This window comes from Niallia sp. FSL W8-0954 (genome assembly GCF_038005605.1).
In the GTDB taxonomy this organism is placed as follows: Bacteria; Bacillota; Bacilli; order Bacillales; family Cytobacillaceae; genus Niallia; species Niallia circulans_A.
Window position 1 is genome coordinate 1,722,533 of sequence record NZ_JBBOTN010000001.1, and the last position, 57,671, is coordinate 1,780,203.

The following is a 57,671-nucleotide window of genomic DNA, read 5'->3' on the forward strand; positions in this document are numbered from 1 at the left end:
GAACACCTTGGCTTCATGTAAATCCCAACTATACGGAGATAAATGTGAAAAATAATTTAGAAGATCCTAATTCTGTCTTTTATTGCTATCAATCTTTGATTCAATTAAGAAAGGATAACCCAATCATTGTATGGGGAGATTTCGAATTAATCAAAGATACAGAAGAAGAAATTTTTGCCTATACTCGTAAGTTTGAAGGAGAGACATGGATTGTGATTGCAAACTTTAGCGCGCAAGAAAGAAGCCTAATTATGCCTGTGTTTGGCGAGAGTGAGGATATCATCATTAGCAACTATCACCGCCAACATGCTGACTTTTCGAATTTACAGTTAAAGCCATATGAAACATTCGCCGTAAGAGTTCATTAATAGTAGGAGGAAGCTGTTAACAACCTGATAGGAGTGTTGACAGCTTTTTTTATGAAATTCTGTCTTTCTAATAAAAAGATATTACCAAGTTTAATCAAATAAAGTAAAATAGATAAGTAGAATAGTTAATATGTTAAACAAACTATATTAGTTACTACAAATGGCATGGAATTTTTTTTGAAAAGTGAAATGAAGGCGATTTCAAATTTGGGTTTTAGGGTAAAGGTATTCATTTAAGTACTAGGAAAGATGTAGAGAATATTTTTAAAGAGGAGAGGTTCATATGAATTACAGTCAAAGATCAATGGGAGAAATAAACGGAGCAGATGTAACGGAATTTACTTTTACAAACAATAGCGGAATGAGTTTTTCTAGCATGAATTACGGCTGCATTATTACGAAGATAATCGTACCTGATAAAGAAGGAAACAAGGAAAATGTAGTGCTTGGTTTTGAAACATTAGAAGAGTATCGAGAAAATAAAGGACCATATTTAGGTGCCATTGTAGGAAGAGTTGCTGGAAGAATTAAAGAAGGAAAATTTGAACTTAATGGAAAAGAGTACCGCTTGAATACCAATACCCCACCTAATCATTTGCATGGCGGAAATATAGGATGGAGTGAAGTGGTCTTTGCATCTTCAATAGTAGAAAAGGATGATGCAATAGGCATCCGTTATACATACCATAGTCCAGACGGAGAAGAAGGATATCCAGGTAATTTTGACTTAACTGTAGATTATCTATTGACAAATGATAATGAAATAATCTTATCTTATAGCGGGAAAACGGATAAAGAAACACCTGTTACTGTAACTAATCATTCTTATTTTAATTTAAGCGGTAATAACAAAAGAGATATTTTAGAGCATGAGCTGATTGCAGATGTCGACCGCTTTCTAGAGCTTAGGGAAGATTTTATTCCGACCGGAAAAATGATTCCAACAAATAACACTCCATTTGATTTTGCAAAAGGCAAGTTATTGAAAGAAGGAATGGACAATGATTTTGAACAAAATAGAATAGTAGGAAATGGATACGATCATCCGCTTGTGTTTGCAGAAGATGGTTCTCATTCTGCTATTTTGCGAGATCGAGAAAGTGGACGGGAAATGTCTTTAATTACAAACCAGCCTGCAGTCGTTCTTTATACAGGGAATATGTTAGAAGATCAATATCGTTTCAATGGGGTAATTGCTAAAAAATATTTAGGGGTATGTTTGGAGACGCAAGGGCTTCCCGATGCAATCAATCACTCTGCATTCCCATCCGTTGTTTTAAAGCCAGGAGAAATATATCAAGCTGAAACAAAACTGAAATTCCGTGTCATGGAATAGAAAAAGACAAGAAGAGGAAGAAATCAAATGAATGGTTTTTTTCTCTTTTTTGCTGCAAAGGACGAAGACTATTATAATATTGTGACTAACAAATCTTTTCTTTATCACTTCTATCATCCTCATAGATAGTACCTTCCATTGTTACAAGCCAAATGAAAGAAGTAAATTTTGTCTCTGTATTGAGCAAAATAACGTTAATGTAAGTGCTGTCATTTTTACTATAATGAAAGAAAATAAGATGATAGAGGTGAGTAACATGAGTGCTAGTACAGAGGTTAAGACTGCGGATATAGTAAAGCCAACTAAGAAAAAGCGGCAAAGTAAACATGTGAAAAATGAAAATTGGGCAGGGATTGCGTTTGTTTCACCAATGTTAATTGGTGTTTCCATCCTTGTCTTACTGCCAATTGTTGCAACCTTCATTTTAAGTCTTTCTGATTGGAGTTTTATTACTAATATTTCGCAATTGAAATGGGTAGGACTACAAAATTTTATAGATTTATTTCAAGATAAGATATTTATACGCTCTTTAATGAACAATGCTATTTTTATGTTAACGGTACCAATTTGTATGGTTATTTCTTTGTTTCTAGCAATTGCAATCGATCGAAATGTTTATTTTAAGAGTTATTTTAAAGTAGCATTTTTTATGCCGTATATCTCAAGTGTGGTGGCAATTGCAGTAGTATGGCAAGTATTGTTTCACCCATCTTTAGGTCCGATTAATCAATTTCTTATGTCACTCGGCATTGATAATCCTCCCAAATGGATTGCAGATCCAAGCTTTGCATTAGTTTCCATTATGTTTATACAAATTTGGATTTCGATTGGTTTTAATATGATCATTTATTTAGCTGCACTGCAGTCCATCCCACGAGATCTATATGAAGCCGCTGATATTGATGGGGCAAGCGCATGGGTGAAATTTAAAAACATTACGTTACCGATGGTTTCACCGACTACTTTCTTCTTGTTGATTACTGGTATTATTTCAACCTTTAAAGTATTTGATTTAATCTCTGTTTTAACAAAAGGAGGACCAATGCACGCAACAAGCATGATTGTATGGAACCTATACGATACTGCTTTTGTTAATTTAGATATAGGTCACGCTTCTGCAATGGCCGTTATTTTATTCTTTATTGTTTTTGCTATTACGCTTATTCAATGGTTAGGACAGAAAAAATGGGTGAATTATTAAGGAGGGTTTGCGGATGCTTAAATCACTATCCATAAATAAAGCGATAATGACAATCGTCATGTTAATGATAAGTATTATGTTTCTTCTTCCGTTTGTATGGATGCTTTCGACATCCTTTAAGATAGAAGCAGACGTTTTTAAATTTCCTATACAGTGGATTCCAGAAAGATGGAATGGTTTCAACAATTATAAAGAAGTCTGGTTTGGGGAAAATCCATTCTACATTTATTATTGGAATACCATTAAAGTGACAGTATTTACTACTGCTATTTCGGTAACTGTTTCTGCGCTGGCAGCCTATGGATTTTCAAAAGTGAATTTTCGGTTAGGTAATTTCTTGTTTTTAATCGTTTTAGCTACTTATATGGTACCTGCACAGGCAATTTTAGTACCACAATTTATTATTTACCGCAAAATTGGGCTGTTTGATAGTCATTTAGGGTTAATCTTATTAGGAAGCTTTAGTGTGCTAGGTACTTTTATGCTTAGACAATTTTTTATGGGAGTTTCGAATGAGCTTGTTGAAGCTGCAAAAATCGATGGAGCCGGACACTGGAAGATTTTCTGGCGAGTTGTACTTCCAATTGTAAAGCCAGCCATAGCGACCTATGCCATCCTTCGATTTATTTGGACATGGAATGATTATCAAAACCCATTAATCTTCCTTCGTTCTGATCATTTATTGACGATACAGCTTGCAATGCAGAAGTTTACGACAATCAATGGCGAATTTTACTCTCTAATTATGGCTGCGGCAGTCTCAGCTATTTTACCGCTCGTAATCGTATTTATTATTGGGCAAAAACAAGTAATTGAAGGGATAGCATTAGGTGGAGTAAAAGGCTAAAAGGAGGCGTGAATATTGACTTTCGAAGAGTTGCTGGAGAAGCTAGATGGGAAATATTCTCTGTTTTTTCCAAATGCTGAAGCAAAAAAAGCATGGTGGAAATCCATTCAACATAATCCTGATTATGCTGATATCCTAAAACAAGTAAGTGAGACACTAGAGCAGCTTCAACAACAAAAAATAAATAATGACGAACTGCCGTATTCGTTGTTTCAGTTATTTGAAACAACAGGTACTCGAATAGAATATGAAACAGCATATTTTCAGAAAAGAAGAAAATTGAATACCTATGCAATCATGGTACTTCTTGAACCAGAAAAGGAGGAATTTCGTAAAGTACTGCAAGATATTATTTGGTCTATCTGTAATGAATTCTCATGGTGTTTACCTGCCCATCTAATAAATAGTCCCGAAACTGACTGTGGTCAATTATATTCACTTACAGAAAAACAAGATACTACTTATACAATCGACTTATTTTCTGCTGAAACAGCTTTTGCCTTAAGTGAAATATATACGCTCACAAAAGAATACTTAGATCCATTGATAGGGAAAAGAATTTATGAAGAGGTGTATAATCGGACGTTTATTCCCTTTCTCGAAGGAAATTTCAAATGGGAAACAGAAACCCATAATTGGGCCGCTGTTTGTGGGGGTTCTATCGGTTCAGCTGCCATCCATTTAATCCAAGATTCCACAGAACTTGCGCTTATTTTAGAAAAAGTTCTCCCTGTAATGGAAAGTTATTTAAGTGGTTTTGCAGAAGACGGAATATGTATGGAAGGATATTTATATTGGCAATATGGATTTGGTTTTTATTCCTATTTTGCCGACCTATTGAATCAGAGATCGGATGGAACGATTAATTTATTTATGCAGAAAAAAGTTCACCAAGTTGCCCTTTTTCAACAACGATCATTTTTAGAGGGAGATTTAGTGGTGAATTTTTCTGATGCACCCCCTAAAGCAAAAGTACTTATAGGGATGAGTCATTTCTTAGTAAATCAGTATGAGGACGTTATCGTTCCAGAACTTCCATTATATGCGCGATATCAAGATGATCATTGTAGCAGATGGGCACCAGCCATCCGCGCGTTATTATGGTTTGATTCGTCGTTATCACCAAGCAAATGGGAAGAAGGAACGTTTATTTCTGAGGACTCCCAGTGGTTAATCTCTAGAGTTCAATCAAATGCAGGGTCTTTTGCTTTTGCAGCTAAAGGGGGAAGCAATAATGAGCCACATAATCATAATGATATCGGACATTTTATCCTTCAAGCCAATAAGACAACTTTGCTGCAGGATTTGGGAAGTGGCTTATATACGAAGGACTATTTCAATGAGAATAGATACACTTATTTATGTAATAGTTCGAAAGGCCATTCCGTCCCTATTATCAATCATTCTTACCAAGAAGCAGGAAAAGCCAGTTATGCTCGGTTAGTCACTGCCAATTCTGATAGAAAGAGAGATTTGTTTGAATTGGAAATGACAAAAGCTTATAGAGATCCATCTCTATTAAATGTCTCGCGGAAATTCACTTGGATTAAAACAGAGTTTCCAAAATTAATCGTGGAAGACATTTTTAAGTTTTCTGAAGAGCCAAAATCCATCATTGAACGCTTTATATTGCCCAATGTTTCGGTTGAAAGATGTGATGGTGGAATAAGTATCAAAGGAGAATCTTGCATCCATATTTATTTTGATTCCAATTACTATGAGGTAAGTATACAAAGAGATTCGTTTGTTAACCATTTTAATAAAGGAGAAGAAGTGCTATTACTTGATCTCTCTCTTAAGAAATTAAGCAGGAATTTTCGTGTATATCTAGAATTTGAATTTAGTTCTGAAAAATAGGAGGAGATACAATGAAAAGATTAGCATCGATTATGTTTATTAAACCTGGATATGAAAACGAATATAAAAAGAGGCATGACGAGCTTTGGCCAGAAATGGAAGAGGCGCTGAAGCAACATGGCGCTTCCAATTATTCCATTTATCTTCATCATGAATCCCAAGTGTTATTTGCTTATTTAGAAGTAGAGGACGAGGCGGCATATGATGCGATATCCCAAACGGCAATATGCAGAAAATGGTGGAAGTATATGGCGCCAATTATGGAGACGAATGAAGATTATAGTCCTGTGTCACATAAGTTGGAGGAAGTGTTTCATTTAGATTAAGTTATATAGGATGAGATGGGGGATTGATTCATGAAAGCAGAAATTGGGGGATGGTCTGGAAAGGTTTATGATGTCTGTCAATGGATTACGAGATTAGCTTATATTAATTTACTTTGGCTTATTTTCAGTGCAATGGGCCTCTTTATTGGGGGCCTTTTCCCTTCTACTGTAGCAATGGTGACTATTATTCGTAAATGGCTTCAAAAGGAAACAGATATTCCAGTATTGCGTACATATTGGCAGACATTTAAGCAAGAATTCCGTAAAGCAAATAAAGTAGGAGCAGTTGTGTTTGCTTTTATCGCGTTCCTTTATATCGATTGGAGAATTATTGCGTCGATACAAGGATCAATAAATGTTGGGTTAATAGGAATGTTAGTTGGGGGAGTGTTTCTTTTCTTATTGACGTTACTCTATCTGTTTCCTGTATATGTTCATTATGAATTGAAGCTTTTTCAATATTTTAAAGTAGCCTTTCTGCTTGCATGTACTCATCCACTCCATACGTTGTCCATGATCATCGGTGTCTTTACGATGCTGTTTTTAGGCGTAGTATTTTCAGGTGCTGGTTTGCTTTTTATAGGTAGTGGACTTGCTACTATTCTATTATATTTCTCTAATCCGATTTTTATGAAGATGGCTGAAATAAGAATAACTAAATTACAGGAAGGGAAGTTTCAAAGTTAAAAGAGAGAAGCAGACAATTATATTCCTCCTAATACTGTTAAAATTAAAAGTAAAAATTGTTGCAGGATAAGTAAAATTATTTTTATTAGTAAGATGGGAACTTCTGTTAATCTATTCCTGTAAGGGTTTACATGATATAATACGTAGGGGGAATAAACAGATGCAAAGAAAATCTTGGAAGCTATCAATTTTTGTTTTAATTCTTACTTTAGTCATGACGGCATGTAGTAGTGGAGCATCAGAAAAAGCTTCTGGCAATGAAGATGGAAAAGTAACAATTAAATTCCACACTCACGGTAATGAAGCATCTTATAACTGGAAAAAGACAATTGCAGCTTTTGAAGAGGCAAATCCAGATATAAATGTGGATTTAGTCATCTTAAGTGAAAAGGGAGATACACAAGAGGCAATTAAAAAGCTAGATTTAGCTGCTGCTTCTGGTGAACAGCTAGATGTACTAATGTTTAGTGATACAGCAAGCTATGCACAGCGTGTGAGTATGGGAATGGTGGCTCCCATTGATGAATTTATTGAAAAAGAGGGCTACACCGTCACGGATGAATATAAAGTAGATACCAAAATTGGTGATAAATATTATGCTTTACCAGGTAAATTTAATCCATGGTATGTTTTATTAAATAAAGATCATTTAGATAAAGCAGGCTTAGAAGTTCCGACAGATTGGACATGGGATGAATTTCAAACGTATGCGAAAGAATTAAAAACAGATGATCATTATGGAACATTTTTTTTGGTCCGCAAAATGGTGGATGGTTAGAGTTTATGAAACTAGCATTAGCTAGTGAAGCAGAAAATACAGAATTTATTAAAGAAGATGGAAGCTCCAATATTGAAAATCCGCTCTTTAAGAAGACGCTGGAAATACGCTATCAAATGGAAAAAGTCGACAAATCCGCTGTCCCTTATACCGATATCATGTCTCAAAAACTTCATTATCGAAATCAATTTTTTAACCAGGATGCTAGTACAGTACTAATTGGCAGCTGGATGAATACAGAATTGGGGGGAACGGACCAATTCCCATTGGAGTTTAACGTCGCAGTTGCTCCTTATCCAAAGAACACGAGTGACGCAGAAGGCGGGTATACTCCGGTAACTACTGACTTTATGGCAGTCGCAAATAACTCAGAACATAAAGAAGAAGCCTATAAATTTATTCGTTGGTATACAACGGAAGGACAAATTTTACAAGGAAAAAATATTCCATCTTGGAATAATGTAAGTAATGATCAATTTGGAGAAATAATTGATAATATATTAACAGGTACGCTAAACCCAGAAAAGGTGGACAAAGAATCTTTAACGAATGTTCTTTCAAATGCGAAATCTTCTAAACTAGTATCACCAGTATCTTATCAGGCTGAAATTTACAAAGTAGTGAATGAAGAATATGAAAAATTAATTTTTGATGAACAAGATGTTGATGAAACGATAAAGGTAACAAATGAAAGGGTACAAGAATTAATCGATAGCAATAAATAAAAAAAACAAGATGAGGGGAGGAAACATATTGCTTATTTGGTTAAAAAATATGTGGACTCCCCGTTCTTTTCGTTATAAGGTCATTTTAATTTCTATCATCAGCTTGATTATTCCAGCAGTTATCTCGCTTTTAATTTATAATTATATGACAAAAAATACAGTGAAGGAACAGGCGCTTTCTAATGCGAATAGAGAGCTGAATATTGCAAGTGAATATATAGAAAAGCTATTTAGCGATATGCTTTATGTTGCTAATTTCGTGCAGCTTGATCCGAAAATGAATACGGTTTTAAAAGGACTAGCGAAAAGTGATGCAGACAAGGATGGGTATGATCAATATCTATTGGAAAATGAAATAAACCGCACCATTGAAAATATCACACTAGTTGGAGAGAAATCCTATGTCACCATATTATTAAAAAATGGAAAATACTTCACAAATTATAATGTTGCTGAATTTGATCCAAGAGATTTATTTAAAGAAAAGTGGTATGAAGACATCGAAGAAGCTGTTGGATATGAATCTACTTGGATTGAATCTCAGCCGACGATTTTTGAATTGGAAAAAAAGAATAATCCTTATCAAATTTCAATTGTCCGCACCTTAAGGGATGAGGGCATCCAAATTTACGGATATGTGGTTGTTACCATAATGGAAAATAAACTAAGCGAAGTATTTACTAAAATGGATGGATATAATGATGTCATGATGCTTAATCCATCTGGTAAAATCCTGTCACATAGTGATGATGAGAAAATAGGAACCGTTTTCACCTATCGGTCTAATTTATTCAATCGAGATGGATCAGCAGTTTTGAAAATGAAAGATAAGGAGTACATCGTCACCGAACATACCCTGTCTTTTTCGAATTGGAAATTAGTGTCATTTGTTCCTTATGAACAATCGATAAATAAATTAAATGGGATATTTCAGAAAGTATTTCTTATTCAAGTACTATCATTTATGCTTTTCTTGCTTTTACTTACCTATTCAATGAAAACAATTACGAAACCGCTCGAATATTTAGCAAAACTAGCTGATAAAGTTCAGGCAGGGAATTTGATTGTCCGTTCAAAAATTAAAGGGAAAGATGAAATAGGAAGGCTAAGTAAATCAATTAATCTGATGCTAGATCATATTAATACAAAAATTGAAGAAATAACGGAAACAGAGGCTAGGAAAAGAAAAGCAGAATTTGCCATGCTACAAGCGCAAATAAATCCTCACTTTTTGTTTAATGTATTAAATTCCATTCGCATGAAGGTAATGATAAGAGGAGACAAAGAAAGTGCCAATATGATCACATCTCTTACAAAATTACTGCGCATAACTATTGATAAAAATAAAGAAATAATCACATTTTTAGAAGAGATAGAAATTCTTTTCGATTTTGTTCACATTATGAATATGAGACAAAATCGAAAAGTTTCCTTAGAGATGGATATCGATCCAGATGCTTATCCATTTGAAATTCCAAGGTTTATTCTCCAGCCTATTATTGAAAACTCGATTATTCATGGATTTAATCAGTCTGATGGATTAATCTTAATCCATGCAGTGATAGTAAATGAGATGTTAATCATTACGATTGAAGATAACGGTTTAGGAATGAACAAAGAGGATTTAGAACAATTAAAGAAAAAAACTTTTCAGGCCGCATCACTGGAGAATCCGAAAAGAAAGCAGCAAGTGAAAGGATTCTCGTCGTTAGGCTTAGCCAATGTCTATGAAAGATTATCGATTACCTTTGGACCAGCTTTTAATATGGATATTATAAGCGAACTTGGAAATGGCACAAAAGTCATTTTGAATCTCCCAATGAAAGGTGGAAAAAAGAATGTATAAAGTGATGCTTGTAGATGATGACTATCCTGTATTAGAGCTATTGACGAAAACAATTGACTGGAAAAGCCTCGGCTTTGAAGTGATGAGTACCCATGAAAATGGAGTAAGTGCCTTAAAAAAAGCAGAAGAAACAATGCCTGATGTGCTAATTTCTGATATTGGCATGCCTAAGATGAATGGAATTGAATTAACAAGAAAAATGAAGTCGATCAATGAAAGCTTGCAAGTGGCGTTGTTATCCTGTCATACAGAATTTAATTATGCCCGAGAAGCACTTAAGTTACAGGTCAGCGATTATTTAGTAAAGGATACATTTGAACTAGAAGAGCTATATGAATTACTTGAGAAATTTAAAATACAACTTGACACTATGCTAAATAATAAACAAAAAGAACAAAAATTACAGCATATTCTTCATAAAAACATCGAAAAAGAAAAGACGGCATTCATAAAAAGATTAATAAATAATGGCTATTATAAAAAGGAAGCTGAATGGGAAAGTGACCGAAAAAAATTTGGCTTATTAGCGGACAAAGGATATATTGTAACACTGTTATCAATCCATCATCATCCTTTAGATTTATTTCCAGAAGAAACCTTATATTTTGCAGTTTCTAATATTGTGGGAGAATTATTAGGAAGACTAAATCCTTTAGCCGTTCATTTTCTTAATCATTCCAATAAGGTTTTTATCTTTTTTCCAAGAGACTTAGGATATCAGAGGAACGCTTTATCGAATGCAAAAGAAACGTTGAAAATGATTCAGCTCTCGATTGACAGAGGCTTAAATATGCACAGTTCATCCATTATTGGTGAAACATCTGAAAGCTTATTAGACTATCAAAACACAGTCAACAGATTGTTAAATAATCATCAGCAGCTGTTTTATATGCTCCCAAGAACAGTGTCATCTATAAAGGAGTGTGTAAAGAATACGGAGGAACTATTCGCTAAGTATGATGAAGCAGCGACAGAAATGAGAATGATTGTTCTGAATAAAAAGGTGGAGCGAATAAGTAATTTCATCCATAAATGGACGATATATATAATGGAAAACCAATTTCCACCAGAGATAGTAAAGGATTGGTTTTGGAAATTATTATTGGATTTAAATGTGAAATTACAAGCGCTGCAATACTTTTCAGGCGAATACTCCTTTGAATCCAAACATAAAGAGATTTTTTTGATGGAGTATATGTATCAATTAAAGGACTGGCTTAAGCACTATTTTGAGAAAATCATTCATTATCATGAAACGATTGATCAGACGAAAAGAAAAGAGATTATTGAAGCCTTTAAATTTGTTGCGATGAATCTAGAACGAAAAATCACATTAGATGAAATCTCTAGTTATTTATTCTTAAATCCTAGTTACTTTAGTAGATTGTTTAAAAAGGAAGTAGGAGAAACATTTGTGGAATATGTAACACGGATGAAAATTAATCGTGCAAAGGAGCTGTTAGAACAAACAGATGAATCGGTTGGGAAAATTTGCGAACGATTGGGCTATGATAATCAAAGCTATTTTATAAAATTATTTAAAACATACGCTGGTATAACTCCGATGGAATATAGAAGCGGAAAAGTTGGTTAAGAAGGCATAGCCATATTTCCAAAAAGGCAATACGAGTAAAATTATTTGGAAAAGTAGTAAAAATAATGCCTTGTTGAGGGAATATAGACTCCATATAATGAGAGTATCGTTACTTTTTAGAAAGAAAGGCTGGACATTTTCTAAAAAAATGAAAGCCTTTTCTTTTTTATGCGTGTCAGAAATCAAATAGAAGGGTAGGATGATTATATGAGTAAAAAGGAGCAATGGGTGGCTGAAGCGTGGGAGTTTGTCGTAGAGAAAACGGCACGGAATAATGAAACGATTGGTGCTAATTTTCCCCATGCCAGTATAGATAAGAAGTATGTATTAGAAAGTCCGGAATGGTGGACAGCTGGTTTTTGGCCAGGGGTTTTATGGCAAGTATATCAAGATAATAAAATGGAAGCTCTTAGAAAAACAGCAGAACAGTGTGAAGAAAAACTGGATTATTTATTGTCAGATTCAGAGAAATTAGATCATGACATGGGATTTATGTGGACGTTGACAAGTCTAGCAAACTATAAACTTACGGGCAATAAAGAATCAAGAAGAAGAGGATTATTAGCAGCCAATTTATTATTAGGAAGATTTAATGCCCAAGGTAATTATATTCGTGCTTGGAATGCATGGTCGAAGAAGGATGATAATCGCGGTGTCGCAATCATTGACTGTATGATGAACCTTCCGCTGCTATACTGGGCTTCAGCAGAAACGGGAGATCCACGGTTTAAAATAGCTGCAGAAAAGCATGCAGAAACAGTCTTAAGACATTTTATTAGACCAGATGGTTCCGTACATCATATTGTTGTTTTTAATCCAGAAACTGGAGAAGTAGTAGATAAGCTTGGTGGTCAAGGCTATGCACCAGATAGCGCATGGTCAAGGGGAACTGCTTGGGCTTTGTATGGTCTGACATTATCCTACTTACATACTAATAATAGCGCATTTTTACATGCCGCAAAATCAGTTTCCCACTTTTTTCTATCTAATCTTCGTTCTAATGAATGTCCTGTTTGGGATTTTCGCATACCTGAAGATGGCGAAACCAAATACCATTATCCTGATTCATCAGCAGGTTCCATTGCAGCCTGTGGCTTACTCCTGCTTGGAACACTTGTAGCCGACTTTGAAAAGCCTGTTTATCAGGAAGCAGGCGCAACTTTATTAAAAACCTTATATATAACTTGTGCTACTGATGCAGATAAAGAAGAGGAAGGCTTATTAGGACACGGAACAAGTCATTTTCCAGAGCAAAAAAATGTTGATGTCCCACTAATTTATGGAGATTATTATTTTGTTGAGGGATTAAATATATTGCGACAAAAGGGAGTATTATTCTGGCAGTAAGATGGAAAGGGCAAGAAAATTTCCTTTAGGAGATGGATCGGTTGAATCAATATAATGTGAAAGTAAAAAAGAACCCATTAAGAACAAGAGAGGATTTAGAACGTGCTTTATATGACTTATACGAACCCTTATTTATGTTGGGGAATGAACAGAAGGCAGGTTTATTGAATCTAGGTACAAATGGCTCAGTATATGGGCAAAAAACAAGAGAATTAGAAGCGTTTTTACGTCCATTTTGGGGCTGGGGGCCATTATTTTCTGTAACACCTAATAAATATCCAGCAATAAAACGACAATTAGTAAAAGGAATTATAGAGGGAACAACGCCAACAAGTGATTCTTACTGGGGGATTACCGGAGAGTATGATCAACGGTTTGTTGAAATGGCAGCACTTTCTTGTACGCTTATTCACTGTAAGGCTGATTTCTGGGATATTCTATCAACAGTGCAAAAGGAAAATTTAGCTAATTGGCTATATCAAATCAATGAAAATACAATCCCGAATAATAACTGGTTATTTTTCCGCGTATTAGTAAACGTAGCATTAAAAAAATGCGGTAGAAGTTATAGTTTAGAAAAATTAGAAGCGGATCTTCAACAATTAGATCAGTATTATTTAAAAAATGGTTGGTATTTTGATGGATATAAGAATCAAATTGATTATTATATTCCTTTTGCCATGCATTATTACGGATTAATTTATGCAAAAGTAATGGAGGATGAAGATCCAGAAAGGGCAGCGATTTATAAGGCGAGGGCTATTCAGTTTGCTCAAGATTTTAAAGAATGGTTTTCTTCAGATGGATCTTCTATTCCATTTGGCAGAAGTTTAACCTATCGATTTGCACAATCCTCCTTTTGGGCTGCATTGGCATTTGCAGATGTTGAAGCATTGCCTTGGGGACAAATTAAAAGATTAGTATTAAATAATTTACGGTATTGGTTTAAGCAGTCGATTTTTTCTCCAGAAGGACTTTTAACGATTGGCTATGGTTACCAAAACTTAAATATGGCAGAAGGCTATAATGCTCCAGGTTCTCCTTATTGGTCCTTAAAGACATTCCTGCTGTTAGCTCTTCCAGAGAGTCATCCTTTTTGGCAGGCAGAGGAAGAACCAGTTAAGTTCCTAGAGAAAAGTGTGCAAAAAAGTCCGAGGATGATCATTTGCCATGATTCTGAAGGAAAAGAAGTGCAAGCATTTACTTCTGGACAGCATTCTCATGAACACGCCCATGCAGACGCAAAATATGAAAAATTTGTGTATTCCACCACCTTTGGTTTTAGTGTGCCTAAAGGTAATGTTTTATTAAAGCAAGGAGCATTTGATAATTGCCTGGCACTGTCTGAATGTGATAATCGCTATAGAAGTCGTAGTGGCTGTGAGTCATATGAAATCCATGATGATTATATCGTATCTACATGGAAGCCTTGGCAGGATGTAACAATTGATACGTATCTAATTCCCTTAACCCCTTGGCATGTTCGCATTCATCGCATTCATACAAATAGAGAGATAGAGACAGCGGAAGGTGGATTTTCTGCACCTGCGACTGAAGGGGCTGCCTATGTAATCAAAGATGAAAATAGTCTTTTTTACCCATCAGAGGTAGGAACAACAGGGATTATGGACATCTTTGGAAAACGGAAAACAGAATTAATAATACCTGAGCCTAATACCAATTTACTCTATTCCAAAACCGTATTGCCGACGTTAACGTCGCGTTTAGCACCTGGAAGGCATTTATTGGTTTCAAGTATTCTCGGAACAGACCGAGGAGTAGAGGAGATTTCTTTTCAGCCTATTGTTAGTCTAGAACAAGAGTCTGTTACCATTCAGTATAGAAATAGAAAATATAAGATAGAGATAAAATAAGAGGTTATGAGCATTCTATTTAAAGTTAAACTCGAACAATTACGCGAAAGGAAATTTTCGTATGGCTGTTCGGGTTTTTTCTTTGCGAGATATTTCTATGAAAATAGAGGAATTTCAAAAGAATTATCGAAAATAAATATGATTTCTAAAAGAATAGGTTTATGCTCTAAAGATATGGGTATATAATACTATATAATTTAAAAATTCTATAAGATAATAAGAATAATGAAAGGTAGAAAGCTATGATTAATCAACTTATTTGGGCGCTTTGTTGATTATGAGCTACTAGCGCAACCGGCTAACCAAACTAACCTTGTTTTGTTAGCTTTTTTTTGTTCAATATAAATGTTTAAATAAATTTTAAAAAATGTATAGCTCCGACAGCGAGCAACCGGCAAATATAAGATTACCGCTTCTGTATAAGTTTAATATATCCATTCTATTCCATTGGTGTTTTATTTATTTCAGTGAAGCGATTTTAGTCTTTTGTCGATTTAATAAGGAGTTTGCTTTTTTAAATTGGGGGGCAACTTATGAGTGGGCTTATTACTTATCAAACAATAGTAATACATGATCATACGGAAAAAGAATGGAAAGAAAAGCTAAATAAAGAATTTAGAGATTTATTGGATAAAGATTTTTTGCTGAGCGTTGGAATAGGAGAAGCGGTTAATAATGCAATAGAACATGGAAATTATCCCGTTATATTAGAGTTACAGTATAATCAGAATATCTTGGATATGCGAATCAAGGATCACGGAAATGGGTTTGATGTGAAGAAGAAATTTCGTGATATCGAAAGGTATGGTACGGAAAAGCTTATGAGTGATATTGTGTTGGAGGAAAGAGGAAGAGGTATCTTAATGATGATGCAAATTTTCCAAAAAGTACAATATAATGAAATGGGAAATGAAGTATTTTTATGGAGAGAAACAAGGGAAGATGCGAAAGCCATTTAAATATGTTCTGTCGGAGATGTAGGACTGTTCTAAATATGGGCAGTCCTATTTTGTTTAGAATTGCTCAATGTCATTTTTTTCTATTAATCTACTGATTTATAGGATTGAATCGTTTATTATAGATATAATATGATAAGAAGTTTTTGGAAAGGGTATGATTAACATCATGGAAAAAGTAACCTATAAGAACATTCATAAAGAAGGAAAACGAGTAAAAGAGACTAGCGATTGGTTCCATGTTCATAATGAGGAAATGCTGCTTCAATATGACAGTAACTATATCCAATTTAAAAAGATGCCCACTATTCAGGAGTTCGAGTTAGTGGAAGATTATTTAAAAACATTTCATCAAAAAACTGGTCAGAAACATCTTAAATTTGTATTTCCAGAAAATGAGAAATTCACGAAGGATTTATTGGAGTACATTGTGCAAAATCTTCATTATGAAGTAGGGATGACAGAGCTTTATGCCATTGCTCCTTGCAATTTTCCGGTTTTATATCCTAGTGAGGACATTCTAATTCAGAAAGTAACAGAAGAGAATTTTGAGGATTATTTGCAATTAGAATATAATCAAGACTTAGAATATGGAGTAGATTATGCAAAAGGGAAAACAGAAATCTATCAGAAAAATTTCAAAAATCCGCTGTTTTTGCAAGTCATTGCTTATTATAAAGGGAAAGCAGCTGGTGCTTTAGAAGTAATTATTGCCGATAAAACGGTTGAAATTGACGGAATTTTTGTAATTGAAGAGTATCAGCGCAAAGGGATTGCTGCTCGCATGCAAAGAAAGATTATGGATTTATTTCCTAATAAGACAATTATTTTGCTGGCAGATGGAGAAGATACTCCGAGAGAGATGTATCAAAGACAGAACTATCAGCAACAAGGATTTCAGTATGAAGCGTTGAAAGAAAATTTCTAGACACGAAGCTCTACTAGTTAAGGGCATCATTAAAGGTAGAACTGGAAAAGGAGTAGATGAAAGTGATGAAGCCTATACAGGTCTACCGTGGACAATATCTTGAAAGCAGCCATTCTATTCATGTAGCTGTTGTAGACAAAGATGGTAGATTACTATATTTCTATGGGGATCCGGAGAGGATGACCTTTCCTAGATCCTCCTTGAAGCCCTTTCAAGCCATTCCACTTATAGAGACAGGAGCGGCAGATTCCTTTTCTTATGACAATGCGGAAATTGCAATTGCGTGTGCTTCTCATGCTGGGGAGTTATTTCATCAGGAGACAATCCTGCGCATATTAGAAAGATTGGGAATACAAGAGGATAACTTGCAATGTGGTACACATACCCCATGGAATTTAGAAAGCTATAAGGAACTGCTGCGAAAGGGCAAAGATGTCACCCCCGTGTTCAGTAATTGTTCTGGTAAGCATGCAGGTATGCTCGCTGCGGCGATTCATATGAAGGAGGATATTGCCACATATCGGGAGGTAGAGCATCCTCATCAACAGCGTATATTGGAAGCAATTGCAACAATATGTGATTTTCCGAAAGAAAAAATAAAGTTGAGTGTAGATGGCTGCGGGGTGCCAGTACATCAATTGCCTCTATATAATGCTGCACTTGGCTATGCTAGATTAGCAAACCCTGATTCTATTAAGTCGGTAAACCGAATAGATATAGTAAAACGAATTAGGGATAGTATGGTGGAGTTTCCAGAAATGGTTGGAGGAACAAATAGGTTTGATACAGACCTAATGAAAGCTTATAAAGGGCGAATTGTATCGAAAGCAGGTGCAGAGGCGGTCCAATGTATGGGACTTATCCAAGAAGGAATCGGAATTGCCATTAAGGTGGAAGATGGAGGAACACGTGCTGTAAATGTCGCTGCAATGGAAGTGTTAAATCAACTAGGATATAAAGAAGTGAACTTATTTACAAATTTAGATAGATATGTACATGCACCAGTTCTGAATGCTAGAAAAGAAAAAATCGGTGAAATAAGAGCCAACTTCCATTTGGAAGAGGCACTTTCAACGGAAAAATAATTTATAAAAGGAGAAAATCGCTTGAAACATTATTTAAATGTAAAAGAAGGAAAAAATAACTGGCCGCGTTATTTAGCGTCTATTTTATTAGCTGTTGGTTTTATGATTGCTGGTTCTATCGTCTATTTTATTGTAGAACTCATACGAATAGAGCTGGATGGGAACGATGCTACTTATATTGATTTGGATACCGGCATGGTGATGGGCGGAAACGGCACAGTTAGTTTATTAATGACACATATTGTTTATATTTTTGCTTTAGTAGGCATATGGATTGGAGTAAGATTTATTCACAAACGAAAATTTCGATCATTAATTACGGGCGATGACAGAGTAAATTGGAAGAAAATAATCTGGGGATTTTTAATATTTGCAGGACTTTTCCTACTTACATCAGGCCTTGATTTCCTATTTAATGCTGATGATTATGCTTGGAATAACGTATCTTTCTCCCAATTTTTCTTTTTATTCCTAGTGGTTCTTCTGTTTGTACCCATTCAAACAACAGTAGAAGAACTTTTATTTAGAGGATTATTATTACAATGGGTTGGTAAAAAAATAAAAAATCCCATTTTATTAGCACTGATAGTTGGAGTAATTTTTGGATCATTGCACTTTTCCAATCCTGAAATGAATGATTCGGCCATTTTAGTAGGTTTAGATTATTTACTTGCTGGTTTTGCCTTGACATTTATTGCGGTGAAAACAGGAAGCTTAGAATTATCGATTGGTGCACATGCTGCAAATAATATGATGATTTTCTTGTTTTTTACATATGATGACTCTGTGGCAGGAAATATTCCAAGTCTATTTCAAATCCTTGAAACAAGTCCACAATACTCAATAATTTGGTCATTGCTAATATTCACGGCCTTTTATTTATTAAGTATTAAAAAATATGGTAGGAAGTCTATAAGCTAGTCTATCTAGTAGTTTAGGAATGAGGAAAATTCTACAATAGAAGAAGGATATAAAAGACTAGTGTATAAAGGATTTCAGTTGCTATGAAACCGAACAGTAATACGACGATGCCGATAAAATCGTATAATTGTTTGGTTTTTTGAATTGCATTAGAAAAAGATGGGATAAAGCACAGGCAATCCCTCTTATAGAAAAATTAGAAATTATCCACCACATTTAAAAAAATATAAATAATTTAATAGAACTAGTTAAATAGAACATATGTTTCTAAATTGAGTCTTAAGCCTCTTACTTTAATAATTCAGAATTGTTAAAATTGTTTTAGAGATATCCATTCTATTATATTAGGAGGCTGTTTAATGAAAAAAGAATGCAGAGTAATTCCTTATCAAGTGAAAGAAGTAATGGACGTTTCTGCAGAAATTCCAAAAGGAATTGAGCTAATTCAGGCACCTGAGTTATGGAAAAAAACAAAGGGAAAAGGGATTACAGTTGCCATATTAGATACTGGCTGTGATATCAATCATCCAGATTTACAAGAGCGAATCATTGGTGGAAAAAACTTTACCGATGATGATAACGGCGATCCAGCTATATATATGGATTATAACGGTCATGGAACACATGTAGCTGGAACAATTGGAGCTTCAGGGAAAGAAGATGGATTAACAGGAGTAGCACCGGAAATTTCACTTTTAATTGTAAAAGTATTAAATGGGCAAGGTTCAGGGCAGTATGAATGGATTATAAATGGAATTTATTATGCAATTGAACAGGGAGCAGATATTATCTCTATGAGTCTTGGCGGGCCAGAAGATGTGGAAGAATTGCATGAGGCTGTGAAAAAGGCAGTTGAAGCGCAAATTTTAGTCGTTTGTGCAGCTGGAAATGAAGGGGATGGCTTAGATTCGACAGAAGAATTAGGTTATCCAGCCGCTTATAATGAAGTAATAAGCGTAGGTGCAGTCGATTTACAGAGAAATAGCTCTCGTTTTTCTAATTCTAATCGAGAAGTTGATTTAGTAGCACCTGGTGAGGAAATTTTGTCTACTTTTTTAGATGGAAAATATGCTAAATTAACTGGAACTTCTATGGCAGCCCCTCATGTAAGTGGAGCTTTAGCATTAATTAAAATAATTAGTAATGAAGCTTTTGAAAGAAATTTAACAGAGCCAGAATTGTATGCACAATTAATTAAGAGAACGATTCCATTAGGAAATAAACCGAGTTTAGAAGGGAATGGGATTCTCTATTTAACAGCTCCGGAAGCTTTGATGGAAAAACTTCAATCCACGGTTCAATTACTTGTGGCTAATAGTTTATAAGAAGAATATCCTTATTAATAAAAAAGTGGACAAACTCCTAAAAGGGTGGTTTGTCCACTTTTCTTATAAAAGAGAAGATGTGAGAGGGCTTATGATATAGGGAATAATCAAATTCCATTACTGAGAGGGTGCTACATAATTTTACCGTAACAAGACAATAGAAATGTTTTAAAAAAAGTAGTAAAGTGAAAGAGGATATTTGTGCGTAACTGGATTTTGATAGAAGGAGAATAAATTGTTGAATACTGTCATTACACGAAAAATGATTTTAGAAATGTGTGGTCCTGTATCTTTAAAAAGAGGGGAAGCATTCTCAAAAAATCATAAGGTGATTTTTAAAGAATATAGAGATAATTATTGTGAAGCTTTCGTTCAAGCATCTGAAGATTTTGCGGTAATGGTTGCAATCGACGGGGAAGAAATAAAAGCAACATGTTCTTGTCCGAAACTAGCTTCTTTTCAAAAAGAATGTCAGCATATTGCAGCTGTATTAGTGGAAATAAAGAAATTTCAAATGAACGGAAAAGCTCCTTCCACTACCGATGAAAAAAACATGGATGTATCGGGAGATTTTTTTGCATTATTTAATCAGAGTGAATCTCTATCAACAAAAAAGCAGCGCCATTTTGAAAAGCGAGAAGTGATTCCAGTTGAATTTATGCTAAAAGTCATTCCAATTGACTCGGAAACCAATCTGTTTGGAATAGAAATTCAGCTATTATCCCATCCAATAAAAGATATTCGCTTGTTTTTAAAAAGAATAAAGAGTGGAAAAGCTTATTCATTTAGTTCGGAATTAGAATTTAATCCAAAGCTTCATTGTGTAAAGGAAGAAAGTGAAGCAATCCTACAAGAGTTAGGAAAAGTAATAGAAGATGAAAGGATATTTTTGAATCATCACCAGGGAGTGAGTAATATATGGGGAGACAGTATTTTGTTAATTCCCCCTTCCTCTTGGATTCCTCTTCGTTCTCATTGGAAGGAATTAGGGTATTATGATCCGAATAAAGGGACAATGGTGCCCTTAAATGTTTCAAATGAAGTCCTGCCTTTAAGATTTCATTTATACCAGCGTGAAATTGGAAGCTATCAATTAAATGTACATGGAATGGAATCCATACAGTTCCTGCATCAATATTATGCTGTCCTGATAGAGGGAAATGTGCGGCAATTGGAAGCAGAAGACTTTAAAAGACTTATTGAGATAAAGAAAATGATGGAAAAAGTTGGCGAGAGTTTTATCCCGATTGCACTCAATCAATTGGATTTCTTTTTAGAAAAGGTTGCCCCAAGCTTAAAAAAACTTGGGGAGGTTCAATTAGAGAGAGAGCTTTCCAAAAAAATCGGGAAGACTCCACTCCAAGCTGAACTCTATTTAGATAGAGTAAACAATCGATTGCTGGCAAGCTTAGAATTTCGTTATGATCATATTGTCATCAATCCAGTTCAAGAACGGGACAAAGAAGTAGAAGCAGTGCTACTTCGAGACTGGAAGAAAGAAGAACAAATTAAAGAGTTAATGGATAGCAGTTCATTTGCAAAAACAGATAGTGGTTATATGCTTTATAATGAGGAATTGGAGTTTGACTTTTTATATTATGTGTTACCGAAGCTGCAGAAGCTTGTTAAAGTTTATGCAACAACAGCTATTAGAAATCGAATTTTCAAGGAAAAAACATGGCCAAGATTTTCGGTGAAATTAAAAAAGGACCGCATTAACTGGCTTGAATTTAAATTTGAGATGGAAGGTTTTCCAGAGCGTGAAATCAAAGGCTTGTTAGCTGCTTTGGAAGAAAAGCGGAAATATTATCGTTTGCAAGATGGTTCTCTATTTGCTTTGCAAACAAGGGAGATGGAGGAAGTACAAAGGTATCTTCAATCTCCACAAATAAAAGACAAGGACTTTATAAGTGGGTTTGAGCTGACACTTTTAGAAAGCTTATCTTTTATAGAAGAAGATCGAAAAATCTTTGCTTTAGATGAATCGTATCAGCAGCTGATTGATTCCTTCTTGCATCCAGAAAAGCTAAATATTAAAGTCCCTGCGGATTTAAACAATGTCTTGAAAACGTATCAAAAAGATGGCTATAAATGGCTGAAAACATTAGCGCAATATCAATTTGGCGGGATTTTAGCGGATGATATGGGTTTAGGAAAAACACTGCAAAGTATTGCCTTTATTCAATCTGAATTGCCTGTGATAAGAAAAGCGAAACAACCGGTGTTAGTTGTATGTCCTTCCTCTTTATTATACAACTGGCAAAGAGAAATCATGAAATTTGCTCCGGCAATACAGTGCCTTATACTTGATGGAGTTAAAAAGGAAAGAGCTGCTCTGCAAAAAGATTTAGAAAACATCGATGTAATCATAACGTCATATCCATTAGTTAGACAGGATATTTCATGGTATGAACAGCAAGTTTTCCATACAGTGCTTTTTGATGAGGCCCAATATTTTAAAAACCCATTATCACAAACGGCAAAAGCAGTGAAGAAACTAAAAGCGGTTAATCGCTTTGCTTTAACTGGCACTCCGCTTGAGAATTCGATTGAAGAACTTTGGTCAATTTTCCATATTGTCTTCCCAGAATTATTCAAAGGTTTGAAGGAATTTGCAAATTTAACCAATAAACAAATTGCGAAAAAAATAAGACCATTTATGCTGCGCCGCTTAAAAGAGGATGTATTAGCCGAACTTCCTGAGAAAAGGGAATGGAGCGAAATAGTGGAATTATTACCAGAACAGAAAAGATTGTATGCAGCCTATCTCGCGAAATTAAGACATGATGCCTTAAAGCATTTAAATAAAGAAACCCTTCGAAAAAATAAGATTAGAATTCTTGCTGGATTAACGAGACTGCGGCAAATATGCTGTCATCCAGCCCTATTTGTTGACAATTATCATGGAAAGTCTGCTAAACTAGATCATCTAATGGAACTAATCGAGGAAGCACAGCGATCTAATCGCAGGGTGCTGATTTTTTCTCAATTTACAAGTATGCTTGAAATAATTGGTCAAGAATTAGCAAAAAAGGGATTAGCCTATTTTTATTTAGATGGGAGCACTCCTTCAGATGAGAGAGTGGAATTATGTCATCGCTATAATTTAGGAGAGCGAGATTATTTTTTAATAAGCTTAAAAGCAGGGGGAACAGGTCTTAATTTAATGACTGCAGATACTGTTATTTTGTATGATACGTGGTGGAATCCAGCGGTCGAAGAACAGGCGGCGGATCGTGCTCACCGCATAGGACAGGAGAATGTAGTGAATGTAATTAAGCTCTTCTCTAAAGGCACAATTGAAGAGAAGATATATGAATTGCAAGAAAAGAAAAAGAATTTAGTAGACGAAATTATCGATTCAGATGATAAAGTAATTTCTTCTCTAACAGAAGAGGACTTAAGAGAATTGTTAAGTTAATCCATTAAAAAAGGAGGCCATTATTTGGGCCTCTTTTTTTCATGTAAATCAATTTTCTTTTTGTTTTGGATACCGCTTGGCTTTTTTGGCAGCTTCACGAAGTAAATACTCAATATGACTATTTATACTGCGGAAATCATCCGCAGCCCATTTTTGCAGGACTTCGTATAGCTCTGGATCAATGCGTAATGGAAAGCTTTTTTTCTTCGTCATTTATACCACTCATTAATATAAAGTACCTGTATTAATTACAGGAGTCGTAGGATTTTCAGAAACAATCGCTACTAGTAAATTATTTACTAATTGTACCTTTCTTTCATCATCTAATTCAATGATTTTATCCTGTTCCAGTTGATTAATGGCCATTTGTGCCATTCCAACTGCTCCTTCGACGATTTTCTGACGAGCAGAAATGATAGCGGAGGCTTGCTGACGCTGTAACATCGCTTGGGCAATTTCAGTAGAATAAGCTAAATGAGTTAATCTGGCTTCAATTACTTCGACTCCTGCGAGATCTAGACGAGCTTGTAATTCGGTCGTTAGTTCATTGGAGACTTCCTCTGCATTTCCCCTTAAGGTTAGTTCTACATTTTCAAATGTATCATATGGATATTTTGTTGCAACATGGCGGATAGCTGTTTCACTTTGTATTTCAACAAATTCTTCGTAATTATCTACATCAAAAATGGCTTTTGCAGAATCAATGACTTTAAAAACAATAACGGCAGCAATTTCAATTGGATTTCCATCAACATCATTTACTTTCAAACGTTTACTATTGAAATTACGCACGCGTAAGGAAATAGTTTTTCGTAAAGTAAGAGGGGTGGTTAAAAATAATCCGCTGCTGCGAATCGTACCAAGGTATTTTCCGAAAAAGGTTACAACAACAGCCTGATTAGGTTGAATAATTGTTATCCCGGTGCCTAGAAGAACAGCTATAAGGAAGAAGGGAATGGCAGCTCCTGGAATTTCCTGTACAAGAAAATAAACTCCAAGAAAAAGGGATATGGCAATAAGTAAAACCCCAATAAACCCATTAAAATGAATCGCATTTTTTTCTTTCAACTGAATCACTCCTATAATTTCAATTTGATATAATTATGATATCACTTCTGTATAAAATTGTAAATCGATTAATGCCAAGATCTTCATAAAAAAAGGAGATAGCTATTAACTATCCCCTGAAAGTTGTACTTTAACTTATTTCTAACAATTCCATTAGTGTTTTGCCAATTATTGTACCAGCCGTTTTTGGTGCAACCTTTGCCGGTAAACCAAGTGCCCAAAGTGTTTCGATATTGTGTTCCTTGGCAGCTGCAAAATCGGTCCCCCCAGGTTTGCTGGCTAAATCAATAATTAAAGCAGTGCTCGATAATTTCTTTATGAGACTAGAAGTTAGAAGCAGTGCTGGAACAGTATTAATAACAATCTGCTGAAGAGGGATTTCTGATTCTAGTGAAGGTTCAAAAATTGCAACTAACCCCATTTCTATCACTCTTGCTTCATCCTCTTTTTTTCGAACTAGAACAGTTACTTTTGCACCGACAGCAGAAAATAGACGAGCGACAGTTTTACCGACTCTGCCAAAACCGAGTACGAGCACTTGAGAATTATGTATTGTAATATCCGTATGCTTGATGGCGAGCATTAGTGCTCCCTCTGCAGTTGGGATGGAATTATGGATGGCCACATCATTTCTTGCAAAAAGAGCAACCAAGTTTCGATGTGTTTCTGTAGCCAATTGTTTTAAATAAGGAGTGATAATGCCGGAATACATAGTACAATTAGTTTTTGTTTTATTAATCATCTCTTTTGTTAAAAAAATCGCCTCTTTAGAAAATAGTGATTCAGCGATACCATCTTCTTGAATGCCCGGAATGGGCAGTAGAATACTATCCACTTCATGAAGCGGAGCTGTTTGCCAATTTACTTTCCTTACATTTTTATAAGAAACAGAGGCATCTTTAAAACCAATTAAATAAATTTTGTTTAGCTTTGGTGCAAGAAGGCGGATTACTTCGAGCTGTCTAGAGTCACCACCGATGATTAATAATACATGATTTTCGTTCAATTTTTTGCACCCTTTCCTTTGTAAATAGTACACCTCCATATAGTAAATATATGGAGGTGTATAATGGTTCAGAATAATTTTTATTGATAGCTAATAGAAAAAAGTGGTGTACTAGGTGGTATGTTTTATTCATTACTCCTAATGTTATGTTATAAGACGCTTGCATTTAACATCCTATTTTTAAATGCTTTAGGCGAGCATTGATTTTCTCTTTTAAAGAGTTTGTAGAATTGCGCCATATTTGTTATGCCGACTTCATAGCTTATTTCTAATATACTTTTGTCGGTTGTTAAAAGTAATAATTCAGCTTTTTTTATTCGCTTTATATTTATATAATCGACAAACGACAATCCCATTACTTTTTTAAAGTACTTGATAAAATAATGATAGCTAAAATTCAGTAGCTTACTGACATCTTCGACAAGTATTCTTTCTTCTAAATGGCTGTCAATATAATCTAAAACGGGTTTAAGTTTGGCAAGGTCTTGTTCTTCTGAATATTGGAGCATATTTTTAGTATCGTTTCTTACACATAAAAGAAGAAGTCGTTTGATGGAATAATTGATAGCAATCTCATAGCCCTTTTCTTTCGTTTGACTTTCTCTATGAATCTCATTTATTAAGGAATGTACTTCTTGTTTTATTTCCTTATTATCTTCAAATATGTAATTTATCTTATCTAATGGATGTGTTAATTCTGAAAAACAATAGAAATAAGGAAGGATACTTTGATCAAAGTGTTTATGTAGATCGATTTGTAAGACAATATAACGCAATTTGCCTTTCTTCACTTTACTTGTTCTGTGTGGTTGTGACGCTCCCATAATAAGAACATCTCCTGAAGTAATCGATAGATACCTCTCTTTTGTTTGTACCGCCAAATCTCCATCAATCATGGCAAGTAATTCTACTTCTTTATGGTAGTGCCAAGGGTAATCATCAACTGGAGTCATTACATGTTCCCTCTCATCATTTATCTCCCACACTTTTAAAGACAATAGAGGGTTTTGATAAATTACTTTTTCATTTACTGGCTGCTTAAAGGTGTGCTTTGTCTCCATTTCCATTTTATGTTCCCCTCCTATTCGACGAGACTATATGGTAAGGTGCTCTTTTCTATTTTAGCAAAAAGCAAGCAAGCAAATGACATAATTGCATAAAAAAATGACAAGATTAAGCATTTTTTTATACGCTTACATTTCATATAATGGAGCCATCATACTGTAAGGGAGAAGGAGTGTTACATAATGATCACAATTTGGAATGAAAATCGGCATGAAAAGAAAAATCCGACCGTAGCAGAAATATATCCAAATGGCATTCATGGTGCGATTGCAGCGTTTTTGGAGAAAGAAGGTTATGAAACACATACTGCAACATTAGATGAACCAGACCATGGATTAACGGAGGAAGTTTTGAATAATACAGACGTATTAGTATGGTGGGGGCATTTAGCACATCACGAGGTAGAAGATGAAATTGTGTTAAAAGTAAAACAGCGTGTTTTAGATGGTATGGGATTAATTGTTTTACATTCTGGTCATTTTTCCAAAATATTTAAAACATTAATGGGTACAACCTGTAATTTAAAATGGCGAGAAGCAGATGATCGCGAACGTTTATGGGTAGTAGCACCTAATCATCCGATTGTGGAAGGAATTAATGAATATATTGAATTAGAAAAGGAAGAAATGTATGGCGAACATTTCGATATACCTGCACCAGATGAATTGATCTTCACAAGCTGGTTTGAAGGTGGAGAGGTATTCCGGAGTGGCTGCACATATGCAAGAGGAAATGGGAAGGTGTTTTATTTTAGACCAGGGCATGAGACATACCCAACCTATCATCATCAAGAAATTCAGCAAGTTATTATTAATGCAGTCAAATGGGCTGCACCAGTGAAAAGAGAAAAGCCTGTTTATGGCAACGCTCAGCCTTTAGAGACAATTTCAGATAAATAATATAGAGGGGGAAAATATAATGGCTTCATTAAAAGTAGGCGTAATTGGATGTGGAAGTATCGCACAACATCGTCATATTCCTGAATATCTATTGAATAAACAAGTGGAATTGGTTGCTGTCTGTGACATCAATGAGGAAAGAGCAACTGAAATTGCGGAAAAATATCAAGCGCAAGCATTTACCGATTATAAAGAATTATTAAAAATGGATGGGATAGATGCGGTTAGTGTGTGTACGCCAAACTATCTTCATGCCCCTATTTCTATTGATGCTTTGAATGCTGGCAAAAATGTTCTTTGTGAAAAGCCAATGGCAACATCAAAAGAAGAGGCTGAGCAAATGATAAAAGCTGCTAAAAAGAGTGGAAAAAAATTGATGATTGGACATAACCAACGTTTTGTTGCATCCCATCAAAAAGCACATCAATTAATTAAAAGCGGAGAAATTGGTAAGGTGTACAGTTTCCGCACAACATTTGGTCATGGTGGTCCAGAAGGCTGGAGTGTTGATGGTAAAGAGAGCTGGTTCTTTAAAAAAGAAGAAGCATTTATTGGTGCTATGGGAGATTTAGGTGTTCATAAAGCAGATTTATTAAGATTTGTATTAGGAGAGGAATTTACAGAGGTGGGAGCATTTGTAGAAACGAATGCAAAAGACTTCTCTACTGTAGATGATAATGCTGTTTGTATATTAAAAACAGATAGCGGCATAATTGGAACGTTGACTGCAAGCTGGGCTTATCGTGGAAAAGAAGATAATTCAACTGTTATTTATGCAGAAAAAGCCGTCATTCGTTTAGAAGATGATCCAAACTATTCGTTAATTATCCAATATACCAATGGGGAAAAAGTAAATTATGAATTAGGCAGAATTCAATCAAATAGTGATGGTGGACAAAATAAGACTGGTGTTATAGATCATTTTGTGGAAAGTATTTTAGAAGATAAAGAGCCACTTATTAGTGGAGAAGAAGGAAAAAAATCTTTGGCGATCATTCTCGCAGCCTTGGAATCACAAGCAACGAAGACTATTACCAAAATATAGTGCATATATAGAAAGAATACAGGAAAATTGGAAGGAATGGGGAGGAGTTCACATGAAATTAGGCGTGTTTACCGTATTATTTGCAGACAAATCATTTGAAGAAATGCTTGATGCAGTAAAAGAAGCTGGCATTCAAGCAGTTGAAATAGGTACTGGCGGTTATCCTGGAAACAAACATTGTAATGTAGATGAATTATTAGAATCAGAAGAAAAGAGAAAAGAATATCTAGAAAAGGTGACAGAACGTGATTTAATCATAAGTGCATTCAGTTGTCACGGAAATCCAATCTCACCTGAAGAAGCATTTGCAAAGGAATCGCATGAAACACTGCTTAAAACAATCAAACTAGCATCTTTGATGAATGTTCCGGTTGTAAACTGCTTTTCAGGAACGGCTGGGGATCATGATGGTGCGAAATATCCTAACTGGCCAGTTACGCCATGGCCAAATGAATATTCTGATGTGAAAAAATGGCAATGGCAAGAAAAGTTAATCCCTTATTGGAAAGAAGTAGGGCATATTGCAAAAGAAAGTGGTGTGAAGATTGGTTTAGAGCTCCATGGTGGATTCCTAGTGCATACTCCATACACCTTATTAAAATTACGAGAGGAAACTTGTGATGCGATTGGTGCAAACTTGGATCCAAGTCACTTATGGTGGCAAGGTATTAATCCAGTTGCGGCGATTAAAATTTTGGCAAAGGAAAAAGCTATTCATCACTTTCATGCAAAAGATACGTATATTGACCAGGATAATGTTAACATGTATGGCTTAACAGATATGCAGCCATACGGTGAAGTTCAGACAAGGGCTTGGACATTTCGTTCCGTTGGATGTGGACATAGTGTTAGTGAATGGTCAGATATGATGAGTGCTTTAAGAACATATGGGTACGATTATGTTGTCAGCATTGAACATGAAGATCCAATTATGTCGATTAGGGAAGGATTAACAAGAGCGGTTACTAATTTGAAATCTGTTTTAATTGAAGATGCTCCTTCTCAAATGTGGTGGGTTTAGATTTATTAAGTATATTTAGAAAATACTTGAACAAATAGACATTCGTTAAATAGTGGAAACGGGGGAGAGAAACATGTCCAAATTAAAGGTAGCGATTATTGGTTGTGGTAATATTTTTCCTATGCATGCTCAATCAATTGTCTCAAGAGAGGATGCAGAGTTAGTAGCAGTTTGTGATGTAAAGCCTGAACGAGCAGAAGAAAAAGCCAAAATTTATGGCTGTGCCGCTTATACAGACTATAAGGAAATGTTTGAACAGGAAAGCTTAGATGTGTTGCATATTTGTCTGCCACATCATTTGCATGCACCAGTGACAATTGAAGCTGCGAAAAAACAGATTCATATATTAACAGAAAAACCAATGTCTATTCATTATGATGATGCTGTTGAAATGGTGGAAACAGCGAAGGAGAATAAGGTTACCCTTGGTGTCATTTTTCAAAATCGTTATAATCCTGGCTCCCAGCTCATAAAGAAAATGTTGGATAATGGAGAACTTGGCAAGATCAAATCAGGAAAACTATCTGTTACATGGGACCGTTCTGATGAGTATTATCAAAAAAGTGATTGGAAAGGGACATGGGAGAAAGAAGGCGGCGGAGTTATAATTGATCAAGCAATTCATACAATGGATTTGATGAGATGGTTTGTGAATGCCGACATTAACTATGTAGATGCATCAATAAGCAATCGTGCACATGAAATTATTGAGGTGGAAGATGCAGCTGAAGGAGTTATAGCATATAAGAATGGCATTGTTACTGCTTTTCATGCTATAAATTATTATACGTACGACGCGCCAGTTGAAATTGAGCTGCATTGTGAAAAGGGAATTGCCAAAATGGTTGCTGATCGGGCAACTGTACGATTAATGGATGGAAGAGAATTTATCGCAGATAATAATCCTCAAGAAACTTTTCATTATGAAAATGGAGTCAAAGGGTATTGGGGAGTTAGTCATGTAAAGCAAATCAATAATTTTTACGATTCGTTGGCAACAGGAATTCCTTTAGATGTCACGGGGGAAGAAGCATTAAAAACACAAAAAATGATTTGTGCCGTATATGAATCAGGAAAGAAAAAAGAACGTGTTTACTTTAAATCGACGGTAGAATCCATACAATAGCAGCATTTTGAAAAAGGCTATATGGCTTCCAGCTTTCTAGGGAGGATATAGCCTTTTGCTTTTAAAGTCAATTTACATGCTTTTAAACATTTGTTATAAAAAACACTTTACAAATCGTAATGGTTACGGTTAATATAATAAAGTCGATAGAACAATCTTTTATATGCTCCATCTAATTTTATAAATCGTAACAGTTTCGATCTGATTGTTTTAAAGTTTATATGGTTAAATAAAATTACATTTGCACGAACAGATGATAGGAGTTAAATTGAGGATAAAAAACTGTCGAGAGATTAAGTGACTTTCTAGTTCTTCCGGAGGATAGTGTAAGGCAAACTGAGAATAGAAGTTTTTGAACAATTGCTATATCCATTGTTTTCATACATAATTTTAACTTTGATCTTACAGCACTTCTTATATCTTGGGTATGAATAAATAAAGGTTTGGTCATTATGTGAGTAAAAAAACACTGGTTTGTACAGAAACAGAGATCGCAATTAAAATTAAGGAGAACAGAATAATCCAAATCGAATGTAGTTTATATTGTTTAATATTATAGAGAAATGCATAAAGAAAGTAAATAAAAGGCAGGGGGATAAAAATGGGAAAAAAATTTAAATTAGTAACGATTATGTTACTTGCAATATTGGTGATAGCTGCATGTGGCAAAGGAGAAAATAATGATTCGAACGGGGCAAATAAAGAGAAACTAAAAATCATGACTACCTTTTATCCTATGTATGAGTTTACAAAAAATATAGCTGGTGACAAGGCAGATGTAACATTACTTATTCCTTCGAATCAAGAACCACATGGATGGGAGCCAACACCAAAAGATATCGCCAATGTGCAAACTTCAGATTTATTTGTTTTTAATAGTATATATATGGAAAATTTTGTAGATACAATTAAATCTGCTGTTGATAATAAAGAAACAGTATTTGTTGAAGCAAGCAAAGGTATTACCTTAAAAGAGGGATTAACAGATGAGCATGATCATGAAGGGGAAGAAGCTGACCATGACCATGAAAGTGAAGAGGCGGAAGATGGGCATAGTCATGAGAAAGATCCTCATGTTTGGTTAAGTCCAGCGTTAGCGATTAAAGAAGTAGAAACAATTACGGAGAGCATAATCAAAGTAGATCCTGATAATAAAGAAACATATCAAAAAAATAGTGAAAAATATATTGCAAAATTAACAGCACTTGATCAAAAATATAGTGATGATCTTAGCAAAGTAGCGAAAAAAGAAATGATTACACAACATGCTGCATTTGGATATTTAGCAAGTGAATATGGATTAACTCAAGTACCAATCTCTGGGATATCACCAGACCAAGAACCGAATGCACAAAGATTAGCGGAATTAAAAGATTTTGCAAAAGAACATGATATTAGCGTTATTTATTTTGAAGAAACGGCTTCGCAAAAAGTTGCAGATACGCTTGCCACTGAAATTGGGGCAAGAACAGAAGTACTAAGCACTTTAGAAGCACTAAGCAAGAAAGATGAAGAAAGTGGAATGGATTATATTAAGGTAATGGAACGTAACTTAGAAAAAATTGTCCAGGCACAACAATAATTGACTCTTCTCTTATAGCCTCTCTTGGAGTTTTTTAAATTCCAATTGAGGCTTTTTGTATGGGAGAAATCGATGGTTGCCTTGCGAAAGAACCACATGCTATTGTATAAATGAAAACGTTCTATGGAGGGATGATTGGGATGGAAGCAAATAAACGATTCTTGTTTATAGGAGATAGTATTACACAGGCGGGAAGAATGGAAGATAGGGAAGGCATTGGTTATGGCTATGTTCGTTATATTAAAGACTACTTTACTATTAATCAACCAGAAGTCTTGCCGAATATTGTTAATAAAGGGATAGATGGAAATAGAATCACTGACTTAGAACAACGCTGGGAAGCAGATGTTCTGACCTTACGTCCAGATCTAGTTTCTATATCAATTGGAATTAATGATGTATGGAGACAATTAGACCAACCTCAACTAGAACAGGTTACTCCAGCTAAATTTAGCGCTATTTACGAACGTTTATTAGAAAAAGTAAAAAAACATACAAATGCCAGTATTTTTTTGATGGAGCCAACCATTATTGAGGAAGCGATTGAAGCAAAAGGCAATATTCTTTTAAAAGATTATGTAACAGTCATTCATCATATAGCAGCCAAATATGATGCAGTGGTTGTGCCTACACATCAAGTATTCATGGAGTATTTACAAAAACAAAATAATCAAGTATTAACGACAGATGGAGTACATATGAATTCTGCTGGTAATATGCTAATGGCGCAAACATGGTTACAGGTATACAAAAAGTTTAAGGAAGATAAAAGTAGTTTTAGATAATCGATAAAAAGAGGAAAGGATTGAAAACATGTCTCTTATCCATAGACTAACTAATTTAAAATCTATTTAAAAGGATATAGAGACATCATCATAATAGAAAAGAAAGTCTTTCCTAAACCGAAATATCAAGGTATGATAGGGGAAATAAATAGAAAGAGAGTGACAACTATCATGACGATGCGACTTAGAGATTGGGATCGGAATTTAAAGATTCGTCTTGCTGGTGAATCAACTGTTAATGTAACATTTTGGATGTTTTTCCCATTTTTAGCGATATACTTTACAGAATCCTTTGGGAAATCAATTGCAGGATTCTTATTAATACTTTCTCAAGCCTTTTCTGTTGTTGCCAATTTGCTTGGCGGCTATTATGCTGATAAATTCGGTAGAAAGAAAATGATGGTAATATCAAGTCTTGCCCAAGGAATTGCCTATTTAATCTTTGCTTTTGCTAGCTCTCCGTGGCTTGATTCCCCAGCTATTAGTTTTATCTGTTTCACTGTTATCAGCTTGTTTACTAGTATTTATTGGCCAGCAAGCCAAGCGATGGTTGCCGATGTAGTAAAAGAAAAAGACAGAAGCAGTGTTTTTGCTATTTTTTATACTTCTACCAATATTGCAGTAGTAATTGGTCCGATTCTTGGCGGTTTCTTTTATAAAGATTACCGTTTTTTCCTCCTTTTAGCAGCTGGACTATTAAATATTATATTGAGTATGGTATTAAAAATTTGGATTGCTGAAACGGCTCCGCCATATAAAGAACTAGATAATAAGAAAAAGAATTGGGCTATGGCGCTTGGGGCACAGTTAAAAGATTATCAGGTGATAGTAAGAGACCGAACTTTCTTACTGTTTATTTTAGCGGGAGTATTAATAGGGCAAACCTTTATGCAACTAGATTTATTATTACCAGTCTATGTAGATGAAATGGTTGTTACACAAAACTTATTTTCTCTTGGCAATTGGTCTCTAGAAATTCAAAGTACACAAGCTTTTGGATTAATACTTGCAGAAAATGGCTTGGTCGTAGCCTTATTTACCATAATTGTTACAAGATGGATGTCTAAATTTAAAGAGAAGAATGTTTTTATTATTTCCTCCTTTATTTATGCGATTGCAGTTATCATGTTTAGCCAAACTAATTTAATTTGGGGGTTAATGTTCGCCATGCTCTTATTTAGTTTTGCAGAGTTGATGACAGCAGGAATTCAACAAAGTTTTATTTCTGAGATTGCTCCCGAGGATCAACGTGGTAAATATTTTGCGGCAGCAAGTCTGCGGTTCACTTTTTCAAAAATGATTGCTCCATTATCCATTCCGATGAGTGCCTGGTTCGGATTTAAATGGACATTCTTCATTATTGCTATATTAGCGATAATAAGTGCGTTCATTTATCAAGTGATGTTCAAACAATTTGAAACAAAAAAAAGAAAGTTAAATATAGTGAAACCACTATGAGGAGTATAAAGGATGGAAATTTCCAGCTTGGACGTGGGCTTTATAATCTGATCATTTTCTAATATAACACTTTCCTAATGGCTATTTTTATAACTAATTAGGAAGGTGTTTTTTCTTTTAAAGGCTTTAATTCTAATAAGGGGATTGATTTACATGATTTTATCCAAACCTTTTTCTCCTGTATGTCGTCTAATTATTAGGTAAGGAGGTTTATTGTTTTGGAAGAATTGTCAGCATGCTGGAAAGAAATAGACAATAAAGAAGAAGTATTTGATGAAATTATGACTACATATGGACAAGAGCTATTACATTTAGTCTTTTCTTATGTCAAAAATGAAGCGATCGCAGAAGAATTAACACAAGATATTTTTGTGAAAGTATATTATTCCATCCATAAATATAAAGGGAAATCTAGTTTTCGAACATGGATTTGGAGAATTGCTATTAACCACTGTAAAGATTATTTGAAAAGCTGGTATACAAAAAATGTTATAAAAGTGGATGACGAATATATTTATGGAGAAGACAGTAAAGAAAATATTGAACAAACCATTGTTCAAAAAGAGGAAGAACAATGGCTTGTGCAGGCTGTGATGAGTTTACCTATTCTGTATCGAGAAATTATCTTCCTCTTTTATTTCGAAGAATTAACGATAAAGGAGATTGCCAGGATAATAGGGGTTAATGAAAATACGATCAAAACCCGATTAAGAAGAGCGAAGCAATTATTAAAAAAGATTGGAGATGAAGAAAAATGGAAAAACGACTAAAAAACCTTCAAGCTGGTTTGAAAAATACTTATTTTAATCATCTTTCATTTACTGCTGAGCATCGCAAAGAAATTATGAAAAAAATTCAAATAAAGAATAAGGAAGAGGAGATTCTTTTAGCAGCTTTGCAATTACTTCATACTAGAAAAACTGGTTTTGAATTAACAGAGTTGTTACGTGCTCGCGGCTTTCAAAAGTTTGAGAATCAAGAAGGATTTATCTATACTTTTCTGCATCGATTGGAACAGAGAAATATAATTGCATCAGAGTGGGACAATAACAAGGTAAAATATTACCATATAGACCGTAAAGGAAAAAAGCTCGAAAAAAAGTTGGCAGCAGAAGGGGGACGCAGCAAAAATATTAGAGAACTGATAGATTGGGTGTACGTAAATGAATAATAAACATTTATTTTTAGATAAAGTGACGGAGCAAGTGAAATCGAAAGAAGCAAAGGAATCGATTAAATTAGAAATGGAGTATCATATCCAACTTGCAAAAAAGGGATGGATGAAAAAAGGGTGGACAGAAAACGAAGCAGAAGAAAAAGCAATTAATGAAATGGGAAGTCCTTCCCAATTGGGACGAGAGTTAAGTGAAATCTATCGTCCAACGATTGATTGGGCTATCGTTATTTTAACAGTGAGTCTGTTAATGATAGGAATATTGCCAGCATTATCTTCTTCTTTTCATTTTATCACGCTAAAGTTATTAATGACTTTCTTAGGGATTGCAATAGTCATTGGTTTTATGTATGTGGACTATCGTAAATTTGCTGATTTTGGATATTTATTTTATTCAATAGGATCGTTGTTATTGATATCTATTATTTTCTTTGGCAATCTTATGATTAATGGAATGAATTATATAAAAATTGGACCAATTATACTCCAAGGCATAATGGCCATCCCCTTTTTTTTATTAGCCTGGGCTTCCTTTTTTAGTAAGAAAGAATTTACATATGTTTCTTTCTTGTGCTTATTTTTCTTTTCATGTGTTTTATTTCTCTTCGGATTTGATAGTATTTCTACTGTTTTTATTTATATTTTTACAGTCGCAATCATGCTATCTTGGAGCCGCTTTTCTAAAAGGAAAGTCCTTATTACATATGGAATAGGAACAATCCTTCTTTTAGGGCTTCTTTTTCTTACAAGAGGAAGTTATCAATTAAATAGACTAATGGCATTTCTATTTCCTGAAAGATATGCCGAAGAAGCTGGTTATTTTTATTTATATCGCCAAAAAATGTGGGCTGATTTAAAATGGGTTGGTTCACCAGATATGGAAGTATTAACTTTTATTAATAATACAGACACAGTTTTTCTGCAAATCACCTATCAATTTGGATACATGATGGCTGTAATTCTTGTATTGTTATTCGGAGCACTTATTCTAAAGATGATCGCCAATGTCAAAAAAATAAAGCATCCATATGCGAAATTTCTATTAATAGGATCTATTACACTGTATAGTGTTCAAGTTGTTTATAATCTAGGAATGTGTGTAGGACTTCTACCGGTTATTTCATTATCCTTGCCATTCATAAGCTATGGTCTTGTTCCAACCGTTATTAATGCTTTATTAATTGGTCTTATCTTAAGTATTATTCGTAGAAAAAACTTTCAATAATGTGTGGGGGGCACGATATGATTAGAATGTATCTTGAGTCAATGATTATTTACATATTGATTGGATCACCAATTTATCTGTTAAGTCGATATTTATACGTTAAATATAAAACACAACAAATAGTATGGATGAAAGAAACCCTCCTCTTCCTGTTTGTGATGTTCTGCACAGGGGTAGCATCCCAGACCATTATTCCCCATTGGTATTTGATAGTGGAGGATGGTAAGCAGCAGCTTTCTATTCAATGGTCTGAGGGATTAAGAAGTATTAATCTTATCCCTTTTGCCACGATCATTTCCTATTTTGCCCTAGAAAATGATCAAGTAAGTAATTGGAATGAAGTGTCACGGATCAATCTATTAGGGAATATTGTTATTTTTGTCCCTTTTGGTATTTTTCTCCCATTATTATGGAAAGCATTCAGAAAGTTTTCCTCCTTATTTTGGATAGCTATTGGTATTCCTCTTTTAATAGAAATCCTTCAATTATTCATAGGGAGAAGTACGGATATTGATGATGTAATATTAAATGCCTTAGGGATTATGTTTGGGTTTAGTCTTTATAAAATCTTCCAGAATTTTTTTCATAAAGGGAAAGATTCTGGCGTGAGAAAGAATAGTAAATAATGCAGCAGGCAATAGGCTAACTTTATGTCAGCCTATTTAAGAACTCTTTAGCTACCTTAGAAATACCTTTGTCTATTGGATAAATATATCCAAAGTAATAGGTATTTATTATGGTATCAACGAAAGGCAGAGTTACATAGCTATCATTGTTTGCTAACCCAGTTATTGTTTTAAATGCATAATCATAGCCAATGTTAATGGCTGTATTTCTTTCTAAGGCATACCGAATAGTTTCCACATTGTTGGTTGTAAATAGAATTTCCATGTCATTTTCGACAATAGCTAAATTTTGCACGAATTCTAAAATAGAATGATCATTATACAAAATAATTGGCTGGTTTATTAACATTTTCTCTGTAATATATTCATTGTTTGCTAAAGGTGAGTTTTTATTTACTGCTACAACCATGCATCCATCATATAGTTTATGGAAACGCAAGCTACTGTTTTTCTTGATATCCTCCGCTGTATAAATAATGAAACCGATATCTACTTCTTCTTTTTTTACTTTTTCAATAATATGCTGTGAGTTATCTTCCTCAATAGATGCCTTTATGTAAGGGAATTCTTTTTTGTATAAAGTAATCTGATCAGCTAATAAATCCAGAGGTCCAGGGAAAGTTGCAATTTTTAACTCACCTTTGAGGATATGGACAAAGCTTTCAGCTTCATCTAAAAACTCTTGTAATTTCTCTAGTACGCCGTTAGCTTTTTGGATGAGTATTTTTCCTTCCTCAGTTGGATAGGTTCCCTTTCTAGAGCGATGGAAAATTTCAATGTTCAACTCTTTCTCTAGCTTTGTTACGGACTGACTAAGCGCAGGTAAAGAAATATTCAACTTAGTTGCAGCTGTCTTTAAAGAGCTGGAATGAGAGATTTCAACAATATATTTTAATTGTTCTATATTCATATGTAGCTCCTTTCTTAAAAACTAGAATATAGTTAAGTAATCGTTAACTATAGTTAATTATAATATAATTTTAAATTAATCATATAAGTACTATAATTAAATTGTTTCTGAAACTTAAGTTTTTTAAGGCCTTAAATAACAAGTTGCTCAAAATAAAAGATACGGCTATAAACCTATTAAGGTCAAAGGGGATGGATGGTAAAAATGAAAGCATTAAGATGGCATAACCAAAAAGATATTCGCTTAGAGAACATAGAAGAACCGCAAGTAGCGCCAGGAAAGGTAAAACTTAAAGTAAAGTGGTGTGGAATTTGCGGCAGTGATTTACATGAATATTTAGGAGGTCCTATCTTTATACCAGTGGATCAACCACATCCTTTAACAAATGAAGTGGCTCCTGTAACATTAGGACATGAATTTTCTGGAGAAATAGTAGAAATTGGAGAAGGCGTAACTGACTATCAAGTGGGAGATCGTGTGGTGGTCGAACCTATTTTTGCTACACATGGTCATCAAGGTGCTTATAACTTAGATGAGAATATGGGATTTCTTGGTTTAGCAGGTGGCGGAGGAGGTTTCTCTGAATATGTTTCTGTCGATACAGAATTACTGCATAAATTGCCAGATGAATTATCCTACGAACAAGGCGCATTAGTAGAACCTTCTGCTGTTGCTTTATACGCTGTAAGATCAAGTAAAATACAGGCAGGGGATACGGCAGCAGTTTTTGGCTGTGGACCAATTGGACTGTTAGTAATAGAAGCTTTAAAGGCAGCGGGAGCAACAGATATATATGCAGTTGAGCTTTCTCCTGAACGCCAGGCAAAAGCAGAAGAACTTGGTGCAATTGTTGTAAATCCAGCTGATTATGAAGATGTAGTTGCAGAACTTGTTCGCCGTACAAATGGTGGAGTAGATGTCTCTTTTGAAGTAACTGGTGTTCCAGTAGTTTTAAGACAAGCCATTCAATCTACTACAATTTCTGGAGAAACTGTTATAGTAAGTATTTGGGAAAAAGGGGCTGAAATTCTCCCTAATGATATTGTTATTAAAGAACGTACTATTAAGGGGATTATTGGTTATCGAGATGTATTTCCAAGTGTGTTAAATTTAATGAGAAAAGGCTATTTTTCAGCAGATAAATTGGTAACTAAAAAGATTAAATTAGATGAAGTGGTTGAAGAGGGTTTCCAATCGCTGATATCTGAAAAAAATCAAGTGAAGATATTAGTAAGTGCAGAATAAACAAAGTAATGATAGCAAACAAGGATGTCCATTAAAGGAACATCCTTGTTTTTTATACAAAAACAGTCAGCGGTTGACGCTGACTGTTTGTTTATTCTACTGCTTCTTTCATTTTCGCTGGACTAGTTTGCTGCTCTGCATCTTTTGGCGGAACAGCACGCTTTACAAATGCTGCGAGAACAAGTGCAACGATGACAATTCCAACAGAAATAAGGAAAGCATCATTAATTCCTTCAAGCATTGCTTGCATTCCCAGCTGCTCCTTCATAGTAGCAATTGCTTCGGGGGTTGGCTGAGTGGTTGTATTACTCATTTCTTGCATTGCTTTAGCAGCCAGTTCCTCACCATGCGTTTTTGTACGTTGTGACATGAATGTAATCATAACTGCAGAACCAATCGCCCCAGAAACTTGAGACAATGTATTATTTAAAGCAGTCCCATGTGGATTCATTCGAGACGGTAATTCATTTAAACCATTTGTCATAATCGGCATCATAACCATAGACATTCCAAACATACGCAAGGAATAGATAAGAACAAGTGTAGTTATCGTAGTGGTCATGGATAATTGACTAAACATATATGTTGTAATGGCAGTCAATGTTAAACCAACTAAGGCAAGCGTCCTTGCTCCATATTTATCAAAAAGTCTTCCTGTAATAGGAGACATAATCCCCATAATAATCGCACCAGGCAATAATAAGAGACCAGAGTGGAATGGTGAAATGCCTCTTACGGTCTGAATATACATTGGCATTAACAACATGGCAGAGAATAGTGCAATGTTTACCACAACAGTAATTACTGCTGATAAGGAGAATAACGGATACTTAAAGATTCGGAACTCTAGCATTGGAGTAGTCATTTTTAATTGACGCAGAACAAAGAAAATAAGGGCTATCACACCAATAATTAAAGTTCCATAAACATGAATATTACTCCAGCCTTTTGTGCCGGCTGAACTGAATCCGTATAGTAATCCGCCGAAACCTAAGCTAGACAATATGACAGATAAAAGATCGATATGAATATCTACTTTTTCCTTTTTGTCTTTAATTTTAAAAATTGCTGATATTAACACAATGATAGCAATTGGTGAAACAACATAGAACAACATTCTCCATTCATAATGCTCTACAATATACCCTGATAATGTTGGGCCGATTGCTGGAGCAAAAGTCATGATAAGACCAAAAACACCCATAGCACTTCCACGTTTTTCAACTGGAAAGCTGGTAAGTAAGAAGTTCATTAAAACAGGCATCATAATGGATGAACCAGAAGCCTGTATCATTCTTGAAAGCAATAGTACTGGGAAAGAATGAGCCATGCCAGCCATTAATGTACCAATTGTAAAAAGGGACATTGCTATTATAAACAATCTTCTCGTTGAATATTTTTGAATTAAAAAGGCAGATGTTGGAATCATAATTCCATTTACAAGCATATATCCAGTTACCAGCCATTGGCCAACAGAAGGATCAATTTTGAAATCCGCACTAATAGATGGTAAAGCGATATTTAAAAGCGTTGAATTTAAAAATGCGACAAAGGCACCTGCCATTAAAATAACGATAATGCCATATGGCGGTTTTTTTTCATTCGATGTTGCATTTGTGTTCATTAAAACAATTCCTCCCTATGAACTTTACGTTCTTTTTATCCATTGGATCTAAGCTTAAATAATAATATACCTGTAGTATAAATAATGCAATAAAAATGTTTAGAATCCCTAAGTAAAAAATAATTTCTTATTAATTCCACTTTTTTTCTTTAGTAGAAACATTGCTATCACAATAATCCAACGATTCTTTTTTATTGGGATGATTGTAAATCTATTCTAAATGACCTACTATATAAATTGAACCGGTAGTCTAATTTTATATTCAAGGTGGTTAAATGAATAAACGTAAAAAGCAAGTAATGGATAAAGCACATGAATTATTTATTGAAAAGGGATTTCAGCAGACATCGATCCAAGACATATTAACTGCAAGTAAAATTTCAAAAGGTACATTTTATAATTACTTTTCCAGTAAAAATGAATTGTTAATTTCAATTTTTAAAAATATTTATACGGAATTGGAATGGCAAAGAAAACAATTACTAATGGGGCAAGACGAAACAGATAGCACCCTGTTTATCAAACAAATTGAAATGTTGATTCGAACAAATAACCAATATAAAATCATTTCTTTATTTGAAGAAATTCTTTTTACAAAGGATGAAGAATTAAAAAATTATATTAAAAATAGAAGAATACATGAGCTCAGCTGGATTTATAATCGGTTAGTTGATGTATGTGGTGCACAAAATAAAACGTATTTATTAGATTGTTCTATTATGTTAATGGGAATGATTCATTCTAGTATTTTTGTGCATTCATTAATCTATCAAGATCACGCAAATATACATCAAATTGTGCAATACTGTGTAAATCGGGTGCTTGATATGGTTAACCATCTATCTAAATCTAATGAAGTCCTTATAAAACCAGATACGCTTTATAATTGGATTGCCCTTCAATCCATGAGTGATGAGGATGTGGGAAAGAAGGAAATTCTTTGTATGATTTATGCGTTTAAAGCAGATTTAAAAAAAGATAAAGAATTGCTTTCTAGTCAAGAGAAAATAGAACAATTGTTAACATTTATCGAAGAAGAGATAGAGATCAAATACCCGAGGTATTTTTTAATGGAAAGTGCATTAATGTCTCTGATGCAAGAGGTAAAAGAGACACCATATGCTAAAAAGGTCCAAAAACTTAGAGATAGTATAAAAAAGGTATATTCCAAACGGAATCAATGACAGGGTAGAAGGAAAAGTCACAGCTTAAACGTTGACTTTTCCTTGGTTTATTCTGTTTTATAAATTGAAATTTTGTTTATTTTGCACAACCCGCCTTGTTTTTCCCCAATTTATGTCGCATGAAAAAAGTTGCTGATGCGATAATTAGGACAAATGCTAAGCTTACAAAAAAACCGATACGGACTTCTTTTTCAATAATGGTACCTGCGATAGCTGTGATAATAAGTAAAATCCCAAAGGAAGACTTTAGTTTATCCCATAGTTTTCCTTTAAGTATTTTAAAGGAAGAAAGAAGGATAAAAGTCCAGTTATATAGTAAAAGAATTCCAGCAGCTGTTGTAATATATTCGAATATTTTCCCGGGTAATAAAAGGGCAGCAACAACAGATGCAAAGAGCCCTATTCCTCCAAGAATAAAAGAAGGGAGAGGCAGCTCGTTAAACTTTTTAAGTTTTTTTTGGAAAATTCTCGGAGCGTCTCCATCCTTTGCTAAAGTTACTAATAGACTGGTTACACCGAATAAAGAAGCTGTCATGGTAGAGAATCCTGCAATAATGATAGCACCATTAAAAACATGTGGGAAAAAGGTTAAGTGATACTCCGATAACGCTGTTACGAAGGGACTTTCTTTTTCGGAAAATTGATCGAGCGGTGCTAATATTGTTGCTAATCCTAATGAAAGAACATAGATTATGACGAGAATGATGAGCATATTTGTACCTGCTTTTGGTGCATCCTTCTTATCTTTCAATTGCATTGCCATTAACCCAATAACCTCAATTCCTCCATATGCATAAAATGCAAATAGTAAAGAAATCCAAAAGCCTTTGTAGCCTTTAGGAAAAAGGTCGTCTATAGATTTAGGGACAGAAACAGCACCATTGCCTCCATGAATCCAACCGAAAACAGCAGCAGCAGCTAAACCAATAAACATTATAATGGCTGCTGTCTTAATAATAGCCAAATAATTTTCTACACGATCGAATCCTTTTGTTCCTAGAAAAACAACAAACAAAGAAAGAACAGCGTAAATACAAGCGAATACCCATAATGGGACTTTAGGAAACCAAAATTGAGATAACAGGGAGAGAGCGGTTAGTTGGCTTCCCATGATTAGAATGTTAGAAAACCAATAATTCCAGCCACAACTAAAGCCTGCCCATGGGCCAAATGCTTTATTTGCATAATAACAAAACGACCCTTCCTGTGGATCCTCCGCCGTCATTTTTGCCAATTGATTAAAAACAATATACGTACCAATCGCTGCTAAAATGAAGGTGAAAACAATGGATGGGCCTGTTTCCATTATTCCAAGGCTGGAACCAAGAAAATACCCTGTTCCAATCGTACAGCCCACACCAATTAATGATAACTGCCACCATTTAAGATTTTCTGATTTTGAATCTGCTTTTTTATTTGTCATTGTGTTCTCCTCTTTAAGTAATAATGAAGGAATTACAAAATAGATAGTGTAGCCTTTATTAGTATGTCAGCTTTTTCGGCAATTATTTGTATAACTAATAAACATTAAAAAATAGATTAAACTATAGCAACTTTGTAATAAAAAAGAATAATATTTACTGATGAAATAATAGTGGAATGATGGTAACTTAGATACAGGGAGATATTATTTTAGAGGAGAAAAAATGATTAGATTTGACAATTATTTATTTGTTTTATTATTGAATGTCGTACCAATTTTTATTTATTTCTATTATTTTCATAAAATGAAAATTAAGAATACTCGTCTGTTTACAGCTTTTTATTGTTCAACGATATTAATTTTAGCCATGGCATTGTCATTAGAAATTGCTCCAGGACATATTTATGATTTAAGGACGATTCCATGGTTGGTCGCCTTTTTTTATGGGGGCTTACCGGCTGGGTTATTAACTACTATGGTTATGGCGATTTACCGATATATGATTGGATGTAATGAAGGGCTAATGATTACTATTATCATTGTTCTATTAACAGTGCCAGTCTTGTGCTATACGATAAAAATATACAAGCAGGCTAAAACATATGGAAAAAAAATAATGATTGCTTGTTCCACATCACTTATCCCAATAAGTATTGATGTAATTGCTACTTCATTTTTTACAAATAAACTAACTATTATGTTTGTGATTTACTTGTATTTATCACATCTTGTTACCCTTAGTATCGCAATTTATTTAATAGAATCACTTTCTTATCAAGAACGAAAGCAAGAGCAAATGCAACAAACTGAACGTATACGACTGATTGGCGAAATGGCTGCATCTGTAGCTCATGAAATACGTAATCCGTTAACAGTAGTAAAAGGGTATACACATTTATTAAAAGAAGATTCTAATATTACTGGGAAACAACAAGAAATGCTTTTACTTATATCTTCAGAATTGGTGAGAGCTGAAAAAATAATAAATGATTATTTATCACTTGCTCGACCAAATCAAGGGAAAAAAGAACAGATCGAGCTAGCGAAGATTATCAAAAAAGTAGAAGAACTGATGTATCCATATGCTCTTTTAAATAATGTGAAAATTTATAATCAAGTTCAAACAACTTGTATAATTGAAGCTGGGCATGATGAAATCTTGCAATTATTTATTAATATGATAAAGAATGCGATTGAAGCAATCGAAGACAAAGGGGAAGTGATTATTTCTGCAAAACTGTCAGAAAATCATTTAAGGATAAATATTAAGGATAATGGCAAAGGAATGTCGGAAGACGAACTTCAGAGACTCGGAACGCCTTTTTACTCAACAAAAACACAAGGAACGGGAGTTGGAATGATGGTATGTTTTAATATTATTCATCATTTGAATGGCAAAATTAAAATCAACAGTAAAATAAATAAGGGAACGACTTGCTCTGTAATTTTTCCACTTAACCATAAATAAGGAAAAAGGAAGGGGCAGAGATTAAGAACTGCCCCTTCCTTTTTTGTGAAAATAGTGGTAAACGATTACAGGTATTTGTAAGTAGTTTATAGAAGTTTAAAGGAGTAATGGGTACAGTTTGTCGACAGGAAGAGTTTTAATATCCTATTTAAACTTTCGATTATCAAGAGGGGGGTCTACAGATTAAATGAATAGTAACTTGTTTTTTTAGCATAATAGTTTATAGAGTAAAAAATAAGACAATTTTGATTAATAATTTATTTTGTTGGTTTTATGACTTTATTCTCTCTTTTCGTGATAAACATCACTTTTCTTGAAAAAAACTCTGTTTTTTTGTCAAACTTACATTTATTTTTGTTCAAAAAGTGGTATTATATTAGAGGAGTTTAATAATGGAGAGGTTGTACATCTTCTTTTAGTTTGTAGAAAAAGAGACTCAAAAAGTTTTGTACATACCTTCATTTATTCTAACTAGAGTTAGTAAAAATTATCTTTTTGCAAAGTTTTGTGCATAGAATCACAAAACATTTGTTAATAACATTTAAGCTAAGTGCTTATAGTAAAGGAGAATCAGTTATGTCAGAAACTACTGCGCAAACCAATGCTGAAAAACAACTGACTGCAACAAATCAAGACCTATTGGATCAGTTGCTAAAGCCTGAGGTACAAGAATCATTGACAACATTAATGGAGCAACTACCAAAGTTAACTGAAATGGTTAATGGTTTATCTAAAACTTATGATGTTGTTCAATCATTATCCCAAGATGAAGTATTTAAAAGTGATATCGTTGGGGCAACAACGGAAATGTTCGAACCAGTTATTCATTCTGTTAAAGGAATGGCATCCGCTGCTATCGAAGCAAAAGATCGTGCAGATGCAAGCAATGAAACAATTGGTGTATTCGGTTTAATGAAAATGTTAAAAGACCCACAAGCACAAAAGATGTTCCGTTTTTTACAGAGCTATCTTCAAATCATGTCAGAACGCAATAATAAATAATCTTTCAAGTAGTCTTCCTTTAGTCAGTAATGGCGTTAATAAAAGAATTTATTTATGTGAAAACTGACAGGGGAGCCTGCCAATACTTTTAAATGTAATAAGGACGGGGGATTTACTATGTCAAAACATATTGTTATTTTAGGTGCTGGATACGGTGGCCTGTTAGCAGCTTTAAATGTTCGTAAATTTTACAGTAAAGCGGAAGCTACAGTAACCGTTATTAATAAATATCCAACACATCAAATCATTACTGAATTGCATCGCTTAGCAGCAGGTAATGTTTCTGAAAAAGCTGTTGCTATGCCACTAGAAAAATTATTTAAAGGCAAAGACATCGACTTAAAAATTGCTGCTGTTGATTCTTTCAATGTAGATACAAAAGAAGTTGCTTTAGGCGATGGAACTAAATTATCTTATGATGCATTAGTAGTAGCGCTAGGAAGTGTAACAGCATACTTCGGTATCCCTGGTCTTGAAGAGAACAGTATGGTTCTTAAATCAGCAGATGATGCAAACAAAATCTACAATCATGTAGAAGAGCGTATTCGTGAATATGCTAAATCAAGAAAACAAGAAGATGCAACAATATTAATTGGTGGTGGCGGACTAACAGGTGTAGAACTTGTTGGTGAACTTGCTGATATCTTACCAGGATTAACAAGAAAATATGGCGTTGATTTCCGCGATATTAAATTACTATTAGTAGAAGCTGGTCCGAAAATTCTTCCTGTTTTACCAGAAGACTTAATCGAACGTGCTACTAAGAGTTTGGAAAACCGTGGTGTTACTTTCTTAACAGGCTTACCAGTAACAAATGTGTCTGGCAATGTAATTGATTTAAAAGATGGTCAACAAATTGTTGCTAATACATTTGTATGGACTGGCGGCGTACAAGGAAATCCACTTGTTGGAGTTTCTGGATTAGAAGTAAATCGTGGTCGTGCAACTGTAAATGATTTCCTACAATCTACTTCACACCCTGATGTATTTGTAGCTGGTGATAGTGCTGTTTACTTCCCTGCTGATGGGGATGGTCGTCCAGCACCACCAACTGCTCAAATTGCTTGGCAAATGGGAGAATTAATTGGATATAATCTATATGCTTACCTTGAAAATAAAGCATTAGATACATTTAACCCAATTAATTCTGGTACACTTGCAAGTCTTGGTAGAAAAGATGGTGTAGCAATCGTTGGAGGCAGCTCGACTCCATTAAAAGGATTACCTGCTTCCTTAATGAAAGAAGCAAGTAATATTCGTTACTTATCACATATTAAAGGGCTATTCAGCTTAGCTTACTAATAATAAAGAAGAAAAAGATGAGAGACAGTGTATTAGCCCTGTCCTCATCTTTTTTATTTGTATCCACTTGAGAATGGACTATTCCTCTTATTGTCACAACTATCTCTGTTATTTATGTCATTTTCTTAATAGAATTGTAAGGATATAAAGGATAATTTTCGTTCTTTTTCACAAACTATTATTATCTTTGAAAAAGGGGTAATTGTCTGTTTTTCTTGATTCTCTATCATACTAATTAGTGATAGAGGAAGGAAGATATTGACGATACAAAGGGAGTAGTCTAAAAATATGAAGCGCTGTTTATTATGTATATCTATTGTATCCATCTTGTTTTTAGCTGGTTGTTGGGATCATTCGGAATTAAATCAAAATTCGATTGTAACGGGGATAGCAATAGATAAGGGGAAAGAACATAAATACAAACTTTCGATAGAGAGTACTTCTGCTGCTGAATTAAATCCAAGAACTGCTCAAGGTTTAGCCCCTGCGATTGTCTACTCGATAGAAGGAGATACGGTAGGGGAGATTACCCATAAGTTTAATACAGCAATATCAACCCATTTAGTTTTTTCACATACGAGATTGCTTATTATCGGGGAGGATATTGCCAGAGAGGGTATTCTAAGTTTTATGGATTATTTTGATAGGGACAGAGAGATAAGAGATGACTTTAATATAGTTGTAGCAAGGGATACAGAGGCAGTAGATTTTTTGCGAATAACGAATGATTATCAAAAAGTTTCTTCATTGAAAATATTTCCCCAAATAGACAATATGTTAAAGGAATGGGGAGGAACTCCAGGCATTAAATTAAATGATTTTATCCGTACCTATTCATCACCTGGACAAGTTCCTGTTTTGTCCGCTATGAAAATTGACGGGGAAAAAGAAAAAGGGTGGAACCTTGATAACATTAAAACAACAGTACCAGGGGCGATGGCAAAAATTGATTCATTGGCAATTTTTAAAAATGGAAAGCTGCAAGGATATTTGGATTTAAATGATACAAGGATGTTAGTGTGGATTCAAAGTAAGTTGGAACAGACCTCCTTGAGCATCCCCTATGAGAAGAACAAATTTTTCGGCTTGCGTGTTATGCATTCTAAGACAAAGATTAAAGCTAGACAAGTGAATGGCCGACCTCAATTTGATATATTTATTAAAGCTGAATCCATTCTAGATGGCTCTGAGAAAGGGATAAAAGCTGCAAAAGCAAATGCGTTTGAAGATTTTGAAAACAAAACAAACCGTTATCTTGAAAAAGAATTTAGTAAGTTGATTGAAAAAATGCAAAAAGAATATGTCGCAGATATATTTGGATTGGGAGAAATATTTAGAGATCAAGATTACAAGCATTTTAAACAATATGAAGATAATTGGGATACAGGTTTTAAAGATGCGAAGATTAATGTGCACGTAAATGTAGAAATAAAAAGGAGTGGATTTCGAAACAATAGCAATAATATAAAATAAGCAAATGGCTTATTTATAGAAAAAGTTGTTCAGGGAGTCGACTTAAGAAACGTTTTAGTCACAATTAGGATATTTGTCAACGTTCTGAAGGTGATTTTTTTGTATTTTTAGAAAGAGGAATTATTTAAAAAAGTAGAAAATAGGATTATTATAATAAAGAGAAATAAGCAATACTTCACAAAAAGGGGAGAGTTAAAAGTGAATATATCTGAATTAATTACAGGGAGAAGAACAGTAAAAAAATTCAAAACGAAAGATGTAGAGAATTCTATTATTTTGGAATGGCTTCAACAGGCAAAATTTGCACCGAATCATAAAATGACAGAACCATGGAGAATTCTTTTTGTTGGAGAGAAAACCCGAGCAGAACTAAAACATAAAACAAATTTTGGCGGAGCTTCTAAGGTTATTGCTGTTTTATCGCATAAAGGAAGAAACCAAATCGAAAGGGATGAAAATTTAGCAGCAGTTTCCTGTTTTATCCAAAATTTTATGCTGCAAGCATGGGATGCGGGAGTAGGTACGTTTTGGAGTTCTGTCGGATCTTCGGCTTTAGGAAGAAAATCGTTAGGAGTAAGCGAGGACTATGAAGTGGTCGGAGTACTTGCTATTGGCTACCCGGAAGAAATTATGGAACCAAAAGCACGCACGTCTATCGAGGAGAAAATTACCTATTTAGATTAAAACGTGATCTATTAATTTTCGATAAGCGAATAAAAGGCCAAACAATCATACGAATCTGTTTGGCCTTATTTTTGGTCGGACATCTCTGTTCCAGCCATTTTTTTATGTTGCTTTCAGCTAGGAAAATAGAAATAGAGAGAAATAATTTTTTCTGATAAAATGGATAGAATCCTCTTATTGCGGAAATTTCTTTAAGTATATATAATAACGTGGTATATATCGAAAAAGGATATATTTTAAGGCGTATGGCATTTAGGAGGACTGTAAATGAAAAAATTGCTTTTACTTGCAACCGGCGGGACAATTGCCTCAATAGAAGGAAATGAAGGACTTGTTCCTGGTTTGTCTGCAGAAGATCTCCTTCAATATTTTAAGAATGATATTTTAGAAGTTGATGTAACTTGTGAAATCATTATGAATAGAGATAGTACTAATATGCAGCCGGAACATTGGGTTATGATGGCTGAGACCATTGCTGAGCGGTATCATGAATTTGATGGTTTTATTATTACACATGGTACAGATACATTAGCGTATACATCAGCAGCACTTTCTTATATGCTTCAAGGTCTCGAAAAACCTGTTGTAATCACTGGATCACAAGTCCCGATTAGTTTTAAACAAACAGACGCTAAGAAAAATGTTATAGATAGCATTCGCTTTGCGAAAGAAGAGATAGGCGGAGTTTTTGTCGTTTTTGATGGACGTGTTATTATCGGTACAAGAGCAATGAAAATGCGAACAAAGAGCTATGATGCATTTGCTAGTATCAATCATCCATATGTAGCGACGATCGAAAAAGATCAAATTCACTTTTTATGGAAGCCTGACAAGACGACAACTGATTTGCTGTTGAATACAAGCATATGTCCTGATGTTTTTTTATTAAAATTGCACCCAGGTACAAAGCCGGAGATATTTAATTTTATTAAACAGCATTATAAAGGGGTCATTATTGAAAGCTTTGGTAATGGGGGCTTACCTTTTGAGGAAAGAAATCTATTACCAAAGATTGAAGAAATGGTAGAGGAAGGAATTGCTGTTGTTATCACAACTCAATGCTTGGAAGAAGGACAAGACCTCCTACTATATGAAGTAGGAAGAAAAGTGGCGCAATACAATATTATATTATCCGCAGATATGAATACAGAAGCAATTGTGGCAAAATTAATGTGGGTATTAGGAAATGAAGCATCATTAAATGAAATAAAAAATCGCATGGAGAGCCAAATAGCTTATGATTTATCAGTTGATTGGGAAGGGGAAAGATCCAACTACTGAGTGATGAAGCTTCCAATCTATCTTTTTGGTGATAGATTGGAAGCTTTTTTCATTCAGTTTTTGGAGAAATACGGTCTCAATTTCAAGTAGTCCATGATGCCTATTTTTGTTTTTTGTGGTCTTATCTAAATCTTCATGACTATTTATTTCTAGTTAATAATGTTACTATTGGATTAGGTGTGCTAGGTGTATTTGGTATTGGGATGAAACTTTAAACCTAATAAATAAGGGTGTAATAAAAAAACGTGACTATAGGATTATATACTAGTAGAATAATAGATAATATCATAGGTACTAAAGAATATATAATAGGGGTAATAGAGTTTAGTAGTAACAAGATGATAGATTCAAGAATAACCAAATAATGAACTAAGCAAATAGATCTAGGAGGTATGTAGTGGTGAAAAAAGTAGTTGTACCTGGAATATTTCTAGCAGCATTATCTTCCCCACTTTTTATGGATGAGGCTCACGCAGCTTCCGTTACGAAGTATGTAGAAGTGAATAAAGGATCGGTATTGAATGTAAGAGTCGGTCCATCAATCAGTACAAGTGTGGTAACCACTTTAAAGGCAGGAGAAAAAGTTAGTGTCCTTTCGGAAACGAATGGCTGGTCAAAAGTGGATGTGGATGGAAAGATTGGATATGTATCATCAAGTTATTTGACAACAAAGCAAGAGAGCTTCGTAAAATATGTTTCTATTGATCCGTCTTCTACTTTAAATGTAAGAGAGTCAGCTTCGACAAAAGCAAATATAGTAACAAAGCTTAAAAACAATACAAAAGTCGAAGTTATTTCAGAGTCCAATGGCTGGGCAAAAATTAAAGTAAATGGAATAAATGGATATGTATCATCTCAATACATAAAAGCTGTACAATCAGAGGAAAAGAAAACAACGAATAGTTCAAACAAGCAACAAAAAGTGACTAAATACGTTAATGTTGATACTGGTTCCAGTTTAAATTTAAGAAACAGTCCGTCCAATTCAGCTTCCATTATTGTAAAATTGGCTAAAGATGTACCTGTAACGGTTTATTCAGAATCCAATGGCTGGTCGAAAGTAGAAGCGTATGGAAAACAAGGATATGTAGCAACACAATATCTAGCAGAGAAAAAGGGAACTTCAAGTACAGAGAAGAAAGATGAAACTAAAACAAGCGCTAGTAAAGAGGCAACGGCAAAAACAACGGCGAAATATGTCAATGTTGAAAAAAAATCTTCCCTTAATGTTAGAAAGGAAGCGAGTACGAATAGTTCCATCTTAACAAAACTTTCTAGAGGAACAGAGGTAAAAGTTCTGTCGAGTGCAAATGGATGGGATAAAGTAACTGTATCTGGAAAAACAGGCTATGTAAGTAGTAGTTATCTATCGGAGAAAAAAATTACAGAAGCAACAACTAATAATAATAAAGCAACTGAAAAGAACAGCGGTAATACACCAACATTAGTAAGTAAGAAAGTCAATGTTCAGGCGGGTTCTAATTTAAATGTAAGATCTACTGCATCAACAAGCGGATCGATCAAAGGAAAGCTTTCAGCGGGTACGGTGGTAACAGTACTATCCGAGAAAAACGGCTGGTCCAAAATTAAAACGAGTAAAGCAGAAGGCTATGTAAGCAGCGAATACTTAACAAGCATATCTACTCCAGATAAAGGAACAGACAAGAACGAAGCGAAACAGCCAGAAAAAACACCAACTGGAAAAGAAATGAAAGTCAACGTTCAGGCGGGTTCTAATTTAAATGTAAGATCTACTGCATCAACAAGCGGATCGATCAAAGGAAAGCTTTCAGCGGGTACGGTGGTAACGGTACTATCCGAAAAAAACGGCTGGTCCAAAATTAAAACGAGTAAAGTAGAAGGCTATGTAAGTAGCGAATACTTAACAAGTATATCTACTCCAAATAAAGGAACAGACAAGAACGAAGCGAAACAGCCAGAAAAAACACCAACTGGAATCGAAAAAATTGTAAATGTTCAAGCAGGTTCTAGTTTGAATTTGCGATCCACACCATCAACAAGTGGGAAGATTCTTAGTAAGCTCCCAGCAGGTACCGTGGTTATTGTACAAGCGGAGGGAAATGGTTGGTCTAAAGTAAAAGTTAATAATTTAGAAGGCTATGTCAGCACAGAATATCTATCTACCAAAGGCAATGGATCAGCTAATGCAACGATTAATAAAAATTATGTGAATTATAATCTCACACTAGAAGAAATGACAAATATTCAATTAAGTGTGAATCCACAAACAGATAAAAAATATGACACATATATAAGAGAAGATGCGATTGCTTTTAAAACAGCAGATTCAACAAAGGGTACTGTAATCGGAAATGGCTGGAGATTACGCGGAGGTGCTGGAACCGATTATTCTGTTGTCAGTACCTTGACTAGTGGCCAAGTATTAACGATTACTTCTAAAATCAAAGGAACAGATGGTTACTACTGGTATAAAGTGAATTATTCACAATCATGGGTTACTGCTAGTAAGGAAGACACTGCTTACTACCTTAATCCAGACAATTTTATTAATAGTGATACACAATCACTGCAATTTCTAAAATTATCTGCAAAAGCAAACGTAGATGATAAAGAAGTAGATAGTAAGATTTTAGCTGGAAAAGGAATTTTAGCTGGAAAAGCTTCTGCCTTTGTAACTGCCGCTAATGCTTATGGAATTAATGAAATTTACTTGATATCACATGCACTTTTAGAGACTGGAAATGGAACGTCCACTTTAGCAAATGGTGTCAAGGTTAACGGTAAAACTGTGTATAACATGTATGGTATTGGTGCCTATGATGGATCTGCCATTTCAAGCGGTGCACAATATGCTTATAATGCAGGATGGTTTACGCCAGAGGCAGCCATTATAGGTGGTGCCAAATTTATTGCCCAAGGTTATGTTAATGCTGGACAAGATACTTTATATAAAATGAGATGGAATCCTGATGCAGCTGAGAAAACTGGAAATGCAACGCATCAATATGCTTCCGATATAGGCTGGGCTACTAAACAAGTGGGCCAAATTTATAACTTATATAATCTGTTAAGTTCCTATACATTAAACTATGAGATTCCAACTTATAAAGTAAATACAAAGTAAAAATAAACGGTTTCATTGTTTTATAAATGGAAATAGATAGCTACATTTTCCATTTGTAAACATTAGAAGGTAAATCATTAGTCTAGTTAATGGTGTTTGGAAAGAGTGTTTGTAATCTTTCCAAACACTACCCAGATGCATTTATGACCATTCCGCAACTTTATTACTTTCAGGGATTAAATATAATTATAAGAACTGTCTTTTTGAAAAAAATTGATTCGATAATCTTTTTGCAGCAATTGTTACTTTCCTAACTTACCCATTCCCCTAAGTAATCGTTATAATTCTATCCATTTTAAAAATTCCTCGCTTCAAAATAACTGAAAGAAGAAGTATTTATTTGTTTTCTTTTCTAACAAGTAATAGGATAAAAACACAAACTAAAGTTTTCCTTCTGCAATCTATCATTTCTTCTCAGTAATAGAAGAAGATGAACGTTACATAGAATGAAAGTGAACGTAATACAGAACAATTTTAATACGATTATGGTTGAAGAACCATATGTAGAAACTACTATCTATTCTCGTGAGTTTCCAATATGAAGGCGTGTTTTACTCTTTTTTATGAAGAATTTGGGATTCGAAATGGGGAAATAGATGGATCTATAGTATTTAATAAGCAGTGTATGAAAGTGAGTTAGGGAATTTATGATTAGTAAGGTAAATAAAAAGATGAGAGAATATACCCAATAAAAGAAACACTTAACGTTAGTAATACAGAAAAACGTTAAGTGTTTTCATGTTTGAGGCTTGATAATGAAATACAATAAAGCGAATGTACATTATACCCATTCCTGATTCTATCGCTCTTGAATAGAACTATCGATAGAATAGGGAGAAAAGTCGATATCTGATTCAGAATGAAGAAGAAATTTAGCAAGCTGTTGCCCAATAAATGGTCCCATTGTCAGGCCAGATGCACCTAAGCCGTTAGCAAGGGTTAGCCCTTCATAATGCTTTACTTTTCCGAATACTGGAAGGAAATCGTTTGTGAATGGGCGGAAACCTACTTTTACTTCACTCCATATGCCTTCTGATATGCCTGGTGCAAACAGTAGAGCTTTATCAATTATTTCTTTTATTCCTTCAATTGTAACATCGGGAGATAATTCGGTTGTATTTTCATGTGTTGCCCCAATTACAATCGTATTATTTTCTAAAGTTAATAAGTACTGGTCATGTGGTGGCATCACTACAGGCCAGTTGGAACATTGAATGTCCTTTAATTGGATATGAAGTATTTGTCCCTTTTGTGCTTTTACGTCAAAAGCTAAGTTTAGTGGCTCAAGCAATTCATTTGCCCAAACACCAGCAGCGATAACTACTTCATCTGCATAAATAGATGTGTTGTCACGAAGGGTAACCCCTTTAATTGCATGCCCCTCTTTCAACAGGGTACAAGATGAATGGATAAACCTTGCTCCTAATTGTTTGCTTGCCTCCATGAGGGCGTTTCGTAATGACCAGCCATTTACTCTTGCTGCACCACTTATATGCAATGCCCCATATCCAGGAGCTAATAAAGGGAATAGAGACTGAGCTTCTGAAGATGAAAGAATGTCAATATCTCCAATTTCTGGTGCATCTATTTTTCGTTTTAACGTTCTTTCTTTCATAGCTTCCAATTTAGTAATGTCTGAATGCAGACTAAGCGCACCAACTTTTTTATAGCCTGTATTTAGCTGACGATAGTTTTGTAAGTCATTTACAAGAGTGGGATAGTATTTTGCCCCTTCTCTAGCTAATAGATACCATTTTTTGTTTCTACGTTGGGAATTCCAAGGGCAAATAATTCCGGCAGCTGCTTTTGTAGCTTGTCCACGATCTTCCCTATCGATGACAATAACTTCAGCCCCGCGCTTTGCTAATTCAAAAGCAGTAGCAGCGCCAAGTATTCCGCCGCCCACGACCACTATTCTTTTCATATAATTATCAATTCCTTTTTTAGTTAGTTTCAAGCTGATTTCAAATGATTTTCTGTTTTAAACACAAGTTGGATTAGACAGATACTTTTCTATTTACAATTTCATCAAAAGTAAAAATTGGATAGATTAAATCCTGATTTAAGACAAAATAATATCAGTTTAAAAGAGTGCAATATTTCTGTAGAACCGCAGCTAAAATAAACAGCTATTACTAATATAACATAGTGCAAATATAGTTTGAATTCATCCTTTTGAGGCGGTTGTTCCATACAGTTAGATGTATTATTTAAACTAAAAAGATAATAAGTCTGTAGTCTGGTAATGTGTTGTCTAGTGTTTTGGAAATGGAGAGTAGGGCGAGAAACGTTAGAAAATGTCGATATCATGCGACAAAATACTACTATTAAGAACGACTTAGTACAATATGTTAATTATTAAATCTGCATTTTAATAGGGATTTAATGGAAGTGTATAGGGAAAAAGTTTGGAAAAAATGTGAACAAAGATAGAAAAAAGACATTTGAAACACAATTGTAATATTCCTATTACTTAAATGACAAATTATGATGTTATACTTCTATTTGTGGCGAAAGATGTTTTATATAAAGAACTTTCGTCGAAAGCGGGATTATCGTTTGATTTATAGAAGAGAGAATACTATATTAAAAGAGTCTCTCTACCAATTACAACCATAAACATATAGACAATACATAGACAATTAGATTATAAGAATTCTACATTAGATAAGTGCAGGGGGAAAATGGAAATGTTAAAAAAGAAACTAGTGGTACTAAATACAACGATATTACTTGGGTTAGGGACTAGCCTAGCTGTACCAGGAATAAATGCTCATGCGAATCAATCACCTAGCATTGTTCAACAAAAGGAATCTTTACAAGGCCAAATTTCAGACGCTCAAATTAAGATTGTAGAAACGCAAGAAGAATTAAAGAAACTAGAAGCACAAATTAAAAGAGTGGATAAGGCAATCGAGGAAAATAAAGCACTTATTGAAGAAACAAAAACAAAGATGGAAACAACAGAAAAAGAAATTGCAACCCTTGAGAAAAAGATAAAAGAATTAGAAGATAGAATTGAAAAAAGAAATGATGTATTAAAAGAAAGAGCACGTACCTTCCAAGAAAATGGAGGAAACGTTGATTATATTGAAGTCTTATTCGGTGCAGCTAGCTTTAAGGAGTTTGTTGACCGTGTAGGTGCTGTAGCTACAATCATGGAAGCAGATCAAGATTTAATCGCAAGCAATGAAGCGGATAAAAAAGATTTAGAAACGAAGCAAAACGAAGTAAAAGAAAAGTATGATGAATTGAAAAATACAAAATTAGATCTTGAAGAAATGCAAAAGCAAAATCAAGATAAAAAGAAGAAAAATGAGCAAGCAAAAAATGATTTAAAAGCAAAAGAAGCAGACAATAAAGAACGTAAAGCTAAATTGGAAGAAAAGTATGGTTCATTACAATCTGTAGAACCACAAATTAAAAAGATGATCCAACAAAAAGAACAAGAAAACTTAAATCAATTA

At 34.5% G+C, this 57,671-nt stretch carries 46 protein-coding genes, 1 pseudogene and 1 riboswitch (2 of these 48 running past the window's edge); of the genes and pseudogenes, 39 read left to right on the top strand and 8 right to left on the bottom strand.

What is annotated here, in order from left to right:
• From NX902_RS08420 to NX902_RS08505, 18 genes and pseudogenes are all read left to right on the top strand, one after another.
• Window positions 1–368 carry the end of a glycoside hydrolase family 13 protein gene (locus tag NX902_RS08420; protein WP_095333151.1) on the top strand. It extends 1,261 nt beyond the left edge of the window, so 368 of the gene's 1,629 nt are visible here — the last part of the coding sequence; the start codon falls outside the window, past its left edge; the stop codon is at window positions 366–368.
• A gap of 283 nt (window positions 369–651) precedes the next feature.
• Window positions 652–1,704, top strand: a complete 1,053-nt coding sequence (locus NX902_RS08425) for an aldose epimerase family protein (RefSeq protein WP_123259661.1) — start codon at window positions 652–654, stop codon at window positions 1,702–1,704.
• A gap of 256 nt (window positions 1,705–1,960) precedes the next feature.
• Complete coding sequence (locus NX902_RS08430) at window positions 1,961–2,905, top strand: carbohydrate ABC transporter permease (RefSeq protein WP_095333147.1); 945 nt, start codon at window positions 1,961–1,963, stop codon at window positions 2,903–2,905.
• A 13-nt stretch (window positions 2,906–2,918) separates the two neighbouring features.
• Window positions 2,919–3,752, top strand: a complete 834-nt coding sequence (locus NX902_RS08435) for a carbohydrate ABC transporter permease (protein WP_095333145.1) — start codon at window positions 2,919–2,921, stop codon at window positions 3,750–3,752.
• 15 nt (window positions 3,753–3,767) lie between these two features.
• A complete protein-coding gene (locus NX902_RS08440) occupies window positions 3,768–5,609 on the top strand; it encodes a heparinase II/III domain-containing protein (RefSeq protein WP_095333143.1) in 1,842 nt (613 codons plus the stop codon).
• Window positions 5,610–5,620: 11 nt separating this feature from the next.
• Window positions 5,621–5,935 carry an L-rhamnose mutarotase gene (gene rhaM / locus NX902_RS08445; protein ID WP_047941597.1) on the top strand — a complete coding sequence of 105 codons (315 nt, stop codon included), beginning with the start codon at window positions 5,621–5,623 and terminating at the stop codon, window positions 5,933–5,935.
• A 30-nt stretch (window positions 5,936–5,965) separates the two neighbouring features.
• The gene (locus tag NX902_RS08450; protein WP_095333141.1) at window positions 5,966–6,622 is read left to right on the top strand and encodes a YesL family protein; all 657 of its coding nucleotides are present in this window, start codon (window positions 5,966–5,968) and stop codon (window positions 6,620–6,622) included.
• Window positions 6,623–6,782: 160 nt separating this feature from the next.
• Window positions 6,783–8,125 (top strand): annotated as a pseudogene (locus tag NX902_RS08455) (ABC transporter substrate-binding protein).
• A 28-nt stretch (window positions 8,126–8,153) separates the two neighbouring features.
• Entirely contained in the window at window positions 8,154–9,971 is a 1,818-nt protein-coding gene (locus NX902_RS08460; RefSeq protein ID WP_164463601.1) for a cache domain-containing sensor histidine kinase, read from the top strand.
• Entirely contained in the window at window positions 9,964–11,565 is a 1,602-nt protein-coding gene (locus NX902_RS08465) for a response regulator (protein WP_341160683.1), read from the top strand. Before NX902_RS08460 ends, NX902_RS08465 begins: the two co-directional genes overlap by 8 nt.
• A gap of 207 nt (window positions 11,566–11,772) precedes the next feature.
• Complete coding sequence (locus NX902_RS08470) at window positions 11,773–12,912, top strand: glycoside hydrolase family 88 protein (protein WP_095333133.1); 1,140 nt, start codon at window positions 11,773–11,775, stop codon at window positions 12,910–12,912.
• A gap of 32 nt (window positions 12,913–12,944) precedes the next feature.
• Window positions 12,945–14,786 (top strand): DUF2264 domain-containing protein, encoded by a 1,842-nt coding sequence (locus NX902_RS08475; RefSeq protein ID WP_341160684.1) that lies wholly within the window; start codon window positions 12,945–12,947, stop codon window positions 14,784–14,786.
• Window positions 14,787–15,012: 226 nt separating this feature from the next.
• Window positions 15,013–15,095, top strand: a riboswitch (cyclic di-GMP riboswitch).
• Window positions 15,096–15,319: 224 nt separating this feature from the next.
• Window positions 15,320–15,745, top strand: a complete 426-nt coding sequence (locus NX902_RS08480; RefSeq protein ID WP_095333130.1) for an ATP-binding protein — start codon at window positions 15,320–15,322, stop codon at window positions 15,743–15,745.
• Between the two features lie 154 nt (window positions 15,746–15,899).
• Entirely contained in the window at window positions 15,900–16,670 is a 771-nt protein-coding gene (locus NX902_RS08485) for a GNAT family N-acetyltransferase (RefSeq protein WP_235850345.1), read from the top strand.
• 65 nt (window positions 16,671–16,735) lie between these two features.
• On the top strand, window positions 16,736–17,755 hold the full coding sequence (locus NX902_RS08490; RefSeq protein WP_235850344.1) for an asparaginase: 1,020 nt from the start codon (window positions 16,736–16,738) through the stop codon (window positions 17,753–17,755).
• A 21-nt stretch (window positions 17,756–17,776) separates the two neighbouring features.
• Window positions 17,777–18,676, top strand: a complete 900-nt coding sequence (locus NX902_RS08495; RefSeq protein WP_123259655.1) for a CPBP family intramembrane glutamic endopeptidase — start codon at window positions 17,777–17,779, stop codon at window positions 18,674–18,676.
• A 359-nt stretch (window positions 18,677–19,035) separates the two neighbouring features.
• Window positions 19,036–20,001: a S8 family peptidase gene (locus tag NX902_RS08500; protein WP_123257372.1), complete on the top strand. Its 966-nt coding sequence runs from the start codon at window positions 19,036–19,038 to the stop codon at window positions 19,999–20,001.
• A 262-nt stretch (window positions 20,002–20,263) separates the two neighbouring features.
• Window positions 20,264–23,422, top strand: a complete 3,159-nt coding sequence (locus NX902_RS08505) for a DEAD/DEAH box helicase (RefSeq protein ID WP_341160685.1) — start codon at window positions 20,264–20,266, stop codon at window positions 23,420–23,422.
• A 48-nt stretch (window positions 23,423–23,470) separates the two neighbouring features.
• On the opposite strand, the gene NX902_RS08510 is transcribed toward NX902_RS08505, so the two are convergent.
• The 4 genes from NX902_RS08510 to NX902_RS08525 form a co-directional block, all read right to left on the bottom strand.
• Entirely contained in the window at window positions 23,471–23,635 is a 165-nt protein-coding gene (locus tag NX902_RS08510) for a ribbon-helix-helix domain protein (protein WP_047942897.1), read from the bottom strand.
• Window positions 23,636–23,647: 12 nt separating this feature from the next.
• Window positions 23,648–24,490 (bottom strand): SPFH domain-containing protein, encoded by an 843-nt coding sequence (locus NX902_RS08515; protein WP_095333120.1) that lies wholly within the window; start codon window positions 24,488–24,490, stop codon window positions 23,648–23,650.
• Between the two features lie 130 nt (window positions 24,491–24,620).
• Window positions 24,621–25,496 carry a dipicolinate synthase subunit DpsA gene (gene dpsA / locus NX902_RS08520; RefSeq protein WP_235973243.1) on the bottom strand — a complete coding sequence of 292 codons (876 nt, stop codon included), beginning with the start codon at window positions 25,494–25,496 and terminating at the stop codon, window positions 24,621–24,623.
• A 149-nt stretch (window positions 25,497–25,645) separates the two neighbouring features.
• Complete coding sequence (locus NX902_RS08525) at window positions 25,646–26,563, bottom strand: helix-turn-helix domain-containing protein (protein ID WP_123257376.1); 918 nt, start codon at window positions 26,561–26,563, stop codon at window positions 25,646–25,648.
• Window positions 26,564–26,743: 180 nt separating this feature from the next.
• Here NX902_RS08525 and NX902_RS08530 point away from each other — a divergent pair, with 180 nt between their 5' ends.
• The 11 genes from NX902_RS08530 (at window position 26,744) to NX902_RS08580 (ending at window position 37,502) form a co-directional block, all read left to right on the top strand.
• Window positions 26,744–27,460, top strand: coding sequence for a ThuA domain-containing protein (locus tag NX902_RS08530; RefSeq protein WP_095333114.1), 717 nt, complete (start codon window positions 26,744–26,746; stop codon window positions 27,458–27,460).
• A gap of 19 nt (window positions 27,461–27,479) precedes the next feature.
• Window positions 27,480–28,505, top strand: a complete 1,026-nt coding sequence (locus NX902_RS08535) for a Gfo/Idh/MocA family protein (RefSeq protein ID WP_163188229.1) — start codon at window positions 27,480–27,482, stop codon at window positions 28,503–28,505.
• A gap of 52 nt (window positions 28,506–28,557) precedes the next feature.
• Window positions 28,558–29,526, top strand: a complete 969-nt coding sequence (locus NX902_RS08540) for a sugar phosphate isomerase/epimerase family protein (RefSeq protein WP_163188227.1) — start codon at window positions 28,558–28,560, stop codon at window positions 29,524–29,526.
• A gap of 73 nt (window positions 29,527–29,599) precedes the next feature.
• A complete protein-coding gene (locus NX902_RS08545; RefSeq protein ID WP_163188225.1) occupies window positions 29,600–30,652 on the top strand; it encodes a Gfo/Idh/MocA family protein in 1,053 nt (350 codons plus the stop codon).
• Between the two features lie 601 nt (window positions 30,653–31,253).
• On the top strand, window positions 31,254–32,234 hold the full coding sequence (locus tag NX902_RS08550; RefSeq protein WP_123259650.1) for a metal ABC transporter substrate-binding protein: 981 nt from the start codon (window positions 31,254–31,256) through the stop codon (window positions 32,232–32,234).
• Between the two features lie 140 nt (window positions 32,235–32,374).
• Window positions 32,375–33,019, top strand: a complete 645-nt coding sequence (locus NX902_RS08555) for an SGNH/GDSL hydrolase family protein (RefSeq protein WP_171509500.1) — start codon at window positions 32,375–32,377, stop codon at window positions 33,017–33,019.
• Between the two features lie 177 nt (window positions 33,020–33,196).
• On the top strand, window positions 33,197–34,477 hold the full coding sequence (locus NX902_RS08560) for an MDR family MFS transporter (protein WP_163188251.1): 1,281 nt from the start codon (window positions 33,197–33,199) through the stop codon (window positions 34,475–34,477).
• A 218-nt stretch (window positions 34,478–34,695) separates the two neighbouring features.
• On the top strand, window positions 34,696–35,247 hold the full coding sequence (locus NX902_RS08565) for a sigma-70 family RNA polymerase sigma factor (protein ID WP_095333104.1): 552 nt from the start codon (window positions 34,696–34,698) through the stop codon (window positions 35,245–35,247).
• Window positions 35,232–35,648 carry a PadR family transcriptional regulator gene (locus NX902_RS08570; protein ID WP_163188223.1) on the top strand — a complete coding sequence of 139 codons (417 nt, stop codon included), beginning with the start codon at window positions 35,232–35,234 and terminating at the stop codon, window positions 35,646–35,648. Before NX902_RS08565 ends, NX902_RS08570 begins: the two co-directional genes overlap by 16 nt.
• Window positions 35,641–36,876: an FtsW/RodA/SpoVE family cell cycle protein gene (locus NX902_RS08575; RefSeq protein WP_095333100.1), complete on the top strand. Its 1,236-nt coding sequence runs from the start codon at window positions 35,641–35,643 to the stop codon at window positions 36,874–36,876. Before NX902_RS08570 ends, NX902_RS08575 begins: the two co-directional genes overlap by 8 nt.
• A 17-nt stretch (window positions 36,877–36,893) precedes the next feature.
• Entirely contained in the window at window positions 36,894–37,502 is a 609-nt protein-coding gene (locus tag NX902_RS08580) for a VanZ family protein (protein ID WP_163188221.1), read from the top strand.
• Window positions 37,503–37,524: 22 nt separating this feature from the next.
• On the opposite strand, the gene NX902_RS08585 is transcribed toward NX902_RS08580, so the two are convergent.
• Window positions 37,525–38,412 (bottom strand): LysR family transcriptional regulator, encoded by an 888-nt coding sequence (locus tag NX902_RS08585; RefSeq protein WP_095333096.1) that lies wholly within the window; start codon window positions 38,410–38,412, stop codon window positions 37,525–37,527.
• A gap of 204 nt (window positions 38,413–38,616) precedes the next feature.
• Between NX902_RS08585 and NX902_RS08590 the strand changes: the two genes are divergently transcribed.
• The gene (locus NX902_RS08590) at window positions 38,617–39,657 is read left to right on the top strand and encodes a 2,3-butanediol dehydrogenase (protein WP_095333203.1); all 1,041 of its coding nucleotides are present in this window, start codon (window positions 38,617–38,619) and stop codon (window positions 39,655–39,657) included.
• Window positions 39,658–39,748: 91 nt separating this feature from the next.
• Here the strand turns inward: NX902_RS08590 and NX902_RS08595 are convergent, their stop codons facing one another.
• The gene (locus tag NX902_RS08595) at window positions 39,749–41,281 is read right to left on the bottom strand and encodes a DHA2 family efflux MFS transporter permease subunit (protein WP_095333094.1); all 1,533 of its coding nucleotides are present in this window, start codon (window positions 41,279–41,281) and stop codon (window positions 39,749–39,751) included.
• A 275-nt stretch (window positions 41,282–41,556) separates the two neighbouring features.
• Between NX902_RS08595 and NX902_RS08600 the strand changes: the two genes are divergently transcribed.
• Window positions 41,557–42,465, top strand: a complete 909-nt coding sequence (locus NX902_RS08600) for a TetR/AcrR family transcriptional regulator (protein ID WP_163188219.1) — start codon at window positions 41,557–41,559, stop codon at window positions 42,463–42,465.
• Between the two features lie 76 nt (window positions 42,466–42,541).
• Here NX902_RS08600 and NX902_RS08605 read toward each other — a convergent pair whose 3' ends face one another.
• On the bottom strand, window positions 42,542–43,888 hold the full coding sequence (locus tag NX902_RS08605; protein ID WP_095333090.1) for an amino acid permease: 1,347 nt from the start codon (window positions 43,886–43,888) through the stop codon (window positions 42,542–42,544).
• A gap of 223 nt (window positions 43,889–44,111) precedes the next feature.
• Here NX902_RS08605 and NX902_RS08610 point away from each other — a divergent pair, with 223 nt between their 5' ends.
• The 7 genes from NX902_RS08610 to NX902_RS08640 all read left to right on the top strand — a co-directional run bounded on the left by NX902_RS08610 (window position 44,112) and on the right by NX902_RS08640 (window position 54,204).
• Window positions 44,112–45,356, top strand: coding sequence for an ATP-binding protein (locus NX902_RS08610; protein WP_341122758.1), 1,245 nt, complete (start codon window positions 44,112–44,114; stop codon window positions 45,354–45,356).
• 576 nt (window positions 45,357–45,932) lie between these two features.
• On the top strand, window positions 45,933–46,358 hold the full coding sequence (locus NX902_RS08615) for a DUF1641 domain-containing protein (RefSeq protein ID WP_095333086.1): 426 nt from the start codon (window positions 45,933–45,935) through the stop codon (window positions 46,356–46,358).
• A gap of 117 nt (window positions 46,359–46,475) precedes the next feature.
• Window positions 46,476–47,660, top strand: coding sequence for an NAD(P)/FAD-dependent oxidoreductase (locus NX902_RS08620; RefSeq protein ID WP_095333084.1), 1,185 nt, complete (start codon window positions 46,476–46,478; stop codon window positions 47,658–47,660).
• 288 nt (window positions 47,661–47,948) lie between these two features.
• The gene (locus NX902_RS08625) at window positions 47,949–49,133 is read left to right on the top strand and encodes a Ger(x)C family spore germination protein (RefSeq protein WP_163188215.1); all 1,185 of its coding nucleotides are present in this window, start codon (window positions 47,949–47,951) and stop codon (window positions 49,131–49,133) included.
• A gap of 198 nt (window positions 49,134–49,331) precedes the next feature.
• Window positions 49,332–49,817 carry a nitroreductase family protein gene (locus NX902_RS08630; protein ID WP_163188213.1) on the top strand — a complete coding sequence of 162 codons (486 nt, stop codon included), beginning with the start codon at window positions 49,332–49,334 and terminating at the stop codon, window positions 49,815–49,817.
• 267 nt (window positions 49,818–50,084) lie between these two features.
• On the top strand, window positions 50,085–51,098 hold the full coding sequence (locus NX902_RS08635; protein ID WP_095333076.1) for an asparaginase: 1,014 nt from the start codon (window positions 50,085–50,087) through the stop codon (window positions 51,096–51,098).
• 400 nt (window positions 51,099–51,498) lie between these two features.
• On the top strand, window positions 51,499–54,204 hold the full coding sequence (locus tag NX902_RS08640) for an SH3 domain-containing protein (RefSeq protein WP_341160686.1): 2,706 nt from the start codon (window positions 51,499–51,501) through the stop codon (window positions 54,202–54,204).
• Between the two features lie 799 nt (window positions 54,205–55,003).
• Here NX902_RS08640 and NX902_RS08645 read toward each other — a convergent pair.
• Window positions 55,004–56,128 carry an NAD(P)/FAD-dependent oxidoreductase gene (locus tag NX902_RS08645; protein ID WP_163188208.1) on the bottom strand — a complete coding sequence of 375 codons (1,125 nt, stop codon included), beginning with the start codon at window positions 56,126–56,128 and terminating at the stop codon, window positions 55,004–55,006.
• Window positions 56,129–56,894: 766 nt separating this feature from the next.
• On the opposite strand from NX902_RS08645, the gene NX902_RS08650 reads away from it, so the two are divergent.
• Window positions 56,895–57,671, top strand: the 5' portion of a protein-coding gene (locus NX902_RS08650) for a C40 family peptidase (protein WP_163188206.1). The gene runs 510 nt beyond the window's last position; the window shows 777 of its 1,287 coding nt (coding positions 1–777); the start codon lies at window positions 56,895–56,897; its stop codon lies off the right edge, out of view.

Bases quoted from the DNA above. Each gene is read 5' to 3' on its own strand.
- NX902_RS08425 (WP_123259661.1), top strand. From the start codon at position 652: ATGAATTACAGTCAAAGATCAATGGGAGAAATAAACGGAGCAGATGTA.
- NX902_RS08430 (WP_095333147.1), top strand. From the start codon at position 1,961: ATGAGTGCTAGTACAGAGGTTAAGACTGCGGATATAGTAAAGCCAACT.
- NX902_RS08435 (WP_095333145.1), top strand. From the start codon at position 2,919: ATGCTTAAATCACTATCCATAAATAAAGCGATAATGACAATCGTCATG.
- rhaM (WP_047941597.1), top strand. From the start codon at position 5,621: ATGAAAAGATTAGCATCGATTATGTTTATTAAACCTGGATATGAAAAC.
- NX902_RS08450 (WP_095333141.1), top strand. From the start codon at position 5,966: ATGAAAGCAGAAATTGGGGGATGGTCTGGAAAGGTTTATGATGTCTGT.
- NX902_RS08465 (WP_341160683.1), top strand. From the start codon at position 9,964: ATGTATAAAGTGATGCTTGTAGATGATGACTATCCTGTATTAGAGCTA.
- NX902_RS08470 (WP_095333133.1), top strand. From the start codon at position 11,773: ATGAGTAAAAAGGAGCAATGGGTGGCTGAAGCGTGGGAGTTTGTCGTA.
- NX902_RS08475 (WP_341160684.1), top strand. From the start codon at position 12,945: ATGGATCGGTTGAATCAATATAATGTGAAAGTAAAAAAGAACCCATTA.
- NX902_RS08480 (WP_095333130.1), top strand. From the start codon at position 15,320: ATGAGTGGGCTTATTACTTATCAAACAATAGTAATACATGATCATACG.
- NX902_RS08485 (WP_235850345.1), top strand. From the start codon at position 15,900: ATGATTAACATCATGGAAAAAGTAACCTATAAGAACATTCATAAAGAA.
- NX902_RS08490 (WP_235850344.1), top strand. From the start codon at position 16,736: ATGAAGCCTATACAGGTCTACCGTGGACAATATCTTGAAAGCAGCCAT.
- NX902_RS08500 (WP_123257372.1), top strand. From the start codon at position 19,036: ATGAAAAAAGAATGCAGAGTAATTCCTTATCAAGTGAAAGAAGTAATG.
- NX902_RS08505 (WP_341160685.1), top strand. From the start codon at position 20,264: ATGATTTTAGAAATGTGTGGTCCTGTATCTTTAAAAAGAGGGGAAGCA.
- NX902_RS08510 (WP_047942897.1), bottom strand. From the start codon at position 23,635: ATGACGAAGAAAAAAAGCTTTCCATTACGCATTGATCCAGAGCTATAC.
- NX902_RS08525 (WP_123257376.1), bottom strand. From the start codon at position 26,563: ATGGAAATGGAGACAAAGCACACCTTTAAGCAGCCAGTAAATGAAAAA.
- NX902_RS08530 (WP_095333114.1), top strand. From the start codon at position 26,744: ATGATCACAATTTGGAATGAAAATCGGCATGAAAAGAAAAATCCGACC.
- NX902_RS08535 (WP_163188229.1), top strand. From the start codon at position 27,480: ATGGCTTCATTAAAAGTAGGCGTAATTGGATGTGGAAGTATCGCACAA.
- NX902_RS08540 (WP_163188227.1), top strand. From the start codon at position 28,558: ATGAAATTAGGCGTGTTTACCGTATTATTTGCAGACAAATCATTTGAA.
- NX902_RS08545 (WP_163188225.1), top strand. From the start codon at position 29,600: ATGTCCAAATTAAAGGTAGCGATTATTGGTTGTGGTAATATTTTTCCT.
- NX902_RS08550 (WP_123259650.1), top strand. From the start codon at position 31,254: ATGGGAAAAAAATTTAAATTAGTAACGATTATGTTACTTGCAATATTG.
- NX902_RS08555 (WP_171509500.1), top strand. From the start codon at position 32,375: ATGGAAGCAAATAAACGATTCTTGTTTATAGGAGATAGTATTACACAG.
- NX902_RS08560 (WP_163188251.1), top strand. From the start codon at position 33,197: ATGCGACTTAGAGATTGGGATCGGAATTTAAAGATTCGTCTTGCTGGT.
- NX902_RS08570 (WP_163188223.1), top strand. From the start codon at position 35,232: ATGGAAAAACGACTAAAAAACCTTCAAGCTGGTTTGAAAAATACTTAT.
- NX902_RS08575 (WP_095333100.1), top strand. From the start codon at position 35,641: ATGAATAATAAACATTTATTTTTAGATAAAGTGACGGAGCAAGTGAAA.
- NX902_RS08580 (WP_163188221.1), top strand. From the start codon at position 36,894: ATGATTAGAATGTATCTTGAGTCAATGATTATTTACATATTGATTGGA.
- NX902_RS08585 (WP_095333096.1), bottom strand. From the start codon at position 38,412: ATGAATATAGAACAATTAAAATATATTGTTGAAATCTCTCATTCCAGC.
- NX902_RS08590 (WP_095333203.1), top strand. From the start codon at position 38,617: ATGAAAGCATTAAGATGGCATAACCAAAAAGATATTCGCTTAGAGAAC.
- NX902_RS08595 (WP_095333094.1), bottom strand. From the start codon at position 41,281: ATGAACACAAATGCAACATCGAATGAAAAAAAACCGCCATATGGCATT.
- NX902_RS08600 (WP_163188219.1), top strand. From the start codon at position 41,557: ATGAATAAACGTAAAAAGCAAGTAATGGATAAAGCACATGAATTATTT.
- NX902_RS08605 (WP_095333090.1), bottom strand. From the start codon at position 43,888: ATGACAAATAAAAAAGCAGATTCAAAATCAGAAAATCTTAAATGGTGG.
- NX902_RS08610 (WP_341122758.1), top strand. From the start codon at position 44,112: ATGATTAGATTTGACAATTATTTATTTGTTTTATTATTGAATGTCGTA.
- NX902_RS08615 (WP_095333086.1), top strand. From the start codon at position 45,933: ATGTCAGAAACTACTGCGCAAACCAATGCTGAAAAACAACTGACTGCA.
- NX902_RS08620 (WP_095333084.1), top strand. From the start codon at position 46,476: ATGTCAAAACATATTGTTATTTTAGGTGCTGGATACGGTGGCCTGTTA.
- NX902_RS08625 (WP_163188215.1), top strand. From the start codon at position 47,949: ATGAAGCGCTGTTTATTATGTATATCTATTGTATCCATCTTGTTTTTA.
- NX902_RS08635 (WP_095333076.1), top strand. From the start codon at position 50,085: ATGAAAAAATTGCTTTTACTTGCAACCGGCGGGACAATTGCCTCAATA.
- NX902_RS08645 (WP_163188208.1), bottom strand. From the start codon at position 56,128: ATGAAAAGAATAGTGGTCGTGGGCGGCGGAATACTTGGCGCTGCTACT.